Source organism: Streptomyces sp. NPDC016469, from assembly GCF_040632905.1.
GTDB lineage: Bacteria > Actinomycetota > Actinomycetes > Streptomycetales > Streptomycetaceae > Streptomyces.
In genome coordinates, this window is sequence record NZ_JBEYCQ010000018.1 from 113,450 (window position 1) to 164,850 (window position 51,401).

The window sequence follows — 51,401 nt, forward strand, 5'->3', positions numbered from 1 at the left end:
GGCGTCTCCATGACCTTCGGCTTCCAGACCAACACCACCGAGGTCGCCGGCGTCCAGAAGTGCGTCATCCCGCAGAGCACGGAGCGCACCACCTGCAAGAAGTCCGACGCCGTCTCGCCCGCGCAGGCCGCCGGGCTGAAGAAGGGCGACAAGATCGTCGCCTTCGACGGCGAGCGGATGGACTCCTGGGACGCGCTCTCCGACCGCATCCGCGACACCACGGGACCCGCCGCCATCACGGTCGAGCGCGACGGCCGGGAGAAGACCCTGCACGCGGTGCTCCTGAAGAACGCGGTCGCCAAGAAGGACTCCGACGGCCAGCCGGTCCCCGGCAAGTTCGTCACGGCCGGGTACCTCGGCTTCGCCGCCAAGCCGGAGATCCTGCCGCTCTCCTTCGGCGACTCCGTGGTCCGGATGGGCGACATGGCGGAGAACGGCGTCCGCTCGATCATCGCCCTGCCCTCCAAGATCCCCGCCCTCTGGGACGCCGCGTTCGGGGGCGGCGAGCGCACCGCGGACTCCCCGGTCGGCATGGTCGGCGCCGCCAGGATCGGCGGCGAGGTGATGGCGCTCGACGTGCCCACGGAGAGCCAGATCGCGATGATGCTCAATCTGCTCGCGGGCATCAACCTCTCGCTGTTCCTCTTCAACATGCTGCCGCTGCTCCCGCTCGACGGCGGCCACATCGCGGGGGCCCTGTGGGAGGCGCTGCGCCGGCACACGGCGCGGATCTTCAAGCGCCCCGACCCCGGCCCGTTCGACGTCGCCAAGCTGATGCCCGTCGCGTACGTGGTCGCCGGGGTCTTCATCTGCTTCACCCTGCTCGTCCTCGTCGCCGACGTGGTCAACCCGGTCAAGATCACCTGACCGGGGCGCGCCGGACGCGCCCGGTGCACCGCGAGTGACCGGCGGTGTGCGGGGTGCGTCCGGCGGGCCGACATTCCGTACGGGGCCGGACGCGGTGTGCTCCCGGCCGCCCTCGGTGACGTAACCTCGAAGGCCGGAGCCCGCCGATACCGGGACCTCGATCCACACCTTGGGGATGCTCAGCGCATGACTGCGATTTCTCTCGGAATGCCCGCCGTTCCGACCAAGCTCGCCGAACGGCGGGTCAGCCGGAAGATCCAGGTCGGATCGGTTGCGGTCGGCGGGGACGCGCCCGTCTCGGTGCAGTCGATGACGACGACCCGTACGTCGGACATCGGCGCGACGCTTCAGCAGATCGCCGAACTCACCGCCTCCGGCTGCCAGATCGTGCGCGTGGCCTGCCCCACGCAGGACGACGCGGACGCCCTGAAGACCATCGCGGCCAAGTCGCAGATCCCGGTGATCGCGGACATCCACTTCCAGCCGAAGTACGTCTTCGCCGCGATCGACGCCGGCTGCGCCGCGGTGCGCGTGAACCCGGGGAACATCAAGCAGTTCGACGACAAGGTCAAGGAGATCGCGCGCGCCGCGAAGGACGCCGGCACACCGATCCGGATCGGCGTCAACGCCGGCTCGCTGGACGCCCGGCTGCTGCAGAAGTACGGCAAGGCCACCCCCGAGGCGCTGGTCGAGTCCGCGCTCTGGGAGGCGTCCCTCTTCGAGGAGCACGACTTCCGCGACATCAAGATCTCGGTCAAGCACAACGACCCGGTCGTGATGGTCAACGCCTACCGCCAGCTCGCCGCCCAGTGCGACTACCCGCTGCACCTCGGCGTCACCGAGGCCGGCCCCGCCTTCCAGGGCACCATCAAGTCGGCCGTCGCCTTCGGCGCGCTGCTCAGCGAGGGCATCGGCGACACCATCCGCGTCTCGCTCTCCGCGCCGCCCGCCGAGGAGGTCAAGGTCGGCATCCAGATCCTGGAGTCGCTGAACCTGCGCCAGCGCCGCCTGGAGATCGTCTCCTGCCCCTCCTGCGGCCGCGCCCAGGTCGACGTCTACAAGCTCGCCGACCAGGTCAGCGCCGGTCTGGAGGGCATGGAGGTCCCGCTGCGCGTCGCCGTCATGGGCTGCGTCGTCAACGGCCCCGGCGAGGCCCGCGAGGCCGACCTCGGCGTCGCCTCCGGTAACGGCAAGGGCCAGATCTTCGTCAAGGGCGAGGTCATCAAGACCGTACCCGAGTCGAAGATCGTGGAGACCCTCATCGAGGAGGCCATGAAGATCGCCGAGCAGATGGAGAAGGACGGCGTCGCCTCCGGCGAGCCCGAGGTCTCCATCAGCTGACCCGCCGCAACCCCGGCAGCGCCCCGCGAGGAAGCCCTCGGCGGGGCGCCTCCGTGAGCGGCCTCACCGCGGGTGCGCACAGTCGTTCCCGGGCACGGGCGGCGTCGCTCAGGCTCTTCGGTTACAGTGCGGAAATCAGCAGACCGCATGGTGAGGCCCCCTCGTGTTGACGCACACCACTACCCGGGTCCTCGAACCCAGCGACCTCGGCGCAGCGCTCGCCGTCCTGGAGAGCGAGCCCGTGGCCAACGCCTTCGTGACGTCCCGCGTCCAGATCGCCGGACTCGACCCCTGGCGCCTCGGCGGCGAGATGTGGGGCTGGTACGCCGACGGCCGGCTGCGCTCCCTGTGCTACTCGGGCGCCAACCTCGTCCCCATCTGCGCCGGCCCCGAAGCCGTCCGCGCCTTCGCCGACCGCGCCCGCAGGGCCGGCCGCCGCTGCTCCTCGATCGTCGGCCCCGCCGAGCCCACCGCCGAGCTGTGGCGCCTCCTCGAACCGGGCTGGGGCCCGGCCCGCGAGGTCCGGGCCAACCAGCCCCTCATGGTCACCGAGAGCCCGTCCGCCGACGTGGAACCCGACCCGCTGGTCCGCCGCGTCCGCAAGGACGAGATGGACATCCTGATGCCCGCCTGCGTGGACATGTTCACCGAGGAGGTCGGCGTCTCCCCGATGGCCGGCGACGGCGGACTCCTCTACCAGGCCCGTGTCGCCGAACTCATCGGCGCGGGCCGCTCCTTCGCCCGGATCGACGACGGCAAGGTCGTCTTCAAGGCGGAGATCGGCGCCACCACCCCCCAGGCGTGCCAGATCCAGGGCGTGTGGGTCGCCCCGGAATTCCGCGGCCGCGGCCTCTCCGAGACCGGCATGGCCGCCGTACTGCGGTACGCGCTGGCCGATGTCGCCCCGGTCGTCAGCCTGTACGTCAACGACTACAACACCCCCGCGCGCAAGGCGTACCGTCGCATCGGCTTCCGGGAGACCGGCGCCTTCATGAGCGTGCTCTTCTGACCCGCCCCCGCCCCGGCGGCCCGGACAGTAGGGTCGGCCCATGGCAGCAGATTCCGGGGGCGGCCCCCGCACCACCGGCGTCCGGGTCGGGCCGATCGACCTCGCGGCCCGCGTCGACGAGGCCCTGGCCGTCCAGGCCGTCGCCTTCGGCCTGAGCGCCGGGGAGGTCGAGGTCCGCCGGCACATCGTGCTCCGGCACCTCGACCACCCGCACGCCCGCGCCCTGGGCGCCCTGACACCCGGGGGCCGGCTCGTCGGCTTCGTCTACGGCATGCCCAACGACCGCGGCCACTGGTGGTCCACCGTCGTCGAGCCCTACCTCCGCGCCACCGGCAGCGCCCACTGGCTGGACGACGCCTTCGTCATCACCGAGCTCCACGTCCACCCGGACTTCCAGAACCGGGGCATCGGCCGCACCCTGATCACCACCATCACCGACGCCGTCGCCCAGCCCCGCTCGATCCTCTCCGCGATCGACACCGAGAGCCCGGCCCGCGGCCTCTACCGCTCCCTCGGCTACCAGGACCTGGCCCGCCGGGTGCTCTTCCCCAGCGCCCCGAAGCCGTACGCGGTCATGGGAGCACCCCTGCCACTGCGCCGCGCTCGCTGAATGGATTTCCGCCCGCACGGGCCGCCCCGCTAACCTCGGGCCCATCACCCTTCCGAGCAGGAGTTCACCATGGCCCAGGTCCAGCGCATGTCCCGATTGATGATCAAGACACTGCGCGACGACCCGGCGGACGCCGAGACGCTCAACCACAAGCTCCTCGTCCGAGCCGGCTACGTACGACGCACCGCCGCCGGAATCTGGTCCTGGCTGCCGCTCGGCAAGAAGGTCCTGGAGAACATCACCCGCGTCGTCCGCGAGGAGATGGACGCCATCGGCGGCCAGGAGGTCCTGCTCCCCGCGCTGCTGCCCAAGGAGCCCTACGAGGCGAGCGGCCGGTACGACGAGTACGGCGACCTGCTGTTCCGGCTCCAGGACCGCAAGGGCTCCGACTACCTCCTCGGCCCCACGCACGAGGAGATCTTCACCCAGGTCGTCAAGGACATGTGCTCGTCCTACAAGGACCTGCCGGTCATCCTGTACCAGATCCAGACGAAGTACCGCGACGAGGCCCGCCCCCGGGCCGGTGTGCTGCGCGGCCGCGAGTTCCAGATGAAGGACTCGTACTCCTTCGACACCACCGACGAGGGCCTGGCCGAGGCGTACCAGCTGCACCGCGCCGCGTACATCCGCATCTTCGAGCGGCTCGGCCTGGACCACCGCATCGTCTCCGCCGTCTCCGGCGCCATGGGCGGCTCGGCGTCCGAGGAGTTCCTGGCCCCGGCGCCCGCCGGCGAGGACACCTTCGTGGACTGCCCGAACTGCGACTACGCGGCCAACACCGAGGCCGTGACCTTCAACGCCACCCCCGGCGACGCCTCGGGCACCGGCCCCGTCGAGGAGCTGGACACCCCCGACACCCCGACCATCGAGACCCTGGCCGCCCACCTCGGCGTACCGGCCTCCGCCACGCTGAAGAACCTGCTGGTCAAGGTCGACGGCGAGATCGTCGCCGTGGGCGTCCCCGGCGACCGCGAGGTGGACCTCGGCAAGCTGGGCGAGCACCTGGCCCCGGCCGTGGTCGAGCTGGTCACCGCCGAGGACTTCGTGGGCCGCCCCGACCTCGTACGCGGCTACGTCGGCCCGCAGGGCCTGGAGAAGGTCCGCTACATCGCCGACCCCCGCGTCGCCCCCGGCACCGCCTGGATCACCGGTGCCAACAAGGACGGCAAGCACGCGAAGAACGTCGTCGCGGGCCGCGACTTCGAGGTGGACGACTACCTCGACGTCGTCGTGGTCGAGGCGGGCGACGCCTGCCCCAAGTGCGGCACCGGCCTCCAGGTCGACCGCGCCATCGAGATCGGCCACATCTTCCAGCTCGGCCGCAAGTACGCCGACATCTTCGCGCTCGACGTGCTCGGCCAGCAGGGCAAGCCCGTCCGCGTCACGATGGGCTCGTACGGCATCGGCGTCTCCCGCGCCGTGGCCGCCCTCGCCGAGCAGACCGCCGACGACAAGGGCCTGTGCTGGCCCCGCGAGGTCGCCCCGGCCGATGTCCACGTCGTCGCCGCGGGCAAGGCCCTCCAGACCGAACTGGCCCTGGAGGTCTCCGACAAGCTGGCCGCCGCCGGACTGCGCGTCCTGGTGGATGACCGCGCCGGCGTCTCGCCCGGCGTCAAGTTCACCGACTCCGAGCTGATCGGCGTCCCGAAGATCCTGGTCGCCGGCCGCCGCTCGGCCGAAGGCGTCCTGGAGCTGAAGGACCGCCGCACCGGCGAGCGCGAGGAGCTGACGGTCGAGGAGGCCATCGCCCGCCTCTCGGAGCAGCAGGACTGACGCTCCGCACGCGCAAGGGCCCCGCACGAAGATCTCGTGCGGGGCCCTTGCCCGCGTCTACAGCCAGCCGGCGAACTCCAGCGTCACTTCGCCCTCCTGACGGCGCCCGGCCGCCAGCGCCCGGGTGCCCGACTCCACGGCACGGAACAGCGTCCAGCCGTGCAGCCGCTCCTGGTCCACATCCAGCGAGTCCGCGAGCTTCTTGACCCTGCGCCGGGCCGTCGTCGCCCCGGCGGGCGACGCGATCAGGTCCTCCACCCGGTCCCGGACCAGCCGCGCCAGGTCGTAGGCCCGCTCACCGACCAGCGGCTCCGGCCCGACCGTCAGCCAGGGCGCCCGCTCACCCGCGAGCACCTTGCTCTGCCGGAAGTTGCCGTGCAGCAGCAGCGTCTCGGGGGAGCCGGCGACCAGCTCCTCGCGGGCCGCCAGCGCGGCGGTGACCAGCGGTTCGAGCGCCGGATCGGATGCGGCGGCGGCGCGCATGGCGTCCACCCGCCGCCCCGTCCGCTCGGTCACCGTCTCGAAGCCGTGCCCGGCCGGCGGGTCGACCCAGAGCCGGCGCACCGTCCCGGCCGCCTCCAGCAGCGCCTTCGCCTCCGGCAGCGACCGCAGCGACATCTCGGGGTGCAGCCGCTCCAGGAGCAGCGCGCCGGCCACGGGTTCGAGCAACCGCACCGCGCCCCAGCCGTTCCAGTGCGCCAGCGCCGCCTGTTCGAGCTCCGGCGCGGCACCGGAGGGGGCCAGCTTCAGGGCGGCCGGGGTGCCGTCGGCCCCCCGGACCAGCAGAACCAGGCTGCTGCGCCCGCCGGGGGCCGCGACCCGCTCCACGACCGGGGTGCGGCCGGTCGCGGCCAGCGCCCGCTCGGTCAGTGCGGGAAGCCCCGCGAGCCAGTCCCCGGCGGCCGTATCCCCGTACGACTCACCGAGCGCTCGCACCAGACGCTGCGGCGGTTCAAAACCCATACGTGATGTGTTCCCTTTCAAGCCTTCTGCGGTGCGCCCGTGTCAGCGCCGGGCACCGGCTCCGGCCTTCGCGTCCGTCCCGGCCTTCGCCCCGGCCCGCTCGGCGAGCCCGGGAAAGGGTACGCCGCTGCCGCGCCAGCGCGCCGCGCGTACCGCCGCCTCCCGCAACGCGTCCGCCGCGCTGCGCCGCAACGACCCGTCGGCGGCCCGGACGAGGTCGGAGTAGACGTACCCGACGCGGTCCTCCAGCACCGCGGCGAGCCGGACCGCCGCCGCCGCGTCCGGCACCGCGAACGGCAGAGCGTACGCGGCGTCCGAGGCCACCGGCTCACCGCCCAGGTCCCGGACCGTGCGCACCAGGGCGTCGCGGCGGGCGCGGTGGGCGTGGAACGCGGCGGTGGCCTCGGCCCGGCGCTCCGCCGCGACCCGGCCCCCCGCGACCCCGTAGCCGTAGACGGCGGCGTGCTCGGCGGCCAGCGCCGCCTGGGCCGCTTCCAGCGGGCCGTCGTTCTTGCCGTCGCTCATGCCGGGGTCTCCTTGGCCAGTTCGGTCAGCAGGTAGGCGTGCGCCGCGCAGGCGGCGGCGACCGAGGCCAGCAGCCGGGCGAGCTCCCCGGGCGCCTCCAGGAGCAGGGCGGTGTAGGCGTCCGCCGCGGAGCGCTCGGCCGCCGCCAGTTCCTTGACCGCGGCGGCGGGGCCGGTGGCGCGCGAGCGGGCCATGCCGAGCGCCGGGGCCTTCCCGGGGGAGAGCGCCTTGAGGTGGGCGCGGACCGCGTCGCGCAGGGGGGTGAGGGCCGTCGCCGTCGTCGGGTGGGCCCGGAGCGCGTGCTCGTAACCGGCGAGCAGGGTCGCCGTGGTGCGGGTGGCGCTGGTGCGCAGCGCCTTCTCCGCGCGTACCGAGGACGCCCCGTCGGCGGCGGTCCGTGCGCCACCGTGCGCGGAGCCCTTGGTGCCTCCGCCCGTGTCGTCGTCGCTTCCGCAGCCGGACAGCACCGCCCCGGCGGCCAGCGCGCCGGTCGCCGCGAGCGCGCCCCTGCGCGTCGTCCCCGTACGCCGCACTTGCTCTCCTTCGGGCTGGACCTGTCTTGACTGGATCTGTCCGGAAGTGATCACCGCCTGTGAGCGTACCCGCGCTCGGAGGACCGGCGGACAGCAACACCCCTTGCGACCGGATACCCTTTGACCAGACACGCGAGATCCCCACAACAGCACACGCGGCCGAGGAGTCACCCGGATGAGCACCACCCAGAGCGAGAGGCTGCGCGGGCTGGTCGAACCGCTCGTCAGCGCCGAGCAACTGGAGCTGGAAGAGATCGAAGTCTCCCGGGCAGGCCGCCGCAGAGTGCTGCGGATCGTCGTGGATTCCGATGAGGGTGTCGAGCTGGACACCTGCGCGGAGCTGAGCCGCGCGATCTCCGCGAAGCTGGACGAGACCGATGTGATGGGCGAGGACGAATACGTCCTGGAGGTCAGTTCGCCCGGCGCCGACCGCCCGCTCTCGGAGCACCGCCATTACGTACGCGCCACGGGGCGCCTCGCCAGGCTGACCCTGCGCGAGGGCGGCGAACTGGTGGCCCGCATCCTCGCGGTGGACGAGGACGGTCTCGATCTGGAGGTGCCGGGCGTCAAGGGCCGCAAGCCCACCGCCCGCCGGATCGCCTTCGACGAGATCACCAAGGCCCGCGTGGAGCTGGAATTCAACCGCAAGGACAAGAAGGAAGAGGAGGCGTAGCCGTGGACATCGACGTGAAGCTGCTGAAGGGCTTGGCGCAGGACAAGGAGATCCCGTTCGACGTCCTGGTCGAGGCGATCGAGTCGGCCCTCCTCATCGCGTACCACCGTACGGACGGCAGCCACCGCAGGGCGCGCGTGGAGCTGGACGAGCGCGGCCATGTGACGGTGTGGGCCAAGGAGGACCCGGCCGATCTGGAGGAGGGGCAGGAGCCCAAGGAGTTCGACGACACCCCGTCGGGCTTCGGCCGGATCGCCGCGACCACCGCCAAGCAGGTCATCCTCCAGCGTCTGCGTGACGCCGAGGACGACCGCACGTTCGGCGAGTACGCGGGCCACGAGGGCGATGTCGTCACCGGCGTCGTCCAGCAGGGCAAGGACCCGAAGAACGTCCTGGTCGACATCGGCAAGCTGGAGGCCATCCTCCCGGTGCAGGAGCAGGTCCCCGGCGAGGAGTACACCCACGGTCTGCGGCTGCGTACGTACGTCGTGCGCGTCGCCAAGGGTGTGCGCGGCCCCTCCGTCACGCTGTCACGGACCCACCCGAACCTGGTGAAGAAGCTGTTCGCGCTGGAGGTCCCGGAGATCGCCGACGGCTCCGTGGAGATCTGCGCGATCGCCCGCGAGGCCGGTCACCGCACCAAGATCGCGGTCCGCTCGACCCGTTCGGGGCTCAACGCCAAGGGCGCGTGCATCGGCCCGATGGGCGGTCGTGTGCGCAATGTGATGGCCGAGCTGCACGGTGAGAAGATCGACATCGTGGACTGGTCGGACGACCCGGCGGAGATGGTCGCCAACGCGCTGTCACCCGCACGGGTGAGCGAGGTCGAGGTCGTGGACCTCGGTGCCCGTTCCGCCCGGGTGACCGTGCCGGACTACCAGCTCTCCCTGGCGATCGGCAAGGAGGGGCAGAACGCCCGCCTGGCCGCCCGGCTCACCGGCTGGCGCATCGACATCCGCCCGGACACCGAGACCGACGCCGAGCGCGACGTCGCCGACCGCGAGCGCGCCGAGCGGGCGCGGGAGCGCTCGGACCGGCGCTGACGCACCCGCGAGCGGCGTACGGGGAATAGATCCCGTCGGCCGGTCGCTGAGATCACGACAACGTACGTTCGATTTTTGCCCCAAAGGGGTGAGGTCGGTGCGGGGAGGTAGACTTAGCCGTGTCTGGCCGGACGCTCGCCCGCGCTTGCCCTGAACGAACCTGTGTGGGATGCCGGGAGCGGGCGGCCAAGACCGAGTTGCTGCGCATCGTCGCGGACGGGGACGCCTGCGTCCCCGATCCTCGCGGTACGCTGCCCGGCCGGGGTGCGTACGTGCATCCCGTCCCCGACTGTCTGGACCTGGCGGTTCGCCGCCGGGCCTTCCCCCGGGCCTTCAAGGCCAAGGGGCCGTTCGACCCGACCGCGGTACAGCGGTTCGTCGAGCGGGTGACACCGTAAGAAATGAACGGCACGGGTCCCCGTGCGGTCAGGTACCTCGCGAGTTGGAAGTAGGTCGAGATTGCGATGAGCACTCGATGAGTACGCGATGAGTACGCCCATGAAGTAGCGACGGTCCGGCGGTAACCCGGACCTAAAAGGAGCGAAGTGGCTAAGGTCCGGGTATACGAACTCGCCAAGGAGTTCGGTGTGGAGAGCAAGGTCGTCATGGCCAAGCTCCAAGAACTCGGTGAATTCGTCCGTTCGGCGTCCTCGACGATCGAGGCGCCGGTCGTGCGCAAGTTGACTGACGCACTGCAGGGGCCCGGCGGCAACGCCGGCAAGCCCGCTGCCAAGCCGGGCGCGCCCCGCAAGGCCGCCCCCACCAAGCCCGCGGCGCCGTCTCCGGCCGCCGCGGCACGTCCCGCTGCCCCGAAGCCCGGCGCCCCGGCCCCCAAGCCGGCCGCCGCCGAGGCCCCGAGCAGCACCCCCTCCGCCCCGTCGGCGCCGGCCTCCGGCCCGCGTCCGGGCCCGAAGCCCGCGCCGAAGGCCCCGGTCACGCCGGTGCCCGCCGCGGAGTTCTCGGCCCCGGCCCCGGCCCAGCCGGCCGCGCCGCAGGCACCGCGCCCCGCCGGCGCGACCCCCGGCCCCCGTCCCGCGCGTCCGGCCCCGTCCGGTCAGCAGGGTGGCGGCCAGCGTGACGGCGGCCGCGGCGGCGAGCGCCCCGCGCGTCCCGCCGGCCAGGGCGCCCCGCGCCCCGGCGCCCGTCCGGCCGGTCCCCGTCCGGGCAACAACCCCTTCACCTCCGGTGGCTCGACGGGCATGTCCCGTCCGCAGGCACCCCGTCCCGGCGGCGCCCCGCGTCCCGGTGGCGGCCAGGAGCGCCCCGGCGCCCCGCGTCCGCAGGGTGGCCCCGGTGGCGCCCCGCGCCCGCAGGGCCAGGGTGGCGCGCCGCGTCCGGCTCCGGGCGGCATGCCCCGGCCGCAGGCGCCCCGTCCGGGCGGCGGCCCCGGTGGTAACCGGCCCAACCCGGGCATGATGCCGCAGCGTCCCGCTGCCGGCCCGCGTCCCGGTGGTGGCCCCGGCGGTGGCCGCGGTCCCGGCGGTGGCGGCGGTCGTCCGGGCGGCGCGGGCCGTCCCGGTGGCGGCGGCTTCGCGGGTCGTCCGGCCGGTCCCGGCGGCGGTGGCGGCGGCTTCGCCGGCCGTCCCGGCGGCGGCGGTGGCGGCGCGGGCCGTCCCGGCGGTGGCGGCGGCTTCGGCGGCCGTCCCGGCTTCGGTGGCCGTCCCGGCGGCCCCGGTGGCCGCGGTGGCACGCAGGGCGCCTTCGGCCGTCCCGGCGGTCCCGCGCGTCGTGGCCGCAAGTCGAAGCGGCAGAGGCGCCAGGAGTACGAGGCCATGCAGGCCCCGTCGGTCGGCGGCGTGATGCTGCCTCGCGGCAACGGACAGGCCGTCCGGCTGTCGCGCGGTGCCTCGCTCACCGACTTCGCCGAGAAGATCAACGCCAACCCGGCTTCGCTGGTCGGCGTCATGATGAACCTCGGCGAGATGGTCACCGCCACGCAGTCCGTCTCCGACGAGACGCTGAAGCTCCTCGCGGACGAGATGAACTTCGTCCTGGAGATCGTCAGCCCGGAGGAGGAGGACCGCGAGCTGCTCGAGTCCTTCGACATCGAGTTCGGCGAGGACGAGGGCGGCGAAGAGGCCCTGGTCTCCCGTCCGCCGGTCGTGACCGTCATGGGTCACGTCGACCACGGTAAGACGCGGCTCCTGGACGCGATCCGCAAGACGAACGTCATCGCGGGCGAGGCCGGCGGCATCACGCAGCACATCGGTGCGTACCAGGTCGGTGCCGAGGTCAACGGCGAGGAACGCCGTATCACCTTCATCGACACCCCGGGTCACGAGGCGTTCACCGCCATGCGTGCCCGTGGTGCGAAGTCCACCGACATCGCGATCCTCGTGGTGGCGGCGAACGACGGTGTGATGCCCCAGACGATCGAGGCGCTGAACCACGCCAAGGCGGCCGACGTGCCGATCGTGGTCGCGGTCAACAAGATCGACGTCGAGGGTGCCGACCCGACCAAGGTGCGCGGTCAGCTCACCGAGTTCGGTCTGGTGGCCGAGGAGTACGGCGGCGACACGATGTTCGTCGACATCTCCGCCAAGCAGGGCCTCAACATCGAGGCTCTTCTGGAGGCCGTCGTCCTCACCGCCGACGCCTCGCTCGACCTGCGGGCCAACCCGGAGCAGGACGCGCAGGGCATCGCGATCGAGTCCCACCTCGACCGCGGCCGCGGTGCCGTCGCGACCGTCCTGGTCCAGCGAGGCACCCTGCGGGTCGGCGACACGATGGTGGTCGGCGACGCCTACGGCCGTGTCCGCGCGATGCTCGACGACAAGGGCGAGAACGTCGAGGAAGCGGGTCCGTCGACCCCCGTCCTCGTGCTGGGTCTCACCAACGTCCCGGGCGCCGGCGACAACTTCCTCGTCGTGGACGAGGACCGTACGGCCCGCCAGATCGCCGAGAAGCGTGCCGCCCGCGAGCGCAACGCCAACTTCGCCCGCAAGGGTGTCCGGTTCTCCCTGGAGAACCTGGACGAGGCGCTCAAGGCCGGTCTGGTCCAGGAGCTCAACCTCATCATCAAGGGCGACGCGTCCGGTTCGGTGGAGGCTCTCGAGTCCTCGCTGCTCCAGCTCGACGTCGGTGAAGAGGTCGACATCCGGGTCCTGCACCGCGGTGTGGGTGCGGTCACCGAGTCGGACATCGACCTGGCGACCGGCTCCGACGCCATCGTGATCGGCTTCAACGTGCGCGCCGCAGGGCGTGCGCAGCAGATGGCCGACCGCGAGGGTGTGGACGTCCGCTACTACTCGGTCATCTACCAGGCGATCGAGGAGATCGAGGCGGCCCTCAAGGGCATGCTCAAGCCGGAGTACGAAGAGGTCGAGCTCGGTACGGCGGAGATCCGCGAGATCTTCCGCTCGTCCAAGCTGGGCAACATCGCCGGTGTGCTCGTCCGGTCCGGCGAGGTCAAGCGCAACACCAAGGCGCGCCTGCTGCGCGACGGCAAGGTCGTCGCGGAGAACCTCACCATCTCCGGTCTGCGCCGCTTCAAGGACGACGTCACCGAGATCCGCGAAGGCTTCGAGGGCGGTATCAACCTCGGAAACTTCAACGACATCAAGATCGACGACGTCATCGCGACGTACGAGATGCGCGAGAAGCCGCGAGGCTGACCCGTACCTCAACAGTCGGGGCCGGTCGACGGGACCTATTTCCGTCGATCGGCCCCGGCCGTTCCGTGTACGGTTCTTGTGTCCCCGCCGATCATCGGCGGGGCACGAACCCGAACCGGCGGGACATCCGGACATACATGTATGTGGGGACACTGTCCTTCGACCTGCTTCTCGGCGACGTACGGTCGCTGAAGGAGAAGCGTTCCGTGGTCCGTCCGATCGTCGCCGAACTCCAGCGCAAGTACGCGGTGAGCGCGGCGGAGACGGGCGGGCAGGATCTCCATCGCAGGGCCGAGATCGGCCTCGCCGTGGTCTCCGGGGACACCCGGCACCTCACAGACGTACTCGACCGGTGCGAGCGCCTCGTCGCCGCCCGGCCGGAAGTGGAGCTGCTGTCCGTACGACGGCGGCTGCACAGCGACGAAGACGATTGAGCAAGGCGAGAAGGAGACGGACCAGTGGCCGACAACGCGCGGGCTAAGAAGCTGGCGGACCTCATCCAGGAGGTGGTCGCCGGGAAACTGCAGCGCGGCATCAAGGACCCGCGCCTGGGGACGCACGTGACCATCACGGACGTCCGGGTCACCGGTGACCTGCGGGAGGCCACGGTCTTCTACACGGTCTACGGCGACGACGAGGAGCGGGCCAGCGCTGCGGCCGGCCTGCAGAGCGCCAAGGGCATCCTGCGGTCCGCTGTCGGCTCGGCGGCGGGGACGAAGTTCACCCCGACGCTCACCTTCGTGGCGGACGCGCTCCCGGAGAACGCCCGGGCCATCGAGGACCTGCTCGACCGGGCGCGCGCCTCGGACGCCAAGGTGCGCGAGGCGTCCTCGGGCGCCGCGTACGCCGGCGACGCGGACCCGTACCGCAAGCCGGAGGACGAGACCGACGAGGACACAGCCTCCGAATGACGCAGAACAAGGCGCCGGACGGTTTGGTCATTGTCGACAAGCCGTCCGGCTTCACTTCGCACGACGTCGTCGCCAAGATGCGCGGCATTGCCCGCACCCGCCGCGTCGGCCACGCCGGCACCCTGGACCCGATGGCGACCGGTGTGCTCGTGCTCGGCGTCGAGAAGGCCACCAAGCTCCTCGGCCACCTCGCGCTGACCGAGAAGGAGTACCTGGGCACGATCCGGCTCGGCCAGAACACGGTCACGGACGACGCGGAGGGCGAGATCACCTCGTCCGCCGACGCCTCCGGGGTCACGCGCGAGGCGATCGACGCCGGGGTCGCCGCGCTGACCGGCGCCATCATGCAGGTGCCGTCCAAGGTCAGCGCCATCAAGATCGACGGCAAGCGGTCCTACGCGCGGGTGCGCGGCGGCGAGGAGTTCGAGATCCCGGCCCGGCCGGTGACCGTCTCGTCCTTCCGCGTCTACGACGTCCGTGAGGCCGTCGCCGAGGACAGTACGCCGGTCCTCGACCTGGTCGTCTCGGTGGTCTGCTCCTCGGGGACGTACATCCGGGCCATCGCCCGCGACCTGGGCGCCGGGCTCGGCGTGGGCGGCCATCTGACCGCCCTGCGGCGCACCCGCGTCGGCCCGTACGGGCTGGACGCCGCGCGCACGCTTGAACAGCACCAGGAGGAGCTGACCGTGATGCCGGTGGCCGAGGCCGCCGCGTCGGCGTTCCCCCGCTGGGACGTGGACGAGAAGCGGGCGAAGCTGCTGCTGAACGGCGTACGTCTGGACATGCCCGCCCACCCGCCGGGACCGGTCGCCGTCTTCGGGCCGGACGGGCGGTTCCTGGTGCTGGTCGAGGAGCAGAAGGGCAAGGCCAAGAGCCTCGCCGTCTTCGGCTGACCGGGTGCCGGTGCCTCCGCGGACCCTCATCGTGGAGCGGGCAGAGCCCCCTGTGCCCGCTCCACGATCCCCCCACCCATTCCTGTCCACCGAACGCCCCGGATTCACCCCAACGGGCAGGCGCTCGGAGTGAATCAGGGGGGTGACGGGGGCGCTTTCGCCCGGAGTGGTCCGCGCGGGGATCTTCGTCGGCCTACCGTCGGATCATGGGATGCGGGGACCGGGCGACGCTGGTACGACTGTGCGATCCGGCCGGCCGGCCGCGGGGGACGGGCTTCGTCGCCGACGACCGGGGCACGGTCGTCACCAGCCACGAAGCGGTCGACGGCCTTCCGTACCTCCTGCTGCACGGCACGGACGGCCGCAGCCACCGCGTCGAGGCCGCCGACATCACCGCCGTGCCCGAATGGGACCTCGCCCTCCTGCCCACCGGCGGCCCCGGCACCCTGGGCGTACGGCCGCTGCCCATCCGCGTACGGGAGCGCATCGACCCCGGTACGTATGTGACGGTCGCCGCGCACGGTCTGCGCGAGGCCCGCGTCCTGGGCCGCACGCCGGTCACCTACACCAGTCGCGGCCGCACCCACCGCATCGACCGGGCCCTGGAACTGGCCCTCGGCACGGACGGCAGTGACGCGCTCCGGCTGGGCGGTGCGGCGGTGGGCGGGCCTGTGCTCGACCCGGACAGCGGGGCCGTCATCGCGGTCCTCGGGCTCTCCCTGCGCGCCTCCCACGCCACCGCCGGGTGCGCCGCACCGCTGGCCGGGGCGCCTGTCGACGGGCCGCTGGGCGAGCTGCTGCGGCGCAACGCCGCGACCGTCCCCGGCTACGGCCCCGATCTCAACCTCGCCGGCGCCCTCCAGCTCACCGCCATGTCGGTCGGCTCGGCGGGCGGCCCGGGCGAGCGCCACGAACCGGTGGAGCGGCCCGACATCCGCGCCGAGTCCGAGGTGTTCGCGGCGGCGGAAGGCTCCGCGACGACGGAATCCTCTGCGGCGGCCGGGCCCTTCGCGGCGGCCGGGCCCTTCGCGGGAGCGGGGTCCGAGGAACCGGCCGTGGTCCTCGGTCTCGTCGGTGAGCCGGGCACCGGGCGCACCACCGAGCTCGCCGCGATCGCCGCGCGCCGGGCGACGGGCCCGGTGCCCGCGCCCACGCTGTGGCTGCGCGGCGCCGACCTCCTCGCGGACGACGCCTCCGTCGCCGACGCCGTCGCGCGCACGCTCCAGCAGGCCGGGCGCATCGTCGCCGCCGCCGGGGCCCCGGGCGACATGGCGAGCGCCACGCCCGAGCGGGTCGCCCGGCTGGCCGCGGGCTCCGGCGTGCCGCTGCTGATCCTGCTGGACGCCCCGGAGGAGATGCCGCCCGTCCTGGCCCACCGGCTCGCCGACTGGACCACCGGCACGGCCGGCTGGCTCCGCGAGAACGGCGCCCGGCTCGTCGTCGGCTGCCGCCCCGAGCACTGGGAGACGGCCGGCGCGCTCTACCCGCCCGAGGCCCTGCACCGGCCGGCCAGGCCCGCCCGGCGGATCCCTCCGGCGGTCCGCGTCACCGACTTCACCGCAGGCCAGGCCGAACGGGCCCGGGAAGGGCTCGGCCTCCCGCCCGACTCCCTCGCCGCCGGCCATGACCGCCACCCGCTGACCCTCCGCCTGCTCGCCGAGGTGCGCGAGGCCCTGCCGCCGGGCACGCCCGGGCGCCCCGGCACGGAGGAGGTCTTCGCCGCCCACCTCGACCTGATGTGCCTGCGCGTCGCCGTCCGCATCGCCGCCGGGAACCGCCCCGGACCCACCGCGGTGCGGCGCCTGGCGGCCCGGGTGGCGGGACAGGTCCACGAGGCGGCCCGCCGCTGCCTCGGCCCCGGTCAGGGCGAGCTGGACCGGGCCGCTTTCGAGGAACTGTTCCCCTGGCGTACGGGCTGGGCCCCGGCGGTCCTCACCGAAGGGCTCCTCGTCCCGGCCGGCGCCGGCTACCGCTTCGCCCACGAGGAGGTGGGGGACTGGATCCAGAGCACCCACCTCGATCTGGACGCGGCCCTGCGGGCGCTGGTGCACCGGTGGCACGCGGAGCCGGCGGAGGACGACGGCCGGGTGCCGCGCCCCCGTCGGGGCGAGGCGGACGGGCACCCGCTTCCGGCCGGACCGCGCAGCCTGCCCGTGCCCCGGCACCGGATCGGCCCGGTGATCCAGGCCCTGCTCCTCCTGTCCCGCCGCCAGGGCACGGCCGCCCTGGCCCACCGGCTGGCGGACCTCATCGAGGCGCTGGACCGGCTGCCGGAGGAGGCGGCGGACGGTGACCGGGGCCGGCCCCTCTCCGACCCGCGTTGGTGGGCCGCGCACCTGCTCGCCGAGACGCTGCTGAGGGTGCCCGACGCCCGGCCGTACCTCGGCGTGCTCCGGCTGCTCGCCGGGCGCGTCGTGCGGAGTTCCGCCGAGGCGGGCGGGGGCGGGGCGCGTGGGGCGTACGCGGAGTTCGGGCCCTGGTTCTGGCGGAAACTGCGGCTGCCCGAGGCGGACCGGATGGACCTCTTCCGCCGTCTCGTCCCGGCGGACGGACCGCCGGGGGAGGGGGACGGCGACGCGCGGTTCCTCGACGCCGTCGCCCGGCGGCTCGCCGCCCACCCGGGAACGGTGCGGCCCCTCCTGTGCGCCTGGTTCACGGACGAGCGCCCGTTGGCGGCCGCCGGGGCCGGGGCGGAGCCGCCCGCTGCCGCCGAGGACGGGGCGGAGCCCACCGGCGCCGCCGTCCCCGGCTGTCCCACCGTCGCCGCCGCCGCGCAGGCCCTCCTCCACGCCCGCCGGGACCTCGGCGTCGACGATCTGGCCGACACGCTTGTCGACGCCGGGCACCCCCGGGCCGAGGAACTGCTCGCCGCGCTCGCCGAGGACGAGCCTGCCGCGCTCTGCCGGGCCGTCGAGCGGTGGGCGGGGGACGAGGAGCGGCGCGCGCGCCGGGTCGCCGCCGTCTCGTACGCGACGCTCGTCGCCCCCCGCCTGACCCTCGACACGGACCGCGACCGGGTGCGCCGGGCCGTGCTCGCGGTGCTGGCCCGCCCCGCCGACAGCGAGCTGCACGGGCCGGTCCTGGCGCTGCTCGTCGCGGACCCCCGGACCCGGGCCCGCTACCTCCCGCAGGCCGTCCGGGCCTTCGTCGCCGAGGGCCCGCAGGACGTGCGCGTGCCCGCCGCCGCGCTCGCCGCCGCCCTGCCCACCCACGCGGACATCGTGGTGACCGCCTACCGGGACCGGCTCGCGCGGCCGGACCAGGGGGCGGGCGAGGTGCTGCGGGCCCTGGCCGGGATCGACGCCCCGGAGCTCGCGCTGCACGCCGCCGGACTCGTACGCGCCTACGCCGAGGGCCACCCGGAGGACACGGCGCACACCGCCGCGTACCTCGACCGCCGCCTGGAGTACGGGCCCGCCGCACGCGCCCTGCTGCTGCCGCTGCTCACCGGACTGCTCCGGGACCGCCCGGCGGCGGCGCCGGTCCGGGGGTCGCTGGCCGCGGTGCTCGCCTCGCCCGGCAGCCCCGCCTCGCAGCCCACCCGCGACGAACTCCTGGAGGTGCTGCTGGACGCCGAGCAGCGCGGGGGGAGCCCGGACCCGGTGGTCCTGGAAGCCCTGCTGCGGTCCGCCGCGGCCGGATGCGCCGGGCGGTCGCCGGTGCGCACCAGGGCGCTGGTGCACCGGACCGGGATGCTCCTCGTGCGTACCCCCGAGGGCGCCGCCCTGTTCGACCGGCGGCTCGTCGCGCTGGTCCGCGAGGTGCCCGGGTTCGGCGCGCTGGTCGCGGGCTGGCTGGCCGAGGCGCCGCAGGAGTGGGCGGCCGTCGTCGGGCCCAGCGCACGGCGCACGGTGGAGGCGCTGAGGGCTCCGATGCCCATGCCGATGCAGGCCGCAGGGCGTGAGCATGGCAGTCTTAGACCTGCGTAAGTGAGATATCCACGTACACAGGTTCGGGCGAGGAGCGGTCAGAGTGCAGCGCTGGCGAGGCTTGGAGGACATCCCCCAGGACTGGGGGCGCAGCGTCGTCACCATCGGCTCGTACGACGGGGTGCACCGCGGACACCAGCTGATCATCGGCCGCGCCGTCGAGCGGGCGCGCGAGCTGGGCGTGCCGTCGGTCGTCGTGACCTTCGACCCGCACCCCAGCGAGGTCGTCCGGCCCGGCAGCCACCCCCCGCTGCTCGCCCCGCACCACCGGCGCGCCGAGCTGATGGCGGAGCTGGGCGTGGACGCGATGCTGATCCTGCCGTTCACCACGGAGTTCTCGCGGCTCGCCCCGGCCGACTTCATCGCGAAGGTGCTCGTCGACAAGCTGCACGCCCAGCTGGTCATCGAGGGCCCCAACTTCCGTTTCGGCCACAAGGCCGCGGGGAACGTCGAGCTGCTGGCCGAGCTGGGCGAGGAGCACGACTACCGCGTCGAGGTCATCGACCTGCGGGTGAGCGGCGAGGCCGGCGGCGGCGAGCCGTTCTCCTCCACGCTCACCCGGCGCCTGGTCGCCGAGGGCGACGTGGCCGGTGCCGCCGAGATCCTGGGCCGCCCGCACCGCGTCGAGGGCGTCGTCGTCCGGGGCGCGCAACGCGGCCGCGAGCTGGGTTTCCCCACCGCGAACGTCGAAACCCTCCCGCACACCGCGATCCCCGCCGACGGCGTCTACGCGGGCTGGCTGCACGCAAACGGCGAGGCGATGCCCGCCGCGATCTCGGTCGGCACCAACCCGCAGTTCGACGGCACCGAGCGCACGGTGGAGGCGTACGCGATCGACCGCGTCGGCCTCGACCTGTACGGCCTGCACGTGGCCGTGGACTTCCTGGCGTACGTACGCGGGATGCTGAAGTTCGACACGATCGACGACCTGCTGGTGGCGATGGCCGCCGACGTGAAGCGGTGCAGTGAGCTGATCGCCGCCGCCGAGCAGGACTGACCGCGCGGGTTTCCCGGCCGGTGCGGCCGGGAAACCCGTACGCCCGTCAGGACGTGGGCGCGGTCACCTTTGCCGTGGCCCAGTGGCACGCCACCTGCGTCTCCCCGCCGCCCGACAGGACCGGCAGGTCCTGCGTACGGCAGGCGTCCGCGACGCCCGCCCGCTCCGCTTCGCCCGAGGCCAGCACCTGGCAGCGGGCGTGGAAGCGGCAGCCGGGCGGTACCCGGGACGGGTCCGGCGGCTCACCCGTCAGCACCACCGGATCGCCCGGCGCCTCCGGCAGCACCGACAGCAGTGCCTGGGTGTACGGATGGCGCGGGGCCGTCAGGATCTGCTCGACGTCACCCGTCTCCACGATGCGGCCCAGATACATCACCGCGACCCGGTCCGCGATGTTCCACGCCAGACCGAGATCATGCGTCACGACCAGCGCGGAGAGCCCCAGCTCCTCGCGCAGCCGCAGCAGCAGGGCCAGGATCTCGCCGCGCACCGACGCGTCCAGCGAGGCCACCGGCTCGTCCGCCACGATCAGCTCCGGCTCCAGGACCAGGGCCCCCGCGATCACGACGCGCTGGCGCTGACCGCCCGACAGCTCGTGCGGGTAGCGCAGGAAGAACCGCTCCGGCGGACGCAGCCCGGCCCGTGACAGCGCGTCGTGCACCGCCTGCCGCTCGTCGCCCTCGTAGCCGTGGATGCGCAGGCCCTCGGCCACCGCCTCGTACACCGTGTGGCGCGGGTTCAGCGAGCCGCTGGGGTCCTGGAGGACCAGCTGAGCGCGCTTGCGGTACGCCTTGAGCGCCCGGCTCCCGTAGTCCAGCGGCTTCCCGTCGAACGTGATCTGCCCGGCCGTCGGCGGGACCAGGCCCAGCAGCGAGCGGGCCAGCGTCGTCTTGCCGCACCCCGACTCGCCGACCAGGGCCACGATCTCGCCGGGCCGGATGTCCAGGTCCACCCCGTCCACCGCACGCGCCGGCTGGGCCCCGCGCCGGCCGGGGAAGGTGATCCGGAGCCCCTGCGCGCTGAGCAGGTCCACGGGGGTCGTCGTCATGATGTACTCCTCGCTTCCTCGGCGCCCGGCAGAACCGGCGCCGCGGCCCCCTCCGGACCCACCAGCACGCACGCGGCCTGCCGCCCCGGACCCGAGTCCCGCAGCTCCTGGTCCTGCGTGGCGCAGGAGTCCAGGGCCAGGGCGCAGCGCGGGTGGAAGGTGCATCCGGCCGGCAGCGCCGACGGGTCGGGCGGGTCGCCGGGCAGGCCCTGCGGCGCGAACCGGGACGACGGGTCCCCGATGCGTGGGAAGGCGCCCGACAGGGCCTTGCTGTACGGGTGGTGCGCGTTCTCGTAGACCTCGGAGGCGGGGCCCTCCTCGACGACCCGGCCCGCGTACATCACGGCGAGCCGGTCGCAGGTGTCGGAGAGCACCGCGAGGTCGTGGCTGATCATGATCAGGCCGAGGTCCTGCTCGGTGACCAGCTGCTCGATCAGGCGCAGGATCTGGGCCTGGATCATCACGTCCAGGGCTGTCGTCGGCTCGTCGGCGATGATCAGACCCGGATCGCAGGCCAGCGCCATCGCGATCATCACACGCTGCCGCTGCCCGCCGGACAGCTCGTGCGGATAGGCGTCCACCCGGGCGGCGGGCAGCCCCACCTGCTCCAGCAGCTCACCGGCGCGCTTCCGGGCGGCCGCCGGGGTCGTCTTCCTGTGCAGCAGGATCGGCTCGGCGATCTGGTCCCCGATGCGGTGCACCGCGTTCAGCGAGTGCATCGCGCCCTGGAAGACGATGGACGCGCCCGCCCAGCGGACGGCCCGGACCTGGCCCCACTTCATCGCGAGGACGTCCTCGCCGTTCAGCAGGATCTCGCCGGTCACCTTCGTGCCCGCGGGCAGCAGCCGCAGCAGGGCCAGCGCCAGTGTGGACTTGCCGCAGCCGGACTCCCCGGCGATGCCCAGCTTGCGCCCGGCCTCGACCCGGAGGTTCACACCGCGGACGGCCTGCGCCCCGCCGGCGTACGTCACCGTCAGGTCGCGTACCTCCAGAAGAGGCGTCTTGCGGATGCTCGTCGTGCTCAACGGGCCACCCCCAGCTTGGGATTGAGGACGGACTCGATCGCGCGGCCGCACAGCGTGAACGCCAGCGCCACCAGGGCGATGGCGATGCCGGGCGGTGCCAGGTACCACCAGTCGCCGGCGCTCACCGCGCCCGCGGCGCGCGCGTCCTGGAGCATGCTGCCCCAGGAGGTGATGGTCGGATCGCCGAGGCCGAGGAAGGCCAGCGTGGCCTCGCTCAGGATCGCGCTGGAGATGGCCAGCGTGGTCTGGGCGAGCACCAGCGGCATCACGTTCGGCAGGACGTGCCGGAGCATGACGTGGCCGTGGCCGCCGCCCAGCGCGCGGGCGCGCTCGATGTACGGGCGGGACTCCACGGCGAGGGTCTGCGCCCGCACCAGGCGGGCGGTGGTCGGCCAGGTCGTCACGCCGATCGCGATGACGATGGTCCACAGGGAGCGGTCCATCACCGAGGCCAGGGCGACCGCGAGGACCAGCGTCGGCATCACCAGGAACCAGTCGGTCACCCGCATCAGCACTGTCGAGTACCAGCCGCGGAAGTGGCCCGCGACGATCCCCAAGATCGTGCCGATGGCGACGCACAGGAACGCCGCGAGCAGCCCCACGGTCAGCGAGACGCGCGCGCCCCACACGAGCAGCGCGAGCACACTGCGCCCGAACTGGTCGGTGCCGAGCGGGAACTCACCGCTCGGCGATTCGAGCGCCCCGCCGGAGGCCTCGGTGACGCTCTCCGAGTCGGCGCCGACGAGCTGGGGCGCGGCCAGGGCCACCAGGGCGATGAGCACCAGGCCGCCGAGGCCCCACATGCCGCCCTTGTGCGTGCGGTACTCCCGCCAGAAGCGGGCCGCGGACCGGCGCTTGCGGGCCCTGGCCAGGGCGCGGGCGCTCCGGACGGGCTCGGGCGGGGCCGGCGCCGGGGTCGGCGTGGGCATGGAATCGGTCGTGGTCATCGGCCCACCCGGGGATCGAGCAGCGGATACAGCACATCGGCAAGGGTGTTCGCCAGGATCACCGCGGTGGCGAAGACGAAGAACAGGCCCTGGACGAGTGGCAGGTCGGGGGTGCTGAGGCCCTGATAGAAGAGGGAGCCGAGGCCCGGCCAGGAGAACACCGTCTCCACCAGGATCTGCCCGGCGACCACATGTCCCAGGTTGACGAACATCAGCGTGAAGGTGGGCAGCATCGCGTTGGGCACGGCGTGCTTGCGGCGCACGACGTCGTCCCGCAGCCCCTTGGCGCGGGCCGTCGTCAGATAGTCGCTGCCCATCTCGTCCAGCAGCGAGGACCGCATCACCAGCAGCGTCTGCGCGTACCCGACGGCCACCAGGGTGATGACCGGGAGCACCATGTGATGCGCCACGTCGATGACGTAATCAAAACCGCTCGTGTCACCCGATGACATCCCGCCCGTGGGGAACATGCCCGGGATCGGGCCGACGCCCACCGAGAAGACGATGATCAGGAGCAGCCCGAGCCAGAACGACGGCACCGAGTACAGCGTGAGCGCGAGCGCGGTGTTGAACCGGTCGCCGGCCGAGCCGTTGCGCCAGGCGGTGCGGGTGCCGAGCCAGATGCCGATGATGCTGTAGAGGACGTAGGCGGTGCCGGTGAGCAGCAGTGTCGCCGGCAGTTTCTCCACGATCTTGTCGATGACCGGTGCGTGGTACGCGTACGAGTCACCGAAGTCGCCGGTGAGCGCGTCCCCGATGTAGCTGGTGAACTGCTGCCACATCGGCTGGTCGAGCCCGAACTGATGGCGCATCGATTCCAGCTGCTCGGCCGAGACGCGCCGGCCGCCCGTCATCTGTTTGACCGGGTCGCTCGGAATGAGCCGGAAGAGGAAGAAGCTGGTGACCAGAACCGCGAACAGCGAGACGACGGCGCCCGCGATCTTGGCGGCCACATATTTCAGATAGGCCGTGGTGTTGCGCGCCCGTGGACCGCGTGCGGCCGAGGGGCCGGCCGGAGGGCCGTCCGCAGCCGCGTCCGCCTGTTGCACGAGCGCCGGAGTGCTGTCAGCTGTCATGGGGAACTCTCGTTACTCGTGTCGTTCCTGGAAAGAACCGGCCGGCGCGGCCTGGTACGGACCCGCGCCGGCCGGTTCCTCACATCCCGTTCGAGAACCTACTCGCGATCGTCCGCGGTGGTGCGGCGGCGCCGCGAGATCAGGAACCCGCCACCTGCGAGGACCACGACGGCCACCACGATTCCGATGATCACACCGGTGGAGGAGCCAGAGCTGCCGCTGTCCGAGTCGCTGTCGCCGCTCGCCGGCACGGCCGACCACCAGCTCCAGTAACCGTCCTGGCCGTAGATGTTGCCGGCCGACTCGGGCATGGTGGTGATCGACTTGATCTGGTCGGTGCGGTACGCCTCGACCGCGTTCGGGTAGGCCATGACGTTCATGTAACCGGAGTCGTACAGCCAGGACTGCATCTGCCCGACGATGTCGGCCCGCTTGGCGGGGTCGTACTCGGCGAGCTGCTTCTTGTAGAGCTCGTCGTACGTCTTGTCGCAGATGAAGTTGTCGGTGGCCGCGCTCGCCTTGGCCTTGGTGGGCAGGGCGGCGCAGGTGTGGATGCCGAGGACGAAGTCCGGGTCCGGGTTGACCGACCAGCCGTCGAAGGCGAGGTCGTACTCACCCGCGTACCAGGGCACGGAGACGTCGTCCAGGCAGTCGACCTTCAGCCCGATGCCGAGCTTGCCCCACCACTCCTTCAGGTACTTGCCGACCGCCTTGTCGTTCGGGTCGGTGGCGTGGCACAGGATGCGCAGGTCGAGCGGCTTGCCGTCCTTGCCGACGCGCTGGTCGCCCTTGAGCTTGTAACCCGCCTCGTCCAGCAGCTTCGCCGCCTTGTCGGGGTCGTAGCTCAGCGCCTGGTCGGCGGAGGGCTCCCAGGCGTACGCCGAGAAGCGTGGCGGGATGTAGCCCTTGCCCTCGACGGCGTGCCCCTGGAACACCTTGTCGATGATCGTCTCGCGGTCGATCGACAGGAACAGCGCCTGGCGCACCTTCCGGTCGAGCAGCGCCTTGTTGCCGTTGCCGAACTTCTTGCCGTCCTTGGTCTGCGCGCCGGGGTTGGTGGCCAGCGCGTAGAAGCGACGGCCGGGACCCTCGTTGACCTTGATGTTCTTGTCGCCCTTGAGCGCGTTCGCCTGAGCGGGCGTCAGCGCGGGCGAACCGGCGACGAAGGAGACCTCACCCTTGCGGAGGGCGGCGACGGCGGCGTCCTGGTCCTTGTACGTCTTGAAGACCAGCTCGTCGAACTTGGGCGCGCCGCGCCAGAAGTCCTTGTTGGCCTTGAGCTTCACGTACTGGTCGACCTTGTAGTCCGTCAGGATGAACGGGCCGTTGCCGACGACGGGGAACTTCGTGTCGTTGTTGAACTTCGAGAAGTCGCCGACCTTCTCCCACATGTGCTTCGGCACGATCGGCACGTCGAGCGCGGCCATGGTGGCCTGCGGCTCCTTGAGCTCGATGACCAGCTTGGTCGGGCTGGGGGCGGTGACCTTCTTGAAGTTGGTGACGAAGCTGCCGTTGGCCTGGGCCGCGGCCTCGTCGTCCATGATCTTGTTGAACGTCCAGGCGGCGTCCTCGGCGGTCGCCTGCTCCCCGTCGGACCACTTCGAATCGGTCCGAATGGTGTACGTCCACGTCAGCTTGTCGGCGGACGGCTCCCACTTGGTCGCCAGGCCGGGGATGGCGTGGTTGTCCTTGGCGTCGTAGTTCGTCAGGAAGTCGTACATGAGCCGCGAGACGCTGGTGCTCAGCAGCTTCTGGGCGAGAAACGGGCTCAGGGAGTCGACGCTCTGCGCGACCGCGACGGTGAGTGTCTTGTTACCGCTGTCGGCGGCCTGTGCCTGCTGGGGCGCGGCTCCGAGCGGCATTCCCGGTACGACGGACCCGGCCGCGAGAGCGAGGGCGGCGGCACCGGAGGCCAGGAGCACACGCAGACGTGAGCGTGGCGGGGCGGAGGAGGACGGAACTCTTACGACCATGGTCTGGGACCTCGTGTCATGACTCGCACGGGAAGGCGTGTTGAACTTCGGTTCGCCGGCTGGTGTTGCGAAGGTTTATCAGCGGTGGTCGAGCCACGTCAACGGTCCCCGAAACGGCGTGTGGTCTGCGGATATGCCAAAAGGGTCCGCATCGCGGAGGCGATGCGGACCCTCATTGGTTCAGACCTCTGACGCCCTACTGCTGAGGCGCTGGCGGCGGCTGCTGCTGCCATCCGGCGGGCGGTACGGGACCTTGCAGTTCGGGGTGTCCGGGCTGGTCACCCTGGGGTTGTGGCTGGGCCTGGGGCTGCTGTTGCGGCTGCTGGGCCTGGGCCGGTGGCTGCTGCTGCCAGTTCTGCCCGGCGCCGGGGCCCGGCTGCGGGGGATAGGGCTGTTGGCCGCCGTAGGGCTGCTGCGGGTGCGGCTGCTGGTAGGGCTGGCCGGGTTGCTGGGGCGCGTACGGCTGTCCGGGGTACTGGGGGTGGCCGGGCTGCTGGGGCTGCTGGGGTACGTACGGCTGCTCGCCCGGGACCTGCTGTCCGGGGATCTGCCGGCCCGGCAGCGGCGGGGCGTACTGCGGCGGCGGGCCGCTGCCGTCCGACGTCCACAGCCCCTGCTGCTGCTGGGCGCGCGCGAAGTCCTCGGCGACCAGGGCGGAGAGGTTGAAGTACGCCTCCCGGGTCTTCGGCCGCATCATGTCGAGGTCGACCTCCGCACCGGCCGACAGGTGCTCGTCGAACGGCACGACGACCACCCCGCGGCAACGCGTCCGGAAGTGCTGCACGATGTCGTCGACCTTGATCATCTTGCCGGTCTCGCGGACGCCGGAGATCACGGTGATGGACCGCTGGACCAACTCCGCGTACCCGTGCGCCGACAGCCAGTCCAGGGTCGTGGACGCACTGGAGGCGCCGTCGACCGAGGGCGTCGAGATGATGATCAGCTGATCGGCCAGGTCCAGCACCCCGCGCATCGCGCTGTACAGCAGACCGGTGCCGGAGTCCGTGAGGATGATCGGGTACTGCTTGCCGAGCACGCCGATCGCGCGCCGGTAGTCCTCGTCGTTGAAGGCCGTGGAGACCGCCGGGTCCACGTCATTGGCGATGATCTCCAGTCCGGAGGGCGCCTGCGAGGTGAACCGCCGGATGTCCATGTACGAGTTGAGGTGCGGGATCGCGTGCACCAGGTCGCGGATGGTCGCCCCGGTCTCGCGGCGCACCCGTCGGCCCAGCGTGCCGGCGTCCGGGTTGGCGTCGATGGCGAGGATCTTGTCCTGCCGCTCGCTGGCCAGGGTCGAGCCGAGCGCGGTGGTCGTCGTGGTCTTGCCGACGCCGCCCTTGAGGCTGATCACCGCGATCCGGTAGCAGGAGAGCACCGGCGTACGGATGAGCTCCAGCTTGCGCTGCCTCTCCTGCTCCTCCTTCTTCCCGCCCAGCTTGAAGCGCGAGGCGCCCGAGGGGTTACGGCTGCTCCGGGTCTTCTGCTTGCCCCGGATGAGCCGGTCGGAGGTGAGTTCCACGGCCGCCGTGTAGCCCAGCGGGGCACCGGACGCGGAACGCGGATCCCGGGGGGCGGGTGTGGGCCAGGAGGTGCCGGCCCGGGGGTCGACGGGCTGCTGCGGCTGCGGCTCCGGCTGGACCTGCGCGGGAAGGTTCGGGGTGCCGGCTTCGGCCGTCGGGGCCGGGATGCCCTGGGCGGGGGTGCCCTGGGCCGGGGGCTGGGCACCCTGCGGGAAGCCGTAGCCGCCTTGGGGCTGGGGCTGGGGCTGCTGGGCCGGCTGCTGTGCGGACCAGGGGGCCTGCGGCTGGGGGGCCTGCGGGGTCTGGGGCGCGGGCGGCTGCGGGCGCTGCGCCGGAAGGCCGGCGGCCGGGAGGGGCTGCGAGGGCTGGTGGGGCTGCGGTTCCGGCTGGTGCGGCTGCGGTGCCTGCTGGGGGAAGCCGTAGCCGGACTGCGGGGCGGAGGGCTGCGGCTGCGGGGCCTGGGGCTGCTGGGCGGCCGGTTGGAAGGCGGGCGGCAGCGGCGGGAGACCACCCTGCGCAGGGGCGGCCGGTGCCCAGGGGGACGGCGAGGCGTCCTGCGGCGCGCTGTCCGCCGACAGGTCGCGGGGTGCCGCGTGCGGGGTGGCGTCGTGCTCCGGAGCCTCGTCGTCCGGCTCGGGGGAGTCCGCGTCGGGGGAGGCTGCGGGGGCCGCGTCGGAGGGCGCGGCATCGGCCGGTTCCGTTTCGTGCGGCTTCGGGCTGTACGGCTCCGAGGACGCGCCGGCCGACGCGAGGCCGGCGTTGTCGCCCTCCTCGCTGTCCCCGGCCGCCGGGGTGTCGCTGGGCTCGTCCGAGGGCTTCGGCGTCGCCGCCGCCTCCTGGGGCTCGAAGTCGAAGACCCTTCCCAGGACGTCGTCCCAGGACTCCTCCTGATCCGCGCCGGACGTACCCTCCGCCGCGTCGTCCGGAACGGCAGCGGCGGCCTCGGACGCGTCGTCGTCACCCTCGGCACGGGACGGCGCATCGCTGCCCGCCGCCCCGGCGTCCGTTTCCGCCTGGCGCTCCGCGCGTTCCCGCTCCTCGATCTCCCGCTTCAGCGCGGAGGCCGAGAACCGCATCGTGGCGCCGCTGTCGAGGTCACCGGTGTCCGGCGGGGCGGGGGACCAGTCGGGGTCGAAGCCCCGCTGCGCCGGGGGCGGGGGGAGCGGCACCGGGTCCCCGCTCGGCGGCGGGGGCGAGGCCGGCGGCGTACCGGCGCCGCCCGAGGAGTCGCCCGGCGCGTTCTGCGTGTACCAGGCGGGCGGGGTGTAGTCGATGGTGAACTCACCCGTCGTCTCGGCGGGCTCCGCGTCGGACGACTCGTCGACGGGCTTGTCCCAGCCCCCGCGCATCTCGTCCCGATCGCCGTTCACTTTGCCTCCTGGTGTGGTCGAGCACCCTTGTGCCGTGGTGGGTGGGGGCGTTCCCGTAACGCGAACCGCCCGGCTCTCCCCCTGGGACGCACATGGCCTGCCCACAGGTTCTCCGCCGCGTCCGGACCCAGCCTAATCGCCATGGGCCCCGCCACGGCAGGCCGTACGGCGCCGCGAACGCTGTCCCGTACGTCACGTAGTGCACCCAAGTGGACCGAGTGCGACGGGGAGTGAAACCCAAAGCGGTCAAACGTGCACAACTGCACCAAGAATCGCGTCGGCCTTCCCCCTGAGATGCGCCCCGTGTGGCCCCCGGGCGCACGCGCGTCAGTCCACCCGGCGCGCGGCGCCCAGGAGTCCCGTCTCCGCGTCGGTCGCCCGGGTCGTCACCAGCCGGCTCCCCCGCCGCGTGCACCAGAGGGTGGCCCCGTCCGCCAGGGTGGGCAGCGCCCGGACCGCACCGGCCGGCAGCCGCAGGAGGCGCCCGGCCTCCTCCGCCTCGTCGGGTGACACCCGCTGTACGCCCACCAATGACGCCTTCTCCACAGACGCGGATGCGGCCGGCCCCAGATACGGCAACAGGGTCAGTACCGACTGCCACGGCCCGGACACGGCCCGCCCCGGCGGCGGACGCATGCCGCGGTCCCGTACGACGACGACCGGCGAGGCCGCCGAGGGGCCCAGCGGCGGCACCCGGCCGACCTCGTGCAGTGCGATGCACCCGCTGCCACCGGCGGCCCGGGCCAGGCTCGCCCAGGCGTGCGCCCGCCCCGTCTCCACCGCGATCCGCGCACCCGTCGCCGCGGCCCGCAACGCGAGCACCTGCGCCGTCCACAGCCCGCCGACGAGCGTGATGTCGTACGGGGAGGGGCGGTTGAGGCCGAGTACGGCGGGGAAGCCCTCCTCGTCCACGCCGATCACCACCCCGTCGTCGCCCACCGGCATGTCCAGCGAAGCCAGTTGCTCGGGCCCGATGGTGTACCGCCGCCGGCGCGGACCCACTGGCCCGAACCCCAGCCTCCCCCGCCTTCGCCCGGGTGCCACCGCCATCAGCCGGCCCCGCCCAGCGGGAGCGTGGCGAGCACCCCGGGCAGCTGCTCGCGGTCCAGCCGCACGAGCGAGACCCGCCCCCCGCGCGCCACCCGCTCCAACTCGCGCCGGGCGGAGCGGAGTTCCTCACTGGTGCGCGCGCTGATCCGCAGGTACCCCGCCGCGGCGACCTCCTGCCGGTCGCCCCGCGCCAGCGTCAGGCTGAACGTCGTGGCCAGCGCCGGCACCGAGGTGAGCAACGCGACCAGCCGGGGCATCGGCGCGTCGCCGGAGCGCGGCCAACGGCGCACCCAGTACGCGGTGTGCCGGCGTCCGTCGCAGGTCCACGTCCGCGAGGTCTCCCGGGTGCGGCGGACGGGCCGCGCGGAGCCGTCGGCACGGGGGACCGTCGTGGCGTCCGCGCAGGCAGAGGCGGCGAGGGCGGCCCCGAGCTCCTGCTCCGTGAGCACCGTCGCGCCGAACCCCGCCCCGGTCAGCCGGCCGGTCAGCTGGTCGGCCGCCCGCAACAGGCACCGCTGCGCCCCGGTCCGGCCGCCGCCGCGCATGCGTACGGCCTCCGGGCAGAGCTCGGGGTCGAGCGTCAGGGTGACCCAGGTGAGCCGCACCGCCGGTGACCCGGTACGGGCCTGGAGGGGTGCGTAGTTCAGCGCGGCGATCGCGTCGCCGGGGAGATGCGGGGCCGGGGCGGGCCGGGTGTGCTGCACGATCCGCGCCGACTCCAGGCGGATGCCGTCGACGTCCATCACCTCCCGGACGAGCCCCGGCGGCAGCGGCCGCACGGCCCGGTCCGCCCGCAGCACCGTGTCCTCCGCGTCCACCCGTACCACCACGGTCAGGTGCGTACCGTCGCCGACCATGCCCACCGGCCGCCGGTCCCGATGCGTGAAGGAACAGGTGCGCAGGGCCGGTACGCACTCGCTCAGCGGGGCCACCGGGGATCCGTCGGCCGGGCCGGCCGCCGGCATCCGCGAGGCGGCCCCCCGGTTCCGCGCCCGGAACGCGACGACCGTGCCCAGCCAGGCCGGGAGGGAACGGCGGCGTCTGCGCACGACGGCGAGGACCACGAGCAGCGCGGCCGTCATCCCCGCAGGCCCCAGGAGCGCGGGTCCGACGACCCAGGCGCACAGCAGGACCGCAACCGCGACTTCGAACAGAACCAGCTGTTGCAATCGAAAAGTGCCGATCGGCCCGGCCCTCCGGTTCAGCCGTGCGCCACCCCTGTTCGCCATTGCGCCCTGCCCCCGTTCATGCCGTTCCGGCCCGCGCCGCACCCCTCCCGCCGAACCCTCCGGTGGAGGCGCACAGCGTACCGCTCCTCGGCCAACACCCAGGTCCGGGCGGCATAGTGGTCGCCGACAGCAGGAAGCCCTGCCGGCGTGCAAGCGGCGGGCGTCCGCAGGTATGCGGCGTAGGTGGAGAGGGAAGGCGGGCCGGGCCATGGTGACCCGACGGGATGAGCTGAACGCGTACACATTTGCGAAGAGAAGAGCCCTGGCCGCCTTCCTTCAGCCCTCACCGGACGGCTCCGACGAGGGCGCCCCGCGCCCGCTGCGCGCCGTCCTCCCGGGTGTCCTCACCGGCGCCCTGCTCCTCGCCGGCTTCGGCGCGTACGGCATGTTCCGTCCGGTCGCGCCCAAGGGCTGGGACCGCCCCGGAGCCAAGGTCGTCGTCGGCAGGACGTCGACCACCCGCTACGTCGTGCTCACCACCGGCCGGGGCGTCCATCGCCGTACCCGGCTGCACCCCGTCCTGAACCTCGCGTCCGCCCGGCTGCTGCTCGACCCCGGCGACTACGGCGTCGTGCAGGTCGCCGACGACATCCTCGACGCGGGCGGGCCCCCACGCGGACCGGTCATCGGCATCCCGTACGCCCCCGACCGGCTTCCCGGCAAGCAGGACGCGGGCACCGCCAAGCGGTGGGCCGTCTGCGTACGGCCGGGAGGTGGAGGCGCCGGTGCACGGAAGGCGGGGTTCGTCCTCGCCGCCCGCGACCACCGGCTGACGGAGGGCCCGAACCGGCTCACCGGTGGCCAGGTCCTCTACGTACAGGACCCGCACGGCACCCGGTACCTCGTGGACGCCCGGGGCACCAAATACCGCGTGGACGAGCGGCCCGGCGACCTCGGACACCTCACCGACGCCCTGGTGGGCCGTGCCCGGCCGCGACCCGTCACCGGCGACTGGCTCGCCACCCTGCACACCGGCAGCCCCGTCGCCTTCCCCGTCGTCCCGGGCGAGATCGGCGCCCCCGCCGGCGTCGGGGGCCACCTGTCCGCCCATGAGGACCGTGTCGGCGCGGTGCTGCGGACCAGGACCGGCGCGGGCACCGCGTATTACGTGGTGCTCGACGGCCGGGTCCGGGCGGTCTCCGAGTTCACCGCCTGGCTGATCGTCAACTCCCCGCAGACCGCCGCACTCGACCAGGCCGGCACCGCCTACCCGGCGGGGCTCCAGGACTTCGTGCCCGACCCGGCCCCCTTCGCCGGCCAGGCCGCGCACTGGCCCGCCCGCAAGGCCGTCCGCGTCGACACCGGGCACCGGAGCACCGTCTGCTCCGTACTGCGCGCGACGGACGGCAAGGGCCGCACCACCCTGAGCACTTGGGCCGGCACCACCTATCCCGCGGCCGTCGGCGCGGGCGGCACCAGCACCTACGTCACGCCCGGCAGCGGGCTCCTCTACACCCAGGTCCGGGGCCGCCAGACCAGGCCCGACGGATCACTCTTCCTGGTGACGGACACGGGGTTGCGGTACGCGGTTCAGGGGAACGGCGACGGCGACCCCGGGCACTCCGCGCTTCCCACCGGCACACCCCCGGGCGGCGCCCCGCACGGTCCGGGGCCGGCCAACGAGGCGCAGACCCGGCTCGGCTACGAGGACGTGAGGCCCGCCCTCGTACCGGCCGAGTGGTCGGAGTTCCTTCCCCGCGGCCCACGGCTCGACACCACCAGCGCCCGCCGCCCGCAGGGCTCCTGAGATGACGATCCGGACGGCGGCGGCCCTCGCCGCGCTGGCCGCCCTCGCCGCGGCCCAGCCCGCGCACGCGGCCACCGGCCCGGACGGCGGCGCGTGCGTCCTCCCGGCGCACCAGCGGTTCGAGGGCCGCCCCTGGTCGTTGCAGCGCGTGCTCCTGGACGAGCTCTGGCACGACACCCGGGGCGAGGGCGTCCGCGTCGCCGTCATCGACACCGGGGTGGACGACACCCACCCCCAGCTCGCGGGCGCGGTCACCCCCGGCGCCGACATGCTGCGACCCGGCGGCGACGGCACCGGTGACGCGGTGGGCCACGGCACCCGCGTCGCCGGCATCATCGCGGCCCGCCCCCGCGAAGGGACCGGCTTCGTCGGGCTCGCCCCCGGAGCGACCGTCATCCCGGTCCGCCAGAACGACGCGCGCGGCCACGGCACGGACGCGTCGCTGGCCGCCGCGATCCGCCACGCCGTCGCCCGGGGCGCCCAGGTCATCAACATCTCGCAGGAGACCGCCCGCCCGCAGACCCCCGGCTCCGCCCTGGGCCGCGCGGTGGCCGAGGCCGTCCGCCGGGACGTCGTGGTCGTCGCCTCCGCCGGCAACAACGGCGCCGACGGCACCCGTACGCCCACCTACCCGGCAGCGTTCGGCGGGGTCCTCGCCGTCGCCGCGTCCGACCGCGACAACGAACGCGCCCCCTTCTCCCGGCCGGGAAGCTTCGTGGACATCGCCGCGCCGGGCGTCGACATCGTCTCCACCGCCCCCGGCCGCGGCCACTGCGCGGACAGCGGAACCAGCTTCGCCGCGCCCTACGTGAGCGCGGTCGCCGCACTGCTGCGCGCCAAGTACCCGCACTGGACGGCCGCGCAGATCGCCGCCCGTATCGAACAGACCGCGGAACGCTCCGTCAACGGCCGTGACGACTTCGTCGGATGGGGTGTAGTCGACCCGGTCCGCGCGCTCTCCGGCGACGACCCACCGCAGGACGCCCCGCACCCCGACGAGCCGCCCTCGGGCGCCCGAGCACCCGACCCCGCGCCGCTGCCGGCGGCGGACACCCCGCAGCGGCGCGACCGCCGCTATGCCGCCTGGGCCATGGCCCTCACAGCCCTGCTGACCGGCGCGGTGGCGGGCGGGGCGGCCGTCGCGCGGGAGCTGGGCCGGCGCCGTACGAAATGAGCCCGCGGACCCCCGGAAGCCGTCCTCGCACACCCGCGAGGTGCCTTCGCCGCGGCCGGGAACGGACGTCGGACTGGCTAGCCTGAGCCGCCTGAACGGCCCAGAGAGAGGACCTCGTATGACCAGCCCCACGGGTGGATTCGCGCTTGCCGACGACCCGGTCGTCCAGGCCAGGAACAAGATCGTCCACACGGCCGAGGCGGTGTCCCGGCAGGCCCGGGAGCTGGCCGACGTCCTCGCGACGGTGGGGGCCGGCTGGACCGGCGCGGGCGCCTCGGGGTTCACCTCCGCGCAGCTCGTGGTCAACGAGGACCACGACGAGATCCGGCGCCTTCTCGGCGTACTGCTCAACGCCGTCGACGGCACCAGGAACCTCAGCAACGCGAACGACGAGGAGGTCCGCGCGGCCTTCAAGGCGGTGCGGGAACCGGCTTCCACGGGCGGCACCTCCGCCCTGAACGGCGTCTGAACCCGGCGCCCTTCCCCCGACACGACCAGAGGAAACCCGATGGGGCACGACCCGCACACCAAGGTCAGGTACGAGAGCGTCCAGGAGGTCGCCAACCGCATCCGCGCGGTCTCGCGGAACATCTGCCGGGACCTGGAGGAGATGGACGGCGCGCTCAAGGTCGTCACCGACACCTGGGACGGCCAGGCGCACGCCGAGTACGTGGCCCTCCAGCACAAGTACCGGAACAAGGCCGACCACATGAGGGCCCGGCTCGACGAGGTCGCGAGGCTCATCGAGACCGGCAAGGACCACTACCGGGCCACGGACCTCCGGTCCTCACGCCTGTTCACCGAGGCCTACTGACCGGCGCGAGGCCGACCGGCCGGCCCCCCGGGCCCGGACGCACGAAGGGGCACGTTCACCCGAACGTGCCCCCACGCCTGCCCTGCGACGACTACGGAAGGTCGAACTCGCCGTCCCTGGCGCCGAGAACGAACGCGCGCCACTCGGCCTCCGTGTACCTGAGCACCGTGTCCGGGTCCAGAGAGGACCGCATGGCCACCGCGCCGCCGGGAAGGTGCGCGATCTCTACGCGCTCCTCCTCCTGCTCCGTCCCGGGAGCACACAGCCATTCCACCCCCGAGATGTCGAGTGCGTACAGCTCGTCCTTCTCCGCCTGCGTGCCCATCGTGAGGGCTCCTTTCCGTACCTGGCTCTGCACGGCACCGTACAGGCAACACGGCGGCCGGGGACCGGCTCCGCCGAACCCCCGCGACCGCCCCGACGCTCAGCGCCGTTCCGGCAGCCAGCCGGTCTGCACGAGGCTCTTCCCACCGCGCCGGGTCGCCATGCACGCACGCCCCGGCGGCATCGGGCGGGCACGCACCGAGCCGACCAGATCACCCTCGCCGGGATCGCCCGACAGCACGATCCCCTGCGCGCCCAGCTCCTTGATCCGTTGCAGGAACGGCTCGTACATCGCACGGGACGCGCCGGCGCAGTTGCGTGCGACGACGAAGCGCACCCCGGTGTCACGCGCGAACGGCAGACAGTCCGCAAGGGCGGCGAGCGGGCTGCCCGTACCCGCCGCGACCAGGTCGTAGTCGTCCACGACGACGAAGATCCGTGGCCCCGTCCACCAACTGCGCTCCCGCAACTGCCGGGGCGTGACATCGGCCGGCGGCCGGCGGCGCGCGAACACACCGGCCAGCGCCTCCATGTGCGTCGCGAGCGCGTCCGGCGTCGGCGCGTACTCCAGCAGATGGCTCTCCGGCAGGGCACCCAGCAGCCCCCGCCGGTAGTCCCCGACGACGAGCTTCGCCTCGTCGGGGGAGTAGCGGTGGGCGATCTGCCGGGCGAGCAGCCGGAGCAGAGCCGTCTTCCCCGATTCGCCCTCCCCGAACACCAGAAGGAAGGGATCGGCGTCGAAGTCCACGAACACCGGCTCCAGATCGGCCTCCGCGATACCGATGGCGACACCCCGCTCCGGGAATTCGTCCCCCTTGGGCAGCCGCTCCGCGGGGAGCACGGCGGGCAGCAGCCGTACGGGCGGGGCCGGCGGACCCGCCCAGTCCGCCCGGATCCGCTCGGCCAGCGCCGCCGTACGGTCCGGGAGACCGGCCGCTTCCTCCACCGGACCGAGGCACGGCGACGCGGCCAGGAAGTGCAGCCCCTCCGCCACCTGACCCCGGCCCGGCACACCGGCGGGCACCTGCGCGGCGACCCGCCGGTCGAACTCGGAGTCCGACACATCACCGAGCCGCAGTTCGAGCCGCGCGGTCAACTGGTCCTTCAGCGCGGCCCGCACCTCCAGGTAACGGGCGGCGGTGAGCACCACATGCACCCCGTAACCGAGCCCCCGGGCCGCGATGTCGGTGACGACGGGCTCCAGCTCCTCGTACTCCGTGCGGAAACCACCCCAGCCGTCCACGACGAGGAAGACGTCGCCCCACGCCTCACCGGGCAGACCGCCCCGGGCCCGCTCGCGCCGGTACGCGGCCATGGAACCGATGCCCCACGCCCGGAACACCTCCTCACGGGCCCGCAGCACCCCGGCCACCTCCGCGACCGTACGCCGCACCCGCTCGGGGTCCAGCCGCGAGGCGACCGAGCCCACGTGCGGCAGGCCCGCCAGCGACGCGAGCGCGCCACCGCCGAAGTCGAGACCGTAGAACTGGACTTCCCGGGGTGTGTGGGTGAGCGCGAAGGACACGACCAGCGTGCGCAGCACCGTGGACTTGCCGGACTGCGGCCCGCCGACCACCAGCATGTGCCCCGCCGACCCGGAGAAATCCTGGAACAGCACCTCGCGCCGCTGCTCGAACGGCTTGTCCACAAGTCCGAGCGGAACGGTCAGCGCACCGCGTTCACCATCCCCCGCCACGGTGAACCCGCGCTCCGGGTCCGTACCGAGGTCCGGCAGCAGCGCGTCCAGACCCGGCGCCCGGTCCAGCGGGGGCAGCCACACCTGATGGGCGGGCACCCCCTGCCCCGCCAGCCGCCGCACCACCACGTCGAGCACGGAATCCGCGACCGCCTCGTCCCCGCGCGCAGGGGAAACAGCCGGGGCGACGGGCACCCCCGCCGCAGACCCAGGCACCGGTACCGGCAGCGCGCTGAACAGCGCCGCCGCCAGACCGCCCGGCCCTTCCCCGGCGGCCGGCCCAGGCCCGCCCGGCCGGTACGCCCCCGAGACGTACGCCGCCTTGAAGCGGGTCAGTTCCCGCGTACCGGTCTTCAGGAACCCCGAACCGGGCACCGGCGGCAGGTCGTACGCATCCGGCACCCCCAGAGCGGCCCGCGACTCCTCCGCCGAGAACGTCCGCAGCCCGATCCGGTACGAGAGATAGGTCTCCAGGCCCCGCAGCCTGCCCTCCTCAAGGCGCTGGGACGCCAGCAGCAGGTGCACACCCAGCGAACGGCCGATGCGCCCGATCCGGATGAACGTGTCGATGAAATCGGGCTTGGCGGTCAGGAGCTCGGAGAACTCGTCGATGACGAGCACCAGCGTGGCCAGCGGTTCCAGCGCGGCGCCCGCCGCCCGTGCCCGCTCGTAGTCGTGGATACCGGTGAAGTTTCCCGCCGCCCGCAGCAGTTCCTGACGGCGCTGGAGCTCGCCGCGCAGCGCGTCGCCCATCCGGTCGACCAGTGACAGGTCGTCGGCCAGATTCGTGATGACGGCGGCCACATGTGGCATCCCCGCCATCCCCGCGAACGTAGCCCCGCCCTTGAAGTCGGCGAGCACGAAGTTCAGCGTTTCGGAGGAATGGGTGACGGCAAGACCGAGCACCAGCGTCCGCAGCAGCTCGGACTTACCCGAACCGGTCGCGCCCACACACAATCCGTGCGGCCCCATCCCGTCGAGCGCCGACTCCTTCAGGTCGAGCACCACCGGGACACCGTCCTCACCCACCCCGATGGGCACCCGCAGCCGCTCCGCCACCGGCCGGGGCCGCCAGGTCCGCTCCACATCGACCGCACCCGCGTCACCCAGGTCCAGCAGATCCGTGAAGTCCAGCGCGGCCAGCAGCGGCTCGTCCCCGTCCCGCCCGCCGGCCCGTAACGGAGCGAGCCGCCGGGCCAGCGCCTCCGCCGCCGCCGGCGACAGCCCGTCCGGCACACCCACCCCGCACTCCGCCTCCAGCGCACCGGGGCCCACCCGCACACACAGAGCACCGCGCGGATCCTCCGCGTCACCCGGGGCCACCTCGACCAGCGTCACCCCCTCCACGCCCCCCGCCGCACCCAGCACCGAACCCGGAGCCACCTCCGCCCCGTCCAGCACCACGACGACATGCGGCCGGTCCGGAAGCGGCGCCCCCTCCGGCGAGAAACGCCCCCGCCCTTCCAGCAGAGGGCCGAGCAGCGGTTCCAGGCCGCCCGGCTCCCGGGCGAACAGCCTCTTCGCACCGGCCCCGTCCACCTCACCCTGCACCTGGACATGCGGCAGCCACTTCACCCACTCCCAGCACACCGCCGCATCCCGCGCGGCCACCACCGCCACCACCAGTTCCCTGGGCGAGTGCAGCGTCACCAACTGCGCCACCAACGCCCGCGCCGCCGCCCTGACCGGCTCCGCCGACCCCCTCAGCCGCACCCGGTACGCCTCCCGCAGCGGAACGCACAACGGCAGGCCGTCCAGCGAGCCGTGCACCGCCACGAACCGCCGCACCGCGTCCGCGCACACCGGCTCCGGCTCACCCGGAGCGGGCTCCGGCACGGCCAACGGCGTCGCGAGCCGCTGCCTGCCGAGCCCGATCCGCACCACCCCGAAGTCCGCGTCGCCGGGCCGCCGCTCCCACACCCGGCTCGCGCCGGCGACCACCGCCCACAGCTGATCGGGCGCGGGATGCGTGAACAGCAACCCGTCGCGCTGGGCCCGCGCCGTCCGCCGCACCGCACGGCGGGCCCGCGCAAGCCGGGCGAGGTAGTCGCGCCGCACGTCCGCCGCCCGCCCCTGCGTACCGCGCCGGTACCGCACCACCTGGGCCACCACCATCGCCAGCGTCGACACCAGCATCAGCACACCCATGACCCGCATGAACGGCGGCGCCTGCGGCGAGAAGAAGAACACCACCGACGACGCCATGCCCAGCACCGGAAGAAGCTGCATCAGCATCCCCTCGCGCTGCCCACGCGGCAGCACCGGAGGCGCCTCCAACAACACCTCTTTCGTGGGAACTTCCGGCGGCAGCAAGCGGGGTGGACGCTTCACGACGATCTGACTCACCGGTGCATCGATCCTTGGGTGCGGGCGGGCATGGAACGGGGCGGAGACGGGAAAGGCGGGGCGGCCGGGCGCCGACGCCTGCCGGCCGCAGGACGACGCGTGCCGCGCACAGGACGGACACGCCCCCGCCGGCCCCGCCCCGAAGCGCCCGTGATCCTACGCACTGTCAGCCTTCGCCCCGATCCGCCCGATAGGGTGGCCCGCCCATCGTGCGGACACCGCCGACCAGCGACGAACAGGGGCCCCCGACACGTGAGTCCGACCGCAACGACCGGCTTCCGCCGCGTCACCGTCGTCACGCCCGACAGCCGCATCGACGTCGCCCTGCCCGAGGACATCGCCGCCGCCGACCTCTGGCCCGAGGTCCTGCGCCTCACCGGTCCGGCCGGCGCCGCCACCGCACCCCCCGGCCACCACCTCGTGCGGCTCGACGGAACGGTCCTGGACGGCGCCCGCACCCTCGCCGCGCAACGCGTACTCGACGGCGAGATCCTCACGCTGCGCCCCTTCGCCGCCTCCCTTCCCCCGCCCGTCTTCGACGACGTCGCCGACGCCATCGCCTCGGCCACCGGCCGCGACCGCCACCTGTGGAGCGACGACCTGCTGCGCGCCGCGGCCCCGGCCGCGGGCGCGCTGCTCCTCCTCCTGGCGGCCCTCGTCCTGTGGCGGGCCGACCCGGTCCGCCACGACCTGCACGGACCGCCCGGAGGCGTCGCGGGCGTCGCCGGACTCCTGTCGGCCACCGTCGCCGCCGTACGCGCCCGGGTCTACGCGGACCGCGTCACCGCCGCCGCCCTCGGCCTGGGCGCCCTACCGCTCGTCCTCCTCGCCGGATCCGGCCTCATCGCCCCGGACCCGGGCGGGGGAGCGGGCCGGCTGCAATTCCTGCTCGGCTGCGCCGCCGTCCTCGTCGTCTCGGCCGCCCTCACCGCGCTCGCCCCACGCGGCGACGCTCCCTTCGCCGGCGCCGCCTTCCTCGCCGGCGCCGGAGCGCTGGCCGCGTTCGCCGCCATCCTCACCGAGGCGTCCGCCACCGCCACGGCCGCCGTCTGCGTCCCCGCCGCCCTCGGCCTCATCGCGTTCCTGCCCGGCCTCTCCGCCCGTTTCGCCCGGCTCCCGATCGGGTACGCCGCGCCCCGGCCGGCCGCCCCTTTCCCCGACGAGCACGAGGACCCGGAGGACACCCCGCCCGCCGCCCCCGTCGACACCCGCCTCGTCGCGGACCGGGCCCGGCGCGGCCACGAACTGCTGCTCGGCCTGGCCGGGGGCTGCGCCGGCCTGGCCGGCTCGGCGGCCGCCGTCCTCGGCGTCTCCGGCAACACCTGGGCCCGGCTCCTCGCCCTCGCAGCCGGGCTCGCGCTGCTGCTCCGCGCCCGCCTCTTCCGCTACACCGCCCAGGTCGCCTGCCTGCTGGTGGCGGGCATCGGCGCGCTCGCCGCCCCGGTCACCGGCCTCGCCCTCACCGCCCAGCGGGACGACCCGGCCCTGTATCCCCGTACGACCGGACTGTGCGCGGCGCTCGTCGCGGGCGCCGTACTCCTCGCCGCCGCCGGGGCGACGGTCCCACGCAAGGGCCTCTCCCCGTTCTGGGGCAGATCCCTGGATCTCGCCGAGAGCGCGCTCCTGCTCTCCCTCGTCCCCCTCTGCCTCGCCGTCCTGGACCTCTACGCGCGCGCGAGGGCGCTCACCGGCTGACGACCGGCGGGGCCCGGTCCGGGCGGCTGGTAGTCTGGCTGTGGCCGTTTGTGTACGCGTTCCCGGTTCGCTCTGGGAGCTGCGCTCATCGGACCCTCGCTCCCGAGTCACCCAAGCTCCCCTGAGAACCAGACCAGGGGCACTCGTGGGCGCATCGAACACCAAGAGGAGTACCGCGTGCCGCTCGACGCCGCTACGAAGAAGCAGATCATGACCGAGTTCGCGCAGAAGGAGGGCGACACCGGTTCCCCCGAGGTCCAGGTCGCCATGCTTTCGCGCCGCATCTCGGACCTGACGGAGCACCTCAAGACGCACAAGCACGACCACCACTCCCGTCGTGGTCTGCTGATCCTGGTCGGCCAGCGTCGCCGCCTCCTGCAGTACCTGGCCAAGAAGGACATCCAGCGCTTCCGTGCGCTCGTCGACCGCCTCGGCATCCGCCGCGGTGCGGCCGGCGGCGCCAAGTAAGACCGCTGCGCAAGGGAGCGGTTCCCTCACTCTGGGAGCCGCTCCCTTTGCCGTACGTGCGGGACCGGGGGCAACCTCAGTAACCTGGACGTACAACAACAGACGAGGAGAGGCGCCGCACGGCCGCCGCCGGTCCTCGGTAGTGGCCCCCGGGACAACGCCCGGGAGCTTCGATCGAAGACCGGCCCCGCACAGACGGCACGCCTCTCCGCTCCGTCCGGCGCCACACGGGCGCCCGGACGAAAGACGACGAGTATGGAGAATTCACTAGTGGAGAACGAGACCCACTACGCCGAGGCCGTCATCGACAACGGCACCTTCGGCACCCGCACCATCCGCTTCGAGACGGGCCGCCTGGCCAAGCAGGCCGCCGGCTCCGCCGTCGCGTACCTGGACGACGACACCATGGTGCTGTCGGCCACCACCGCTTCCAAGCGGCCCAAGGACAACCTCGACTTCTTCCCCCTCACGGTGGACGTCGAGGAGCGGCAGTACGCCGCCGGCAAGATCCCCGGTTCCTTCTTCCGCCGCGAGGGACGCCCCTCCGAGGACGCGATCCTCACCTGCCGCCTGATCGACCGGCCGCTGCGCCCCTCCTTCAAGAAGGGCCTGCGCAACGAGATCCAGATCGTCGAGACGATCATGGCGCTCAACCCCGACCACCTGTACGACGTGGTCGCGATCAACGCCGCCTCCGCTTCCACGATCCTGGCGGGCCTGCCCTTCTCCGGCCCGATCGGCGCCACCCGCGTCGCCCTGATCAAGGGCCAGTGGGTCGCCTTCCCGACGCACACCGAGCTCGAGGACGCCGTCTTCGACATGGTCGTCGCCGGTCGCGTCCTGGAGGACGGCGACGTCGCGATCATGATGGTCGAGGCCGAGGCCACCGAGAAGACCATCCAGCTCGTCCAGGACGGCGCGGAGGCCCCGACCGAGGAGGTCGTCGCCGCCGGTCTGGAAGCCGCGAAGCCGTTCATCAAGACGCTCTGCAAGGCCCAGTCGGACCTCGCCGCCAAGGCCGCCAAGCCCACCGGCGAGTTCCCGGTCTTCCTGGACTACCAGGACGACGTCCTGGAGGCCCTCACCAAGGCCGTCAGCACCGAGCTCGCCAAGGCGCTCACCATCGCCGGCAAGCAGGAGCGCGAGGCGGAGCTCGACCGCATCAAGGAGATCGCGGGCGAGAAGCTCCTCCCGGCCTTCGAGGGCCGCGAGAAGGAGATCTCCGGCGCCTACCGCGCGCTGACCAAGAAGCTGGTCCGCGAGCGCGTCATCAAGGACAAGGTCCGCATCGACGGCCGCGGCGTCACGGACATCCGTACGCTCGCCGCCGAGGTCGAGGCCATCCCGCGCGTGCACGGCTCCGCCCTGTTCGAGCGTGGCGAGACCCAGATCCTGGGCGTCACCACCCTCAACATGCTCCGCATGGAGCAGCAGCTGGACACCCTCTCCCCGGTGACCCGCAAGCGCTACATGCACAACTACAACTTCCCGCCGTACTCCGTCGGCGAGACCGGCCGCGTGGGCTCGCCCAAGCGCCGTGAGATCGGCCACGGCGCGCTCGCCGAGCGCGCGATCGTGCCGGTCCTCCCGTCCCGCGAGGAGTTCCCCTACGCGATCCGCCAGGTCTCCGAGGCCCTGGGCTCCAACGGTTCGACGTCCATGGGTTCGGTCTGCGCCTCCACCATGTCCCTGCTGAACGCCGGTGTGCCCCTCAAGGCCGCCGTCGCCGGCATCGCCATGGGCCTGATCTCCCAGGAGATCGACGGCAAGACCCACTACGTCGCCCTCACCGACATCCTCGGTGCCGAGGACGCGTTCGGCGACATGGACTTCAAGGTCGCCGGTACGAAGCAGTTCGTCACCGCGCTCCAGCTCGACACCAAGCTCGACGGCATCCCCGCCTCGGTCCTGGCCGCCGCGCTGAAGCAGGCCCGCGACGCCCGCCTCCACATCCTCGATGTGATGAACGAGGCCATCGACGTCCCGGACGAGATGTCCCCGAACGCCCCGCGGATCATCACCGTCAAGATCCCGGTGGACAAGATCGGTGAGGTCATCGGCCCCAAGGGCAAGATGATCAACCAGATCCAGGAGGACACCGGCGCCGACATCACGATCGAGGACGACGGCACCATCTACATCGGTGCCCAGCAGGGCTCGCAGGCCGAGGCCGCCCGCGCCACGATCAACGCGATCGCCAACCCGACCATGCCGGAGGTCGGCGAGCGCTACCTGGGTACGGTCGTCAAGACCACCACCTTCGGTGCGTTCGTCTCGCTCATGCCGGGCAAGGACGGCCTGCTGCACATCTCGCAGATCCGCAAGCTGGCCGGCGGCAAGCGCGTGGAGAACGTCGAGGACGTTCTCGGCGTCGGCGCCAAGGTCCAGGTCGAGATCGCCGAGATCGACTCCCGCGGCAAGCTCTCCCTCATCCCCGTCATCGAGGGCGAAGAGGACGAGAAGAAGGACGACGCCGACAAGTGACGTCCCGTAGTTCCGCGACGACGGCCCGCCCCTCCTCGGAGGGGCGGGCCGTCGCCCGTACCCAAACGCTTCTCAAGGGCAGCAACGGCATCGGCACGGTCCGCCGTACGGTCGTCCCCGGCGGCCTCCGCGTCGTCACCGAGACCCTGCCCTCCGTACGCTCCGCCACCTTCGGCATCTGGGCGAACGTCGGCTCGCGCGACGAGACGCCCGCCCTGAACGGCGCGACGCACTACCTCGAACACCTCCTCTTCAAGGGCACCGCCAAGCGCAGCGCCCTCGACATCTCCTCCGCCATCGACGCGGTGGGCGGCGAGATGAACGCCTTCACGGCGAAGGAGTACACCTGCTACTACGCGCGGGTCCTCGACACGGACCTGCCGCTCGCCATCGACGTGGTCTGCGACATGCTGACCGGCTCGCTGATCGCCTCCGAGGACGTCGACGCCGAGCGCGGCGTCATCCTCGAAGAGATCGCGATGACGGAGGACGACCCGGGCGACTGCGTGCACGACCTGTTCGCGCACACCATGCTCGGCGACACTCCGCTCGGCCGCCCCGTCCTCGGCACGGTCGACACGATCAACGCCCTGAACAGCGGCCAGATCGCCCGCTTCTACAAGAAGCACTACGACCCGACCCGCCTCGTCGTCGCCGCCGCGGGCAACATCGACCACGCCACCGTCGTACGCCAGGTCCGCAAGGCCTTCGACAGGGCCGGCGCCCTCTCCCGTACGGACGCGGTCCCCACCGCGCCACGCGAGGGCTCCCGCACCCTGCGCACCGCCGGCCGGGTCGAGGTCCTGGGCCGCAAGACCGAACAGGCCCACGTGGTCCTCGGCATGCCCGGCCTGGCCCGCACCGACGAACGCCGCTGGGCCCTGGGCGTCCTCAACACCGCCCTCGGCGGCGGTATGAGCTCCCGCCTCTTCCAGGAGGTACGGGAGAAGCGCGGACTCGCCTACAGCGTCTACTCGTACACCTCGGGCTTCGCGGACTGCGGCCTGTTCGGCGTGTACGCGGGCTGCCGCCCGAGCCAGGTGCACGACGTCCTCAAGATCTGCCGCGACGAGCTCGACCGGGTCGCCTCGGACGGGCTGAGCGACGAGGAGATCAGCCGCGCCATCGGCCAGCTCTCCGGCTCCACCGTCCTCGGCCTGGAGGACACCGGCGCGCTGATGAACCGCATCGGCAAGAGCGAGCTGTGCTGGGGCGAGCAGATGTCGGTGGACGAGATGCTGTCCCGTATCAGCGAGGTGACACCGGACGACATCCGCTCCGTCGCCGGCGAGCTCCTCGGACACCGCCCCTCGTTGTCCGTCATCGGACCGCTCAAGGACAAGCAGGCCGCCCGTCTCCACGAAGCGGTCGCCTAAAACCTCCGTGCCCAGATCCTTCCGCAGGGAAGCGATCCCCCCGTAAGGAAGCAGAGCAATGAGCAAGCTGCGCGTGGCCGTTCTCGGTGCCAAGGGCCGCATCGGCTCCGAGGCGGTACGAGCCGTCGAGGCCGCCGACGACCTGGAGCTGGTGGCCGCACTCGGCCGGGGCGACAAGCTGGAGACCCTCGCGGAGACCGGCGCCCAGGTGGCCGTCGAGCTGACCACCCCGGCCTCGGTGATGGAGAACCTCCAGTACTGCGTCGGCCACGGCATCCACGCGGTGGTCGGCACCACCGGCTGGACCGACGAACGGCTCGCGCAGCTCAACACCTGGCTCTCCGCCTCGCCGGAGACCGGTGTGCTCATCGCACCGAACTTCTCCATCGGCGCGGTCCTCACCATGAAGTTCGCCCAGCAGGCCGCCCGCTACTTCGAGTCCGTCGAAGTCATCGAGCTCCACCACCCCAACAAGGCCGACGCCCCCTCGGGCACCGCCGCCCGCACCGCCCAGCTCATCGCCGCCGCCCGCCGCGAGGCGGACCGCGCCCCGCAGCCGGACGCCACCAGCACCGCGCTGGACGGGGCGCGCGGCGCCGACGTCGACGGCATCCCGGTCCACTCGGTACGCCTCCGCGGCCTCCTGGCCCACCAGGAGGTGCTGCTCGGCGGCGAGGGCGAGACCCTCACCATCCGGCACGACTCCCTGCACCACAGCAGCTTCATGCCCGGCATCCTGCTCGGCGCCCGCCGCGTGGTGACCACTCCCGGCCTCACGTTCGGCCTGGAACACTTCCTCGACCTGAACTGACTGGCCCCGCCATGCGCGCAAAGATCACTTACGTCGTCACCGCTGCCGTCCTGGTCTTCTACTTCGTCCTGGTCGGCAGCCGTGGCGTCCTGCTCATCAAGCACGGCACCCTCATCACGGTGGCCTTCGGGATCGCCGTGCTGGTCCTGCCGGCGATCGGCGTGTGGTTCCTGTGGAAGAACACCCAGTTCGTCCGCAGGGCCAACGCCCTGGCCGCCGAACTGGACGCGGAGGGCGGCCTCCCCGTCGACGAGCTGCTGCGCACTCCCAGCGGCCGCATCGACCGCGCCTCCGCCGACGCGGTGTTCGAACGCCGCCGCGAGGAGACGGAGGACACCCCGGACGACTGGCGCTGCTGGTTCCGCCTGGCAGTCGCCTACCAGGACGCCCGAGACACCCCCCGAGCCCGCAAGGCCATGCAACGAGCGATCGCCTTGCACCGCTCCGGCCCGTCCGGCGAAGACCCCGGCCCGTCGGGCGGCCACCCCAGCCCGTCCGGCGCTTGAGGACAAAAGAAGAGCCGTCCGGCGCTTGAGGACACCTCAAACACCGGACGGCTCCGCGCCGCGCAACCGCTACCGCGGCCGATACTCATCCCCCCACGCCTCAATCGTGTCCGCCGCCCGATCGAACGCCTCCCCCCGCGCAAGAAAATCCGCGTTGGAGTCCGTGAGCAAGGGCGGCACCGCGTCCCCGCCCTTACGGACGACGATCAGCGCCTGGCCCTGCACGGTACGGGGGAACCCGAGCCACTTCACCGGCTGCTGCACCGTGCGTACGGCAGTGGCCCGGCTCCACGGCACGGTCGTCGTACGGAAGAAGCCCACCCGGCGCACACCGTGCCGGCTCACCCAGGCACCGACGCGCAGCATCCGCAGGGCACACAGGATGATCGCGAGGGCGAGCGCGAAACACGCCCCCGCCCCGGGCAGCGCCCCGGCGAACGCGATGATCATCCCCGCGAACAGGATGAACGAGGCGAGCAGCAGCAGACCGGCCGCCGCGGCGACCCGCCACGGACCGGGACGGTAGGGCCGCCGCCAGCTGTCGTGGTCGTCGAACGGCAGCGCGACGTCCTCCGCGGTCGTGTCAAACGCGCGGTCGGCCGTCAGGAAGGGCAGGGGCACGACTGATCCTCACTCACAAGCACGCTCGATTGCTGTGCCCGGTGAGGCTACCGAGGAGATGCCCGGACCGACCACCCCAGGGGTCCGTCCGGGTCAGCGCCCGTGCGCGGCCTCGGTCTGCTGCGTGTGCGCCGGCGCCTGCTCGGGTCCCAGCGCGGGCAGCCCGAGGAGCAGCGATCCGGCGATACCGCCGACGACGACGAGGCCGATCAGGACGCGTCCCGCCCGCTCGGAGACCGTACTGCGGGGGCGGGGAGGCGGTGTGACGTTACTGCGGAACCGCTCGGACTCGGCTACGAACGAGAACGGGACGGATTCACGCCGGCGGAACATGGGGTGGTTCTCCTTGGAGTCTCTTTCGGGTGGTGCTACCGAGTCAGACGCACGACTACCCCGATCGGTGCCCCGAATCGTCGATTCGCCCGACGAAATCATGAAAGTTTCTGGCCCGGAGCCGCCGACGAGTACGCCCCTCGCCAGCCCGTAGAGTTGTCGCCGCCCGATCGACGCCATTGGAAGGACCCTGCCGGTGACCGACACCCCCGAGCCCACGAAGGCCCATTTCCGCAGCGACGTCACCGTCGACCTCGTGAAGTCCGCTGCGGGCGACGCCGACGTGCTGTTCGCCGCCCGCGTGTCCACGGCCGGTGAGCAGTCCCTGGAGGAGATCACCAAGGACCCCGAGCGCTCGAAGGGCCTCATCAACTACCTGATGCGGGACCGGCACGGCAGCCCGTTCGAGCACAACTCGATGACCTTCTTCATCAGCGCCCCGATCTTCGTCTTCCGCGAGTTCATGCGGCACCGCGTCGGCTGGTCGTACAACGAGGAGTCGGGCCGCTACCGGGAGCTGCAGCCGGTCTTCTACGTCCCCGACACGTCCCGCAAGCTCATCCAGCAGGGCCGCCCCGGCAAGTACGAGTTCGTCGAGGGCACACCGGAGCAGCACGCGGTCACCAGCCGGGCCATGGAGGACTCCTACCGGCAGGCCTACGAGGCGTACCAGGAGATGCTGGCGGCGGGCGTGGCCCGCGAGGTGGCCCGCGCGGTGCTCCCGGTCGGTCTGTTCTCGACGATGTACGCCACGTGCAACGCGCGCTCCCTGATGCACTTCCTCGGCCTGCGTACGCAGCACGAGATGGCGAAGGTGCCCTCGTTCCCGCAGCGGGAGATCGAGATGGTGGGCGAGCAGATGGAGGCCCACTGGGCCCGGCTCATGCCGCTCACCCATGCAGCCTTCAACAAAAATGGACGTGTCGCCCCATAGGGCGGTGTCCGTATTGCGGCGTTTCGAGAAGTTCATCTAGGCTGATCAAACGGACCCGGCACTGCTTGAACCCCCGAGCAGGCAGTGCCGGGCTCCTCTTGCTTGTCCCCCCGAGGGGGCACCGTGCGTCGAGCAGCGAGTAGCGTGTTACCCATGGCTCCGATCTCCACTCCGCAGACCCCCTTCGGGCGGGTCCTCACCGCTATGGTCACGCCGTTCACGGCGGACGGCGCTCTCGACATCGAGGGCGCGCAGCGGCTCGCCACCCACCTGGTGGACGCAGGCAACGACGGCCTGATCATCAACGGCACCACCGGCGAGTCCCCGACCACCAGCGACGCGGAGAAAGACCAGCTCGTCAGGGCCGTCCTCGAAGCGGTGGGCGACCGGGCACATATCGTCGCCGGCATCGGGACCAACGACACCCGGCACAGCATCGAGCTCGCCCGCGCCGCCGAGCGCAGCGGCGTCCACGGCCTCCTCGCCGTGACCCCGTACTACAACAAGCCGCCGCAGGAGGGCCTGCTGCGGCACTTCACCGCCATCGCGGACGCCACCGGCCTGCCGGTGATGCTCTACGACATCCCGGGCCGCAGCGGTGTGCCGATCGACACGGAGACGCTCGTACGGCTCTCCGAGCACCCCCGGATCGTCGCCAACAAGGACGCCAAGGGCGACCTGGGCCGCGCGAGCTGGGCCATCGCCCGCTCGGGCCTCGCCTGGTACTCCGGCGACGACATGCTGAACCTCCCCCTGCTGTCCGTCGGCGCGGTCGGTGTGGTCTCCGTCGTCGGCCATGTCGTCACTCCGGACCTGCGGGCGCTCATCGAGGCGCACCTCGGCGGAGACGTACAGAAGGCCACCGAGATCCACCAGAAGCTGCTGCCGGTCTTCACCGGCATGTTCCGCACCCAGGGCGTGATCACCACCAAGGCCGCGCTGACGCTGCAGGGCCTCCCCGCAGGCCCGCTCCGACTGCCCCTGGTCGAGCTGACCGCGCAGGAGACGGCCCAGCTCAAGATCGATCTCGCCGCCGGCGGGGTAGAGCTCTGACAACCGACTTCACAACTGAATACGCGAAACACAGCTGAACACGTGGGGAAGCCCGCGCCACAGCACCAACCAAGACAACAGCAAGTGCACGAATGACATGCGCGCCACGTGCCCAAGCGGTACGTGGCGCGCGTGGTAAGGAGAGTCTTTTGAGTCATCCGCATCCTGAACTCGGCACCCCGCCGAAGCTCGCGAAGGGCGCCCTCCGGGTCACCCCGCTCGGCGGTCTCGGCGAGATCGGCCGCAACATGACGGTCTTCGAGTACGGCGGCCGTCTGCTCATCGTCGACTGCGGCGTCCTCTTCCCCGAGGAGGAACAGCCCGGGATCGACCTGATCCTGCCGGACTTCACGACCATCCGGGACCGCCTGGACGACGTCGAGGGCATCGTCCTCACGCACGGCCACGAGGACCACATCGGCGGCGTCCCGTACCTCCTCCGCCTGAAGCCGGACATCCCGCTCATCGGCTCCAAGCTGACCCTCGCGCTGATCGAGGCCAAGCTCCAGGAGCACCGCATCCGTCCGTACACCCTGGAGGTGGTGGAGGGGCAGCGCGAGCGCATCGGGGTCTTCGACTGCGAATTCGTGGCGGTCAACCACTCCATCCCGGACGCCCTCGCGGTCGCCATCCGGACTCCGGCGGGCATGGCCGTCGCCACCGGTGACTTCAAGATGGACCAGCTGCCGCTCGACGGCCGCCTCACCGACCTGCACGCCTTCGCGCGGCTGAGCGAGGAGGGCATCGACCTTCTGCTCTCCGACTCCACGAACGCGGAGGTCCCGGGCTTCGTACCGCCCGAGCGGGACATCCAGAACGTCCTGCGCAACGTCTTCGCCAATGCGCAGAAGCGCATCATCGTGGCCAGCTTCGCCAGCCATGTGCACCGCATCCAGCAGATCCTGGACACGGCCCACGAGTACGGCCGCCGGGTCGCCTTCGTCGGGCGTTCGATGGTCCGCAACATGGGCATCGCCCGTGACCTGGGCTATCTGAAGGTCCCCGCCGGGCTCGTCGTGGACGTCAAGACCCTGGACGACCTGCCGGACGACGAGGTCGTACTCGTCTGCACCGGTTCGCAGGGCGAGCCGATGGCGGCTCTCTCCCGGATGGCCAACCGCGATCACCAGATCCGCATCGTCCAGGGCGACACGGTCATCCTGGCCTCTTCCCTGATCCCGGGGAATGAGAACGCGGTCTACCGCGTGATCAACGGCCTCTCGCGCTGGGGCGCCAACGTCGTCCACAAGGGCAACGCCAAGGTCCACGTCTCGGGCCACGCCTCGGCCGGCGAGCTGCTGTACTTCTACAACATCTGCCGTCCGAAGAACCTGATGCCGGTCCACGGTGAATGGCGCCACCTGCGGGCCAACGCCGAGCTCGGCGCCCTGACCGGCGTGCCGAAGGACCACATCGTCATCGCCGAGGACGGCGTGGTCGTGGACCTCATCGACGGCAAGGCGAAGATCGTCGGCAAGGTCCAGGCGGGTTACGTGTACGTCGACGGCCTCTCCGTCGGCGACGTCACGGAGACCTCGCTGAAGGACCGCCGCATCCTCGGCGACGAGGGCATCATCTCGGTGTTCCTGGTGGTCGACAGCACCTCGGGCAAGATCGTGGGCGGCCCGCACATCCAGGCTCGCGGCTCCGGCATCGAGGACGCCGCGTTCACCGCGGTCGTTCCGAAGATCGAGGAAGCGCTCAACAAGTCGGCCCAGGACGGTGTCATGGAGCCGCACCAGCTCCAGCAGCTGATCCGCCGCACGGTGGGCAAGTGGGTCTCGGACACCTACCGCCGGCGCCCGATGATCCTCCCCGTCGTCGTCGAGGTCTGACCCTCCGACAGGCGCGAACTCCGGAGCGGGGCCCTCGATTTGCATCGGGGCGCCCCGCTCCAGTACGTTTACGTCTCCACCTCACCGGGAAGCAGCGAGCGCACCCGTGCGCCCGAAGCTTTCGAGACGGGGTGGAAATTCCGACTCAGAACTTCTGATAAAGTCGGAGCCGCCGGAAAGGGAAACGCGAAAGCGAAGAACTGGAAAGCGAAAACCGCTTGACCCGCTTCGACCGGGAATCGGACACGAAAGAGTCTGATAGAGT

General features: G+C 72.4%; 43 protein-coding genes (1 of these 43 cut by a window edge). 27 read left to right on the forward strand and 16 right to left on the reverse strand.

Translation table 11 applies throughout. The features are described 5' to 3' along the window. The 5 genes from ABZ565_RS21750 to ABZ565_RS21770 all read left to right on the forward strand — a co-directional run. A protein-coding gene (locus ABZ565_RS21750; protein WP_361029187.1) for a site-2 protease family protein crosses the window boundary here: on the forward strand, positions 1-867 show its 3' portion. 444 nt of this gene lie to the left of the window's left edge; the window shows 867 of its 1,311 coding nt (coding positions 445-1,311); its start codon lies off the left edge, out of view; the stop codon is at positions 865-867. Positions 868-1,053: 186 nt separating this feature from the next. Further along, on the forward strand, positions 1,054-2,208 hold the full coding sequence (gene ispG, locus ABZ565_RS21755) for a flavodoxin-dependent (E)-4-hydroxy-3-methylbut-2-enyl-diphosphate synthase (RefSeq protein ID WP_361029190.1): 1,155 nt from the start codon (positions 1,054-1,056) through the stop codon (positions 2,206-2,208). Positions 2,209-2,371: 163 nt separating this feature from the next. Beyond that, positions 2,372-3,217, forward strand: a complete 846-nt coding sequence (locus ABZ565_RS21760) for a GNAT family N-acetyltransferase (protein WP_361029193.1) — start codon at positions 2,372-2,374, stop codon at positions 3,215-3,217. A gap of 40 nt (positions 3,218-3,257) precedes the next feature. Then, positions 3,258-3,827, forward strand: coding sequence for a GNAT family N-acetyltransferase (locus ABZ565_RS21765; protein ID WP_361029196.1), 570 nt, complete (start codon positions 3,258-3,260; stop codon positions 3,825-3,827). Between the two features lie 69 nt (positions 3,828-3,896). After that, positions 3,897-5,600 (forward strand): proline--tRNA ligase, encoded by a 1,704-nt coding sequence (locus ABZ565_RS21770; RefSeq protein ID WP_361029199.1) that lies wholly within the window; start codon positions 3,897-3,899, stop codon positions 5,598-5,600. Between the two features lie 57 nt (positions 5,601-5,657). Here the strand turns inward: ABZ565_RS21770 and ABZ565_RS21775 are convergent, their stop codons facing one another. From ABZ565_RS21775 to ABZ565_RS21785, 3 genes are read right to left on the reverse strand one after another with little or no spacing between them, the layout of a single operon-like run. Then, positions 5,658-6,563, reverse strand: coding sequence for an aminoglycoside phosphotransferase family protein (locus tag ABZ565_RS21775; protein WP_361029202.1), 906 nt, complete (start codon positions 6,561-6,563; stop codon positions 5,658-5,660). Between the two features lie 42 nt (positions 6,564-6,605). Further along, entirely contained in the window at positions 6,606-7,088 is a 483-nt protein-coding gene (locus tag ABZ565_RS21780) for a ferritin-like domain-containing protein (RefSeq protein ID WP_361029205.1), read from the reverse strand. Continuing rightward, positions 7,085-7,621: a hypothetical protein gene (locus ABZ565_RS21785; protein WP_361029208.1), complete on the reverse strand. Its 537-nt coding sequence runs from the start codon at positions 7,619-7,621 to the stop codon at positions 7,085-7,087. The genes ABZ565_RS21780 and ABZ565_RS21785 overlap by 4 nt, the downstream gene beginning before the upstream one ends. 175 nt (positions 7,622-7,796) lie before the next feature. Between ABZ565_RS21785 and rimP the strand changes: the two genes are divergently transcribed. From rimP to ABZ565_RS21830, 9 genes are all read left to right on the forward strand, one after another. Beyond that, positions 7,797-8,294: a ribosome maturation factor RimP gene (gene rimP, locus ABZ565_RS21790; RefSeq protein WP_361029211.1), complete on the forward strand. Its 498-nt coding sequence runs from the start codon at positions 7,797-7,799 to the stop codon at positions 8,292-8,294. 2 nt (positions 8,295-8,296) lie between these two features. Further along, complete coding sequence (gene nusA, locus ABZ565_RS21795) at positions 8,297-9,337, forward strand: transcription termination factor NusA (protein WP_018102330.1); 1,041 nt, start codon at positions 8,297-8,299, stop codon at positions 9,335-9,337. A gap of 119 nt (positions 9,338-9,456) precedes the next feature. After that, positions 9,457-9,735, forward strand: a complete 279-nt coding sequence (locus ABZ565_RS21800; protein WP_361029214.1) for a YlxR family protein — start codon at positions 9,457-9,459, stop codon at positions 9,733-9,735. 147 nt (positions 9,736-9,882) lie between these two features. Continuing rightward, positions 9,883-12,951 (forward strand): translation initiation factor IF-2, encoded by a 3,069-nt coding sequence (gene infB / locus ABZ565_RS21805; protein ID WP_361029217.1) that lies wholly within the window; start codon positions 9,883-9,885, stop codon positions 12,949-12,951. Positions 12,952-13,088: 137 nt separating this feature from the next. Further along, a complete protein-coding gene (locus tag ABZ565_RS21810) occupies positions 13,089-13,385 on the forward strand; it encodes a DUF503 domain-containing protein (protein ID WP_018521454.1) in 297 nt (98 codons plus the stop codon). Between the two features lie 24 nt (positions 13,386-13,409). Further along, a complete protein-coding gene (rbfA, locus tag ABZ565_RS21815; RefSeq protein ID WP_361029220.1) occupies positions 13,410-13,862 on the forward strand; it encodes a 30S ribosome-binding factor RbfA in 453 nt (150 codons plus the stop codon). Then, the gene (gene truB / locus ABZ565_RS21820) at positions 13,859-14,755 is read left to right on the forward strand and encodes a tRNA pseudouridine(55) synthase TruB (RefSeq protein WP_361029223.1); all 897 of its coding nucleotides are present in this window, start codon (positions 13,859-13,861) and stop codon (positions 14,753-14,755) included. Before rbfA ends, truB begins: the two co-directional genes overlap by 4 nt. Before the next feature lie 206 nt (positions 14,756-14,961). Beyond that, positions 14,962-18,684: a serine protease gene (locus ABZ565_RS21825; protein ID WP_361029226.1), complete on the forward strand. Its 3,723-nt coding sequence runs from the start codon at positions 14,962-14,964 to the stop codon at positions 18,682-18,684. A gap of 43 nt (positions 18,685-18,727) precedes the next feature. Then, positions 18,728-19,681 (forward strand): bifunctional riboflavin kinase/FAD synthetase, encoded by a 954-nt coding sequence (locus ABZ565_RS21830; RefSeq protein ID WP_361029229.1) that lies wholly within the window; start codon positions 18,728-18,730, stop codon positions 19,679-19,681. Between the two features lie 46 nt (positions 19,682-19,727). On the opposite strand, the gene ABZ565_RS21835 is transcribed toward ABZ565_RS21830, so the two are convergent. From ABZ565_RS21835 to eccE, 8 genes are all read right to left on the reverse strand, one after another. Continuing rightward, positions 19,728-20,729: an ABC transporter ATP-binding protein gene (locus ABZ565_RS21835; RefSeq protein WP_361029232.1), complete on the reverse strand. Its 1,002-nt coding sequence runs from the start codon at positions 20,727-20,729 to the stop codon at positions 19,728-19,730. After that, positions 20,726-21,754 carry an ABC transporter ATP-binding protein gene (locus ABZ565_RS21840; protein ID WP_361029235.1) on the reverse strand — a complete coding sequence of 343 codons (1,029 nt, stop codon included), beginning with the start codon at positions 21,752-21,754 and terminating at the stop codon, positions 20,726-20,728. The genes ABZ565_RS21835 and ABZ565_RS21840 overlap by 4 nt, the downstream gene beginning before the upstream one ends. Next, positions 21,751-22,701, reverse strand: a complete 951-nt coding sequence (locus tag ABZ565_RS21845; protein WP_361029238.1) for an ABC transporter permease — start codon at positions 22,699-22,701, stop codon at positions 21,751-21,753. The genes ABZ565_RS21840 and ABZ565_RS21845 overlap by 4 nt, the downstream gene beginning before the upstream one ends. Next, on the reverse strand, positions 22,698-23,777 hold the full coding sequence (locus ABZ565_RS21850; RefSeq protein WP_361029241.1) for an ABC transporter permease: 1,080 nt from the start codon (positions 23,775-23,777) through the stop codon (positions 22,698-22,700). Before ABZ565_RS21850 ends, ABZ565_RS21845 begins: the two co-directional genes overlap by 4 nt. 98 nt (positions 23,778-23,875) lie before the next feature. Further along, entirely contained in the window at positions 23,876-25,750 is a 1,875-nt protein-coding gene (locus tag ABZ565_RS21855; protein ID WP_361029244.1) for an ABC transporter substrate-binding protein, read from the reverse strand. Positions 25,751-25,946: 196 nt separating this feature from the next. After that, positions 25,947-28,640: an SCO5717 family growth-regulating ATPase gene (locus ABZ565_RS21860; RefSeq protein ID WP_361029247.1), complete on the reverse strand. Its 2,694-nt coding sequence runs from the start codon at positions 28,638-28,640 to the stop codon at positions 25,947-25,949. Between the two features lie 327 nt (positions 28,641-28,967). Beyond that, positions 28,968-29,690 carry a hypothetical protein gene (locus ABZ565_RS21865; protein WP_361029250.1) on the reverse strand — a complete coding sequence of 241 codons (723 nt, stop codon included), beginning with the start codon at positions 29,688-29,690 and terminating at the stop codon, positions 28,968-28,970. Beyond that, complete coding sequence (gene eccE, locus ABZ565_RS21870; RefSeq protein ID WP_361029253.1) at positions 29,690-30,859, reverse strand: type VII secretion protein EccE; 1,170 nt, start codon at positions 30,857-30,859, stop codon at positions 29,690-29,692. Before eccE ends, ABZ565_RS21865 begins: the two co-directional genes overlap by 1 nt. 268 nt (positions 30,860-31,127) lie before the next feature. On the opposite strand from eccE, the gene eccB reads away from it, so the two are divergent. The 4 genes from eccB to ABZ565_RS21890 all read left to right on the forward strand — a co-directional run bounded on the left by eccB (position 31,128) and on the right by ABZ565_RS21890 (position 34,654). Continuing rightward, positions 31,128-32,666, forward strand: coding sequence for a type VII secretion protein EccB (eccB, locus tag ABZ565_RS21875; RefSeq protein ID WP_361029256.1), 1,539 nt, complete (start codon positions 31,128-31,130; stop codon positions 32,664-32,666). Position 32,667: 1 nt separating this feature from the next. Then, positions 32,668-33,840 carry a type VII secretion-associated serine protease mycosin gene (gene mycP / locus ABZ565_RS21880; protein ID WP_361029258.1) on the forward strand — a complete coding sequence of 391 codons (1,173 nt, stop codon included), beginning with the start codon at positions 32,668-32,670 and terminating at the stop codon, positions 33,838-33,840. Positions 33,841-33,958: 118 nt separating this feature from the next. After that, positions 33,959-34,309 carry a hypothetical protein gene (locus ABZ565_RS21885; protein WP_361029260.1) on the forward strand — a complete coding sequence of 117 codons (351 nt, stop codon included), beginning with the start codon at positions 33,959-33,961 and terminating at the stop codon, positions 34,307-34,309. Between the two features lie 39 nt (positions 34,310-34,348). Continuing rightward, positions 34,349-34,654 carry a WXG100 family type VII secretion target gene (locus ABZ565_RS21890; protein WP_361029263.1) on the forward strand — a complete coding sequence of 102 codons (306 nt, stop codon included), beginning with the start codon at positions 34,349-34,351 and terminating at the stop codon, positions 34,652-34,654. Between the two features lie 91 nt (positions 34,655-34,745). On the opposite strand, the gene ABZ565_RS21895 is transcribed toward ABZ565_RS21890, so the two are convergent. Together ABZ565_RS21895 and eccCa are read right to left on the reverse strand one after the other, a co-directional pair. After that, the gene (locus ABZ565_RS21895) at positions 34,746-34,979 is read right to left on the reverse strand and encodes a DUF397 domain-containing protein (RefSeq protein WP_361029265.1); all 234 of its coding nucleotides are present in this window, start codon (positions 34,977-34,979) and stop codon (positions 34,746-34,748) included. A 99-nt stretch (positions 34,980-35,078) separates the two neighbouring features. After that, positions 35,079-39,020: a type VII secretion protein EccCa gene (gene eccCa, locus ABZ565_RS21900; protein WP_361029268.1), complete on the reverse strand. Its 3,942-nt coding sequence runs from the start codon at positions 39,018-39,020 to the stop codon at positions 35,079-35,081. Between the two features lie 252 nt (positions 39,021-39,272). Between eccCa and eccD the strand changes: the two genes are divergently transcribed. The 6 genes from eccD to ABZ565_RS21930 all read left to right on the forward strand — a co-directional run bounded on the left by eccD (position 39,273) and on the right by ABZ565_RS21930 (position 46,360). Then, positions 39,273-40,715 (forward strand): type VII secretion integral membrane protein EccD, encoded by a 1,443-nt coding sequence (eccD, locus tag ABZ565_RS21905; protein ID WP_361029271.1) that lies wholly within the window; start codon positions 39,273-39,275, stop codon positions 40,713-40,715. Between the two features lie 177 nt (positions 40,716-40,892). Further along, positions 40,893-41,183 (forward strand): 30S ribosomal protein S15, encoded by a 291-nt coding sequence (gene rpsO, locus ABZ565_RS21910; protein ID WP_018551846.1) that lies wholly within the window; start codon positions 40,893-40,895, stop codon positions 41,181-41,183. Positions 41,184-41,453: 270 nt separating this feature from the next. Then, positions 41,454-43,667 (forward strand): polyribonucleotide nucleotidyltransferase, encoded by a 2,214-nt coding sequence (locus ABZ565_RS21915; protein ID WP_361029312.1) that lies wholly within the window; start codon positions 41,454-41,456, stop codon positions 43,665-43,667. Next, positions 43,664-45,043: a pitrilysin family protein gene (locus tag ABZ565_RS21920; RefSeq protein WP_361029274.1), complete on the forward strand. Its 1,380-nt coding sequence runs from the start codon at positions 43,664-43,666 to the stop codon at positions 45,041-45,043. Before ABZ565_RS21915 ends, ABZ565_RS21920 begins: the two co-directional genes overlap by 4 nt. A 58-nt stretch (positions 45,044-45,101) precedes the next feature. Next, positions 45,102-45,854 (forward strand): 4-hydroxy-tetrahydrodipicolinate reductase, encoded by a 753-nt coding sequence (gene dapB / locus ABZ565_RS21925; RefSeq protein ID WP_361029277.1) that lies wholly within the window; start codon positions 45,102-45,104, stop codon positions 45,852-45,854. Positions 45,855-45,865: 11 nt separating this feature from the next. After that, on the forward strand, positions 45,866-46,360 hold the full coding sequence (locus ABZ565_RS21930) for a tetratricopeptide repeat protein (protein ID WP_361029280.1): 495 nt from the start codon (positions 45,866-45,868) through the stop codon (positions 46,358-46,360). A gap of 69 nt (positions 46,361-46,429) precedes the next feature. Here ABZ565_RS21930 and ABZ565_RS21935 read toward each other — a convergent pair whose 3' ends face one another. Both ABZ565_RS21935 and ABZ565_RS21940 read right to left on the reverse strand, forming a co-directional pair. Continuing rightward, on the reverse strand, positions 46,430-46,981 hold the full coding sequence (locus ABZ565_RS21935; RefSeq protein ID WP_361029283.1) for a hypothetical protein: 552 nt from the start codon (positions 46,979-46,981) through the stop codon (positions 46,430-46,432). Between the two features lie 93 nt (positions 46,982-47,074). After that, a complete protein-coding gene (locus ABZ565_RS21940; RefSeq protein WP_361029286.1) occupies positions 47,075-47,314 on the reverse strand; it encodes a hypothetical protein in 240 nt (79 codons plus the stop codon). Between the two features lie 196 nt (positions 47,315-47,510). Between ABZ565_RS21940 and thyX the strand changes: the two genes are divergently transcribed. The 3 genes from thyX to ABZ565_RS21955 all read left to right on the forward strand — a co-directional run bounded on the left by thyX (position 47,511) and on the right by ABZ565_RS21955 (position 51,136). Further along, the gene (thyX, locus tag ABZ565_RS21945; protein ID WP_361029289.1) at positions 47,511-48,248 is read left to right on the forward strand and encodes an FAD-dependent thymidylate synthase; all 738 of its coding nucleotides are present in this window, start codon (positions 47,511-47,513) and stop codon (positions 48,246-48,248) included. A gap of 153 nt (positions 48,249-48,401) precedes the next feature. Beyond that, positions 48,402-49,301 carry a 4-hydroxy-tetrahydrodipicolinate synthase gene (gene dapA, locus ABZ565_RS21950; protein WP_143625232.1) on the forward strand — a complete coding sequence of 300 codons (900 nt, stop codon included), beginning with the start codon at positions 48,402-48,404 and terminating at the stop codon, positions 49,299-49,301. A gap of 149 nt (positions 49,302-49,450) precedes the next feature. Beyond that, the gene (locus tag ABZ565_RS21955) at positions 49,451-51,136 is read left to right on the forward strand and encodes a ribonuclease J (protein ID WP_361029293.1); all 1,686 of its coding nucleotides are present in this window, start codon (positions 49,451-49,453) and stop codon (positions 51,134-51,136) included. 68 nt (positions 51,137-51,204) lie between these two features. Here ABZ565_RS21955 and ABZ565_RS21960 read toward each other — a convergent pair. Then, a partial coding sequence (locus tag ABZ565_RS21960; RefSeq protein ID WP_361029296.1) for a hypothetical protein occupies positions 51,205-51,401 on the reverse strand: 197 nt, incomplete at its 5' end.

Coding starts and splice junctions, on each gene's coding strand:
- ispG (WP_361029190.1), top strand. CDS start 1,054: ATGACTGCGATTTCTCTCGGAATGCCCGCCGTTCCGACCAAGCTCGCC.
- ABZ565_RS21765 (WP_361029196.1), top strand. CDS start 3,258: ATGGCAGCAGATTCCGGGGGCGGCCCCCGCACCACCGGCGTCCGGGTC.
- ABZ565_RS21770 (WP_361029199.1), top strand. CDS start 3,897: ATGGCCCAGGTCCAGCGCATGTCCCGATTGATGATCAAGACACTGCGC.
- ABZ565_RS21775 (WP_361029202.1), bottom strand. CDS start 6,563: ATGGGTTTTGAACCGCCGCAGCGTCTGGTGCGAGCGCTCGGTGAGTCG.
- ABZ565_RS21780 (WP_361029205.1), bottom strand. CDS start 7,088: ATGAGCGACGGCAAGAACGACGGCCCGCTGGAAGCGGCCCAGGCGGCG.
- rimP (WP_361029211.1), top strand. CDS start 7,797: ATGAGCACCACCCAGAGCGAGAGGCTGCGCGGGCTGGTCGAACCGCTC.
- ABZ565_RS21810 (WP_018521454.1), top strand. CDS start 13,089: ATGTATGTGGGGACACTGTCCTTCGACCTGCTTCTCGGCGACGTACGG.
- truB (WP_361029223.1), top strand. CDS start 13,859: ATGACGCAGAACAAGGCGCCGGACGGTTTGGTCATTGTCGACAAGCCG.
- ABZ565_RS21825 (WP_361029226.1), top strand. CDS start 14,962: ATGGGATGCGGGGACCGGGCGACGCTGGTACGACTGTGCGATCCGGCC.
- ABZ565_RS21835 (WP_361029232.1), bottom strand. CDS start 20,729: ATGACGACGACCCCCGTGGACCTGCTCAGCGCGCAGGGGCTCCGGATC.
- ABZ565_RS21845 (WP_361029238.1), bottom strand. CDS start 22,701: ATGACCACGACCGATTCCATGCCCACGCCGACCCCGGCGCCGGCCCCG.
- ABZ565_RS21850 (WP_361029241.1), bottom strand. CDS start 23,777: ATGACAGCTGACAGCACTCCGGCGCTCGTGCAACAGGCGGACGCGGCT.
- ABZ565_RS21855 (WP_361029244.1), bottom strand. CDS start 25,750: ATGGTCGTAAGAGTTCCGTCCTCCTCCGCCCCGCCACGCTCACGTCTG.
- ABZ565_RS21865 (WP_361029250.1), bottom strand. CDS start 29,690: ATGGCGGTGGCACCCGGGCGAAGGCGGGGGAGGCTGGGGTTCGGGCCA.
- eccB (WP_361029256.1), top strand. CDS start 31,128: ATGGTGACCCGACGGGATGAGCTGAACGCGTACACATTTGCGAAGAGA.
- mycP (WP_361029258.1), top strand. CDS start 32,668: ATGACGATCCGGACGGCGGCGGCCCTCGCCGCGCTGGCCGCCCTCGCC.
- ABZ565_RS21885 (WP_361029260.1), top strand. CDS start 33,959: ATGACCAGCCCCACGGGTGGATTCGCGCTTGCCGACGACCCGGTCGTC.
- ABZ565_RS21890 (WP_361029263.1), top strand. CDS start 34,349: ATGGGGCACGACCCGCACACCAAGGTCAGGTACGAGAGCGTCCAGGAG.
- ABZ565_RS21895 (WP_361029265.1), bottom strand. CDS start 34,979: ATGGGCACGCAGGCGGAGAAGGACGAGCTGTACGCACTCGACATCTCG.
- dapB (WP_361029277.1), top strand. CDS start 45,102: ATGAGCAAGCTGCGCGTGGCCGTTCTCGGTGCCAAGGGCCGCATCGGC.
- ABZ565_RS21930 (WP_361029280.1), top strand. CDS start 45,866: ATGCGCGCAAAGATCACTTACGTCGTCACCGCTGCCGTCCTGGTCTTC.
- ABZ565_RS21940 (WP_361029286.1), bottom strand. CDS start 47,314: ATGTTCCGCCGGCGTGAATCCGTCCCGTTCTCGTTCGTAGCCGAGTCC.
- dapA (WP_143625232.1), top strand. CDS start 48,402: ATGGCTCCGATCTCCACTCCGCAGACCCCCTTCGGGCGGGTCCTCACC.